The organism is Pseudomonas syringae (assembly GCF_023278085.1).
GTDB classification, from domain to species: Bacteria; Pseudomonadota; Gammaproteobacteria; order Pseudomonadales; family Pseudomonadaceae; genus Aquipseudomonas; species Aquipseudomonas syringae_Q.
In genome coordinates this window covers 5044531-5101169 of the sequence record NZ_CP066265.1, presented here as the reverse complement: position 1 = coordinate 5101169, position 56639 = coordinate 5044531, and the positions used below count along the sequence as shown (strand labels likewise).

52 protein-coding genes (1 of these 52 running past the window's edge) are annotated in these 56639 nt (G+C 59.6%); 22 read left to right on the top strand and 30 right to left on the bottom strand.

The genetic code is table 11. From position 1 onward, the window contains the following. Nucleotides 1–340, top strand: the 3' portion of a protein-coding gene (gcvH, locus tag I9H07_RS22640) for a glycine cleavage system protein GcvH (protein ID WP_024645101.1). It extends 47 nt beyond the left edge of the window; 340 of the gene's 387 nt are visible here — the last part of the coding sequence; its start codon lies off the left edge, out of view; the stop codon is at nucleotides 338–340. Nucleotides 341–392: 52 nt separating this feature from the next. Here the strand turns inward: gcvH and I9H07_RS22635 are convergent, their stop codons facing one another. The 3 genes from I9H07_RS22635 to I9H07_RS22625 all read right to left on the bottom strand — a co-directional run bounded on the left by I9H07_RS22635 (nucleotide 393) and on the right by I9H07_RS22625 (nucleotide 4306). Continuing rightward, complete coding sequence (locus I9H07_RS22635; protein ID WP_024673374.1) at nucleotides 393–713, bottom strand: DUF2388 domain-containing protein; 321 nt, start codon at nucleotides 711–713, stop codon at nucleotides 393–395. Nucleotides 714–839: 126 nt separating this feature from the next. Next, nucleotides 840–2624 carry a GspE/PulE family protein gene (locus I9H07_RS22630; RefSeq protein WP_024673373.1) on the bottom strand — a complete coding sequence of 595 codons (1785 nt, stop codon included), beginning with the start codon at nucleotides 2622–2624 and terminating at the stop codon, nucleotides 840–842. Nucleotides 2625–2938: 314 nt separating this feature from the next. Continuing rightward, nucleotides 2939–4306, bottom strand: a complete 1368-nt coding sequence (locus tag I9H07_RS22625) for an inorganic triphosphatase (protein WP_236424917.1) — start codon at nucleotides 4304–4306, stop codon at nucleotides 2939–2941. Between the two features lie 162 nt (nucleotides 4307–4468). Here I9H07_RS22625 and argE point away from each other — a divergent pair, with 162 nt between their 5' ends. Both argE and argA read left to right on the top strand, forming a co-directional pair. Next, complete coding sequence (gene argE, locus I9H07_RS22620; RefSeq protein WP_236424915.1) at nucleotides 4469–5617, top strand: acetylornithine deacetylase; 1149 nt, start codon at nucleotides 4469–4471, stop codon at nucleotides 5615–5617. 126 nt (nucleotides 5618–5743) lie between these two features. Continuing rightward, on the top strand, nucleotides 5744–7042 hold the full coding sequence (gene argA / locus I9H07_RS22615; protein ID WP_024673543.1) for an amino-acid N-acetyltransferase: 1299 nt from the start codon (nucleotides 5744–5746) through the stop codon (nucleotides 7040–7042). 198 nt (nucleotides 7043–7240) lie between these two features. Here argA and gshA read toward each other — a convergent pair whose 3' ends face one another. The 3 genes from gshA to I9H07_RS22600 all read right to left on the bottom strand — a co-directional run bounded on the left by gshA (nucleotide 7241) and on the right by I9H07_RS22600 (nucleotide 11781). Further along, on the bottom strand, nucleotides 7241–8833 hold the full coding sequence (gshA, locus tag I9H07_RS22610) for a glutamate--cysteine ligase (RefSeq protein WP_058824875.1): 1593 nt from the start codon (nucleotides 8831–8833) through the stop codon (nucleotides 7241–7243). A 243-nt stretch (nucleotides 8834–9076) separates the two neighbouring features. Next, the gene (locus I9H07_RS22605) at nucleotides 9077–9460 is read right to left on the bottom strand and encodes a PaaI family thioesterase (RefSeq protein ID WP_024645108.1); all 384 of its coding nucleotides are present in this window, start codon (nucleotides 9458–9460) and stop codon (nucleotides 9077–9079) included. Further along, nucleotides 9460–11781, bottom strand: coding sequence for a Tex family protein (locus I9H07_RS22600; RefSeq protein WP_024675330.1), 2322 nt, complete (start codon nucleotides 11779–11781; stop codon nucleotides 9460–9462). Before I9H07_RS22600 ends, I9H07_RS22605 begins: the two co-directional genes overlap by 1 nt. A gap of 299 nt (nucleotides 11782–12080) precedes the next feature. On the opposite strand from I9H07_RS22600, the gene ompR reads away from it, so the two are divergent. Both ompR and I9H07_RS22590 read left to right on the top strand, forming a co-directional pair. Continuing rightward, a complete protein-coding gene (ompR, locus tag I9H07_RS22595; RefSeq protein WP_024675329.1) occupies nucleotides 12081–12821 on the top strand; it encodes an osmolarity response regulator transcription factor OmpR in 741 nt (246 codons plus the stop codon). 163 nt (nucleotides 12822–12984) lie between these two features. Further along, complete coding sequence (locus tag I9H07_RS22590) at nucleotides 12985–14295, top strand: ATP-binding protein (protein WP_024675328.1); 1311 nt, start codon at nucleotides 12985–12987, stop codon at nucleotides 14293–14295. Nucleotides 14296–14546: 251 nt separating this feature from the next. On the opposite strand, the gene I9H07_RS22585 is transcribed toward I9H07_RS22590, so the two are convergent. The 4 genes from I9H07_RS22585 to I9H07_RS22570 all read right to left on the bottom strand — a co-directional run bounded on the left by I9H07_RS22585 (nucleotide 14547) and on the right by I9H07_RS22570 (nucleotide 16601). Continuing rightward, nucleotides 14547–15014 (bottom strand): inhibitor of vertebrate lysozyme family protein, encoded by a 468-nt coding sequence (locus I9H07_RS22585; RefSeq protein WP_024675327.1) that lies wholly within the window; start codon nucleotides 15012–15014, stop codon nucleotides 14547–14549. A 2-nt stretch (nucleotides 15015–15016) separates the two neighbouring features. Beyond that, nucleotides 15017–15181 (bottom strand): DUF1328 domain-containing protein, encoded by a 165-nt coding sequence (locus tag I9H07_RS22580; RefSeq protein ID WP_003380232.1) that lies wholly within the window; start codon nucleotides 15179–15181, stop codon nucleotides 15017–15019. Between the two features lie 66 nt (nucleotides 15182–15247). Next, nucleotides 15248–15535 (bottom strand): hypothetical protein, encoded by a 288-nt coding sequence (locus I9H07_RS22575; RefSeq protein ID WP_024675326.1) that lies wholly within the window; start codon nucleotides 15533–15535, stop codon nucleotides 15248–15250. A 226-nt stretch (nucleotides 15536–15761) separates the two neighbouring features. Then, nucleotides 15762–16601: a BON domain-containing protein gene (locus tag I9H07_RS22570; protein WP_024675325.1), complete on the bottom strand. Its 840-nt coding sequence runs from the start codon at nucleotides 16599–16601 to the stop codon at nucleotides 15762–15764. A gap of 196 nt (nucleotides 16602–16797) precedes the next feature. Between I9H07_RS22570 and algB the strand changes: the two genes are divergently transcribed. Both algB and I9H07_RS22560 read left to right on the top strand, forming a co-directional pair. Then, entirely contained in the window at nucleotides 16798–18144 is a 1347-nt protein-coding gene (gene algB / locus I9H07_RS22565; protein ID WP_236424913.1) for a sigma-54-dependent response regulator transcription factor AlgB, read from the top strand. A gap of 10 nt (nucleotides 18145–18154) precedes the next feature. Continuing rightward, nucleotides 18155–19942 carry a KinB sensor domain-containing domain gene (locus tag I9H07_RS22560; protein ID WP_024675324.1) on the top strand — a complete coding sequence of 596 codons (1788 nt, stop codon included), beginning with the start codon at nucleotides 18155–18157 and terminating at the stop codon, nucleotides 19940–19942. Nucleotides 19943–20039: 97 nt separating this feature from the next. On the opposite strand, the gene I9H07_RS22555 is transcribed toward I9H07_RS22560, so the two are convergent. The 6 genes from I9H07_RS22555 to I9H07_RS22530 form a co-directional block, all read right to left on the bottom strand. Further along, entirely contained in the window at nucleotides 20040–20342 is a 303-nt protein-coding gene (locus I9H07_RS22555; RefSeq protein WP_080266691.1) for a Txe/YoeB family addiction module toxin, read from the bottom strand. Next, nucleotides 20314–20592 carry a type II toxin-antitoxin system Phd/YefM family antitoxin gene (locus tag I9H07_RS22550; protein WP_024675323.1) on the bottom strand — a complete coding sequence of 93 codons (279 nt, stop codon included), beginning with the start codon at nucleotides 20590–20592 and terminating at the stop codon, nucleotides 20314–20316. The genes I9H07_RS22555 and I9H07_RS22550 overlap by 29 nt, the downstream gene beginning before the upstream one ends. A gap of 223 nt (nucleotides 20593–20815) precedes the next feature. Further along, nucleotides 20816–21595: an N-acetylmuramoyl-L-alanine amidase gene (locus I9H07_RS22545; protein ID WP_024675322.1), complete on the bottom strand. Its 780-nt coding sequence runs from the start codon at nucleotides 21593–21595 to the stop codon at nucleotides 20816–20818. Between the two features lie 94 nt (nucleotides 21596–21689). Beyond that, nucleotides 21690–23801 carry a GGDEF domain-containing protein gene (locus I9H07_RS22540; protein ID WP_236424911.1) on the bottom strand — a complete coding sequence of 704 codons (2112 nt, stop codon included), beginning with the start codon at nucleotides 23799–23801 and terminating at the stop codon, nucleotides 21690–21692. Continuing rightward, entirely contained in the window at nucleotides 23798–24673 is an 876-nt protein-coding gene (locus tag I9H07_RS22535) for an endonuclease/exonuclease/phosphatase family protein (protein ID WP_024675320.1), read from the bottom strand. The genes I9H07_RS22540 and I9H07_RS22535 overlap by 4 nt, the downstream gene beginning before the upstream one ends. A 9-nt stretch (nucleotides 24674–24682) precedes the next feature. Then, nucleotides 24683–25327 carry a thiol:disulfide interchange protein DsbA/DsbL gene (locus I9H07_RS22530; protein ID WP_024675319.1) on the bottom strand — a complete coding sequence of 215 codons (645 nt, stop codon included), beginning with the start codon at nucleotides 25325–25327 and terminating at the stop codon, nucleotides 24683–24685. 294 nt (nucleotides 25328–25621) lie between these two features. Between I9H07_RS22530 and yihA the strand changes: the two genes are divergently transcribed. Beyond that, nucleotides 25622–26257 (top strand): ribosome biogenesis GTP-binding protein YihA/YsxC, encoded by a 636-nt coding sequence (gene yihA, locus I9H07_RS22525; protein ID WP_024645119.1) that lies wholly within the window; start codon nucleotides 25622–25624, stop codon nucleotides 26255–26257. Nucleotides 26258–26500: 243 nt separating this feature from the next. On the opposite strand, the gene polA is transcribed toward yihA, so the two are convergent. Beyond that, on the bottom strand, nucleotides 26501–29266 hold the full coding sequence (polA, locus tag I9H07_RS22520; protein ID WP_236424909.1) for a DNA polymerase I: 2766 nt from the start codon (nucleotides 29264–29266) through the stop codon (nucleotides 26501–26503). A 74-nt stretch (nucleotides 29267–29340) separates the two neighbouring features. Here polA and I9H07_RS22515 point away from each other — a divergent pair, with 74 nt between their 5' ends. Beyond that, complete coding sequence (locus tag I9H07_RS22515; RefSeq protein WP_024645121.1) at nucleotides 29341–29628, top strand: DUF2782 domain-containing protein; 288 nt, start codon at nucleotides 29341–29343, stop codon at nucleotides 29626–29628. A 50-nt stretch (nucleotides 29629–29678) separates the two neighbouring features. Further along, nucleotides 29679–30629 carry a homoserine kinase gene (locus tag I9H07_RS22510; RefSeq protein ID WP_236424907.1) on the top strand — a complete coding sequence of 317 codons (951 nt, stop codon included), beginning with the start codon at nucleotides 29679–29681 and terminating at the stop codon, nucleotides 30627–30629. A gap of 175 nt (nucleotides 30630–30804) precedes the next feature. Here I9H07_RS22510 and znuA read toward each other — a convergent pair whose 3' ends face one another. Continuing rightward, on the bottom strand, nucleotides 30805–31740 hold the full coding sequence (gene znuA / locus I9H07_RS22505) for a zinc ABC transporter substrate-binding protein ZnuA (RefSeq protein ID WP_094188414.1): 936 nt from the start codon (nucleotides 31738–31740) through the stop codon (nucleotides 30805–30807). Nucleotides 31741–31807: 67 nt separating this feature from the next. Between znuA and I9H07_RS22500 the strand changes: the two genes are divergently transcribed. From I9H07_RS22500 to I9H07_RS22485, 4 genes are read left to right on the top strand one after another with little or no spacing between them, the layout of a single operon-like run. After that, complete coding sequence (locus tag I9H07_RS22500) at nucleotides 31808–32290, top strand: Fur family transcriptional regulator (protein ID WP_058391541.1); 483 nt, start codon at nucleotides 31808–31810, stop codon at nucleotides 32288–32290. Further along, a complete protein-coding gene (gene znuC, locus I9H07_RS22495; protein ID WP_024673624.1) occupies nucleotides 32290–33078 on the top strand; it encodes a zinc ABC transporter ATP-binding protein ZnuC in 789 nt (262 codons plus the stop codon). Before I9H07_RS22500 ends, znuC begins: the two co-directional genes overlap by 1 nt. Beyond that, nucleotides 33071–33859, top strand: coding sequence for a zinc ABC transporter permease subunit ZnuB (gene znuB / locus I9H07_RS22490; protein ID WP_024673625.1), 789 nt, complete (start codon nucleotides 33071–33073; stop codon nucleotides 33857–33859). Before znuC ends, znuB begins: the two co-directional genes overlap by 8 nt. Before the next feature lie 38 nt (nucleotides 33860–33897). Then, nucleotides 33898–34614, top strand: a complete 717-nt coding sequence (locus I9H07_RS22485; protein ID WP_058391542.1) for a PA5502 family lipoprotein — start codon at nucleotides 33898–33900, stop codon at nucleotides 34612–34614. Nucleotides 34615–34792: 178 nt separating this feature from the next. On the opposite strand, the gene katE is transcribed toward I9H07_RS22485, so the two are convergent. Further along, a complete protein-coding gene (gene katE / locus I9H07_RS22480; protein ID WP_024673411.1) occupies nucleotides 34793–36943 on the bottom strand; it encodes a catalase HPII in 2151 nt (716 codons plus the stop codon). A gap of 311 nt (nucleotides 36944–37254) precedes the next feature. Here katE and I9H07_RS22475 point away from each other — a divergent pair, with 311 nt between their 5' ends. The 3 genes from I9H07_RS22475 to I9H07_RS22465 are packed head-to-tail and all read left to right on the top strand — an operon-like array spanning nucleotide 37255 to nucleotide 39761. After that, the gene (locus I9H07_RS22475; protein WP_236425128.1) at nucleotides 37255–38262 is read left to right on the top strand and encodes a methionine ABC transporter ATP-binding protein; all 1008 of its coding nucleotides are present in this window, start codon (nucleotides 37255–37257) and stop codon (nucleotides 38260–38262) included. Next, on the top strand, nucleotides 38262–38936 hold the full coding sequence (locus I9H07_RS22470) for a methionine ABC transporter permease (protein WP_024673409.1): 675 nt from the start codon (nucleotides 38262–38264) through the stop codon (nucleotides 38934–38936). Before I9H07_RS22475 ends, I9H07_RS22470 begins: the two co-directional genes overlap by 1 nt. A 51-nt stretch (nucleotides 38937–38987) precedes the next feature. After that, the gene (locus I9H07_RS22465; RefSeq protein ID WP_236425127.1) at nucleotides 38988–39761 is read left to right on the top strand and encodes a MetQ/NlpA family ABC transporter substrate-binding protein; all 774 of its coding nucleotides are present in this window, start codon (nucleotides 38988–38990) and stop codon (nucleotides 39759–39761) included. A gap of 422 nt (nucleotides 39762–40183) precedes the next feature. On the opposite strand, the gene I9H07_RS22460 is transcribed toward I9H07_RS22465, so the two are convergent. Together I9H07_RS22460 and I9H07_RS22455 are read right to left on the bottom strand one after the other, a co-directional pair. Then, nucleotides 40184–40816 carry an SCO family protein gene (locus tag I9H07_RS22460; protein ID WP_236425126.1) on the bottom strand — a complete coding sequence of 211 codons (633 nt, stop codon included), beginning with the start codon at nucleotides 40814–40816 and terminating at the stop codon, nucleotides 40184–40186. Nucleotides 40817–40870: 54 nt separating this feature from the next. Continuing rightward, nucleotides 40871–41395, bottom strand: coding sequence for a cytochrome c oxidase assembly protein (locus tag I9H07_RS22455; RefSeq protein ID WP_236425125.1), 525 nt, complete (start codon nucleotides 41393–41395; stop codon nucleotides 40871–40873). 288 nt (nucleotides 41396–41683) lie between these two features. On the opposite strand from I9H07_RS22455, the gene I9H07_RS22450 reads away from it, so the two are divergent. Then, nucleotides 41684–42334, top strand: coding sequence for a hypothetical protein (locus tag I9H07_RS22450; protein WP_024674585.1), 651 nt, complete (start codon nucleotides 41684–41686; stop codon nucleotides 42332–42334). A gap of 105 nt (nucleotides 42335–42439) precedes the next feature. On the opposite strand, the gene I9H07_RS22445 is transcribed toward I9H07_RS22450, so the two are convergent. The 4 genes from I9H07_RS22445 to I9H07_RS22430 form a co-directional block, all read right to left on the bottom strand. After that, on the bottom strand, nucleotides 42440–43972 hold the full coding sequence (locus tag I9H07_RS22445; RefSeq protein WP_024674584.1) for a SulP family inorganic anion transporter: 1533 nt from the start codon (nucleotides 43970–43972) through the stop codon (nucleotides 42440–42442). A gap of 104 nt (nucleotides 43973–44076) precedes the next feature. Beyond that, nucleotides 44077–44817 carry a carbonic anhydrase gene (locus I9H07_RS22440; protein ID WP_236425124.1) on the bottom strand — a complete coding sequence of 247 codons (741 nt, stop codon included), beginning with the start codon at nucleotides 44815–44817 and terminating at the stop codon, nucleotides 44077–44079. Between the two features lie 207 nt (nucleotides 44818–45024). Further along, nucleotides 45025–46083, bottom strand: a complete 1059-nt coding sequence (locus I9H07_RS22435) for a PA0069 family radical SAM protein (RefSeq protein ID WP_236425123.1) — start codon at nucleotides 46081–46083, stop codon at nucleotides 45025–45027. 165 nt (nucleotides 46084–46248) lie between these two features. Further along, entirely contained in the window at nucleotides 46249–46911 is a 663-nt protein-coding gene (locus I9H07_RS22430) for a DedA family protein (RefSeq protein WP_236425122.1), read from the bottom strand. A 231-nt stretch (nucleotides 46912–47142) separates the two neighbouring features. Between I9H07_RS22430 and hemB the strand changes: the two genes are divergently transcribed. Beyond that, complete coding sequence (gene hemB / locus I9H07_RS22425) at nucleotides 47143–48153, top strand: porphobilinogen synthase (RefSeq protein WP_024674580.1); 1011 nt, start codon at nucleotides 47143–47145, stop codon at nucleotides 48151–48153. Nucleotides 48154–48169: 16 nt separating this feature from the next. Further along, the gene (gene ppk1, locus I9H07_RS22420; protein WP_236425121.1) at nucleotides 48170–50380 is read left to right on the top strand and encodes a polyphosphate kinase 1; all 2211 of its coding nucleotides are present in this window, start codon (nucleotides 48170–48172) and stop codon (nucleotides 50378–50380) included. Here ppk1 and ppx read toward each other — a convergent pair. The 5 genes from ppx to I9H07_RS22395 all read right to left on the bottom strand — a co-directional run bounded on the left by ppx (nucleotide 50367) and on the right by I9H07_RS22395 (nucleotide 55054). After that, entirely contained in the window at nucleotides 50367–51869 is a 1503-nt protein-coding gene (ppx, locus tag I9H07_RS22415) for an exopolyphosphatase (protein ID WP_024645140.1), read from the bottom strand. The genes ppk1 and ppx overlap by 14 nt on opposite strands. A gap of 336 nt (nucleotides 51870–52205) precedes the next feature. After that, the gene (locus tag I9H07_RS22410) at nucleotides 52206–52940 is read right to left on the bottom strand and encodes an amino acid ABC transporter ATP-binding protein (protein WP_024645141.1); all 735 of its coding nucleotides are present in this window, start codon (nucleotides 52938–52940) and stop codon (nucleotides 52206–52208) included. Then, a complete protein-coding gene (locus I9H07_RS22405) occupies nucleotides 52927–53577 on the bottom strand; it encodes an amino acid ABC transporter permease (RefSeq protein ID WP_236533832.1) in 651 nt (216 codons plus the stop codon). The genes I9H07_RS22410 and I9H07_RS22405 overlap by 14 nt, the downstream gene beginning before the upstream one ends. Beyond that, complete coding sequence (locus I9H07_RS22400) at nucleotides 53574–54239, bottom strand: amino acid ABC transporter permease (RefSeq protein WP_024645143.1); 666 nt, start codon at nucleotides 54237–54239, stop codon at nucleotides 53574–53576. Before I9H07_RS22400 ends, I9H07_RS22405 begins: the two co-directional genes overlap by 4 nt. Nucleotides 54240–54268: 29 nt before the next feature. Continuing rightward, nucleotides 54269–55054 (bottom strand): transporter substrate-binding domain-containing protein, encoded by a 786-nt coding sequence (locus tag I9H07_RS22395; RefSeq protein WP_024674576.1) that lies wholly within the window; start codon nucleotides 55052–55054, stop codon nucleotides 54269–54271. Between the two features lie 260 nt (nucleotides 55055–55314). On the opposite strand from I9H07_RS22395, the gene I9H07_RS22390 reads away from it, so the two are divergent. Together I9H07_RS22390 and trxA are read left to right on the top strand one after the other, a co-directional pair. After that, nucleotides 55315–56019, top strand: a complete 705-nt coding sequence (locus I9H07_RS22390; RefSeq protein ID WP_058391548.1) for a FadR/GntR family transcriptional regulator — start codon at nucleotides 55315–55317, stop codon at nucleotides 56017–56019. Between the two features lie 121 nt (nucleotides 56020–56140). Beyond that, entirely contained in the window at nucleotides 56141–56470 is a 330-nt protein-coding gene (gene trxA / locus I9H07_RS22385; RefSeq protein WP_024645146.1) for a thioredoxin TrxA, read from the top strand. Nucleotides 56471–56639 lie beyond the last annotated feature (169 nt).

Here is a 56639-nt window from a genome sequence, read left to right as displayed (position 1 = left end):
GGCGCGTCTTGAGGCCGATGGCACCGTGACTGTCGGCATCTCGGACCACGCACAGGAAGCGCTGGGCGATGTGGTTTTCGTTGAACTGCCGGAAATCGGCAAGGTGTTCGCCGCGGGTGATGCTGCTGGCGTTGTCGAGTCGGTCAAGGCTGCTTCGGACATCTACTCGCCAGTGGCGGGCGAAGTGGTCGAAGTCAACGAAGCACTGGGCGATTCGCCCGAGTCGCTCAACAGCGAACCGTACAGCGCCTGGATCTTCAAGCTGAAGCCGACTGATGCTGACGCTGATCTGGCTAAACTGCTGGACTCCGCAGGTTACAAAAGCGCCATCGGCGAGTAATCACCGCGCAAAAAAATGCCGCTCATCGAGCGGCATTTTTTATGCGTGACGCTTACTGACTTTCAGCAACCAGGTTCTTGTCCAGGATTGCGTTGGCCAGTTCCATGTCGGTCGCTTTCAAGCCAGGATTGTCTTTACGCACCTGCTGGATAGCCGCTTCCAGAAACGGACCACGAATGTCGCCGTTGCTGGCGACGTAGCTGCCGGCATCATCCTGAGCGGCAACGATCAGCTTGTGATCCTTGAAGGTGAGGTAACTCGAGCCAGTGGTAGCGCCCGAGGACAGTACATTACGCCAGAAGGTGTCAGCCATCGCTGAACCCATCGGGATGGAAAGCAAGGCTACGGTGGCGACAGCAAACTTGAGACGCATGGTGAGATACTCCGACTGTGGTTGTTCTGAGGGGTTGGATAGCCAAAGCCATGAACTAGTTCAATCAATGTGAACTAAGTGGTTCACTTTAGCTGGCGGGCTGCGGCAATACCGCCTCTAACCTGTCTAGCGCTGCTCACTCTGTGGCGTAACCCGCAGCACTTCTTCCAGTGTAGTCAGCCCCGCCGAGACTTTCTGGGCGCCGGACAGGCGCAAGCTACGCATGCCTTCCTTGAAAGCCTGGCGACGCATGGCGTTGAGGTCGAGGTCTGCGGAGATCAACGCTTTGATGTTGTCCGACATGACCATGATCTCGTAGACCCCGGCCCGCCCTCGATAACCCGTATCACGGCATTCCACGCAGCCCACCGCCTGATGCGCGCCGGGCGGTACGGGAGCCTGCCACGGGCGGGTGAGGGTTTGCCAGTCGGTTTCGTTCAGGTTGATCGGTGCCTTGCAGTGCGGACACAAGGTGCGCACCAGGCGCTGGGCCATGACGCCGAGGATGGTGGCTTTGAGCAGGTAATGCGGCACGCCCAGTTCCAGCATCCGGCTGATCGCGCTGGGTGCATCGTTGGTGTGCAGTGTCGAGAGCACCAAGTGACCGGTCAACGCGGCCTGGATCGCCATTTCGGCCGTCTCCAGGTCGCGAATCTCGCCGATCATGATGATATCCGGGTCTTGTCGCATCAATGCGCGGACACCCGCAGCGAAGCTCAGCTCGATATTGTGCTGCACCTGCATCTGGTTGAAGGCAGGCTCGACCATCTCGATCGGGTCCTCGATGGTGCAGAGGTTGACCTCCGAGGTCGCCAGCTTCTTGAGGGTGGTGTACAGCGTGGTGGTCTTGCCTGAACCGGTCGGGCCGGTGACCAGGATGATGCCGTTGGGCTGGCGGGTCATGTCCTGCCAGCGCCGCAAATCATCGCTGGAAAAACCCAGCTGGTCGAAATCCTTGAGCAGCACCTCAGGGTCGAAAATCCGCATCACCATCTTCTCGCCGAATGCCGTCGGCAGGGTCGACAGGCGCAGTTCGACTTCGCGGTTCTCAGGGGTGGTGGTCTTGACGCGGCCGTCCTGCGGCTTGCGCTTTTCAGCGACGTTCATCCGCCCCAGGCTTTTCAGGCGGCTGACAATCGCCATGATGACCTGCGCCGGAAACTGATAGACGTTGTGCAGCACGCCATCGATGCGGAAGCGCACAGTGCCCTGTTCGCGGCGCGGCTCGATGTGAATGTCGCTGGCACGTTGCTGGAACGCGTATTGAAACAGCCAGTCGACGATATTGACGATGTGCGCGTCGTTGGCGTCGGGTTCCTGATCGCTGGCGCCGAGCTTGAGCAACTGTTCGAAGTTGCCCATGTTGCTCATTTTCTGTTCAGACGCGTTGGCGCCGCTGACCGACTTCGCCAACCGGAAAAACTCCATCGCCATGCGCTGGATGTCTGTCGGGTTGGCGACGACGCGCTTCACCTGAAGCTTGAGCACGTGGGCAAGGTCGGCTTCCCACGAGCGCACATAAGGCTGCGCGCTGGCGATGGTCACCGATTCGCGATCCACCGCCACGGCGAGAATCTTGTGACGCTGGGCGAAGGCATAGGACATCAATGGCGTGACCGCCGCTACGTTGATCTTCAGCGGGTCGATGCGCATGTAGGGCTGGTCGCAGGCCTTCGCCAGCCAGGCGGTGAGTGTTTCCAGGTCGAGCTTTTTGCCGGGCCGTTTCAGGTCATCAAACTGCAGCGACGCAAGAAATTCGAGAGGGTGCAACTGGATGTTCACCGCACTGCGGCGCTGGATGAGCGCGGTTTCCGAGTCGTCCTGGCCGAGAAAGCCTTCGGCGACCAGATCGCGCAACACATCGTTCAGATCGAGCCAGCGATCCTGTGAAGAGGGGGCCAGGGCTGCCATGCGCGCTCCTTGAGACTATTGATCAACAGACCATGAGCAAGAGTAGTCGCCAGGCGTGACAGCGTTGCGCCTTCTGTGCGACCGGGCATTACTGTAGCAGCTAAATGGATTCAGCCGGGAGGGGGATGCGGCTTGTTACTCTCGTGCCAAAGCTCCGCGTGATTCTCGTTCCCACGCTCTGCGTGGAAATGCCTTTTCGTGACGCTCTGCGTCACAACTCTGCGCTGCGCCGCACACTCAAGGTCGGACGCAGAGCGTCCGGAAATGCGTGCCCACGCGGAGTGGGCACGATAATCGTCGTGGTTTGAGGGCTGTTACAAACGCAACAAGGTTTTCCACGCGCGGCTCTGGAACACGGTGATGGCTTGCTGAACGCGGGCGTCGAGGACTTCGTCGCTGATGTCCAGATGAGCCAGCTCTTCCAGTTTGCGCAGTTCACCGTACAGGCGGTCCAGCTCCGGCAGGTCCAGCGCGCCGCGTGCCCAGTGCAGCCAAGCCTGGATGCGCTCGATGCGTGGCAGTTGCTCGGCAAGGTCTTCCGGCTGCTGCTGATAGCGGCTCAGTTGCAGGGACGTCGCCTCTTCACCCAGCAGGCGAGGCAGCCAGCTGCTCAACAGCGCAGCGCCCTGGCGGTTGCCGCGTGTGTTGCGCTCGGTCGTCCAGCTGCGTGCCAGCAACCAGCGTGAGGTGTTCAGCGAGAACTCGCCCCAGCGAGTGTCCTGCAATTCTTCAAGAAACTGCTCGTGAGCAGCGCCACGAACATCACCATCTTCCTGACCGGCCTGAACCAGCGGGCGCCAGTCTTCCAGCAAGGCATCCAGTGCGGTACGCAATTGCGCTGACGAACTGCGCGGTGCGGCCTGACCCAGGCTGCCGGTCAGCGCGCGCAGCTCAGCCAGCATTTCGACCCAGTCCTGCAGCAGTCGCCAGTGGCCATTGAAACGGTATTGCTCGGCCAGACGCTGGCTGCTGCCCAGCAGATGCCAGGCCAGCGCCGAGTAGGCGTCGTCCAGCGGCGTTTCTGCGTTCAAGGTGGGTGTCGGCAGGCTCAGGGAGTAGCTGCTGGCGTCGAGCAGGCGATAGCCGCGCTCAGCCTTGCTGATATCACACGGCATCAACGGCAACGTTGCAGCCAGTTCGGCGGCCAGTTCCAGCAGGGCGGCAGGATCACCTTCGCGCAGCTCCAGTTCCAGCTCGCAGATTTCTTCCTTCTGCTTGCCCGCTACGACCTGGCCCAGGTCCAGCGCAGCCTCGATCACGACCTTGGTCTTGCCGCGCCCCCAGGCGATTTCGGCTTTTTCACGGACAAAATCAGTGGTGAACAGCGGCTTGATGGTTTTCTTGTCCAGCCCGGCCAGTTGCTCGGGCCAGCAATCGCCTTCGAGCTTTTTCAGGTCCAGCTTGGCTTTGGTCAGGTCCCAGTTGTATTCATTGCGCTCGGACAGGCCGGCAACGCTTTGCCCGCGTGTCTTCATGGTCTGGATGATCTGATCGCCATCGCGACGGATGCGCAGCGCTACCTTGGCATGTGCCAGCTCGCGCTCCGGGGTATCGAAATACTGGTTCGACAGTTCCAGGCGCTCCCAGCCACTTTTGTTGCGCTTCTTGAGCAACGGATGTTCGCGCAGTGCAGCGAGGGTCTCGCGGCTGACGCGGAGTTTGATTTCTGTTTCTTTTTGCATGGCCGGGGGAATCCAAACGCTGATGCTGATAACGGGAGCGCAGCCCATGACTGAACGGCTGCTGAGGGCGGCAGTGTACAGGACATGACCCGAAACGGTTTATTCCTGGGTTGCTATGGCCCTATGATGAGCTCTGTTTTGTCTTGATTACAGGAAACGTCCATGCCGTTGCCGTCCATGAAAGACCAGTTTGCAGCCTTGATCGCTGCGCCATCGGTGAGCTGTACTCAGCCTTCTCTGGACCAGACCAATCGGCCTGTCATCGACCTGCTGGCCGGGTGGCTTGGCGATCTGGGTTTTGCCTGCGACATTCAGCAGGTTTCGCCCGGCAAGTTCAACCTGCTGGCGACTTTCGGCACCGGCCCCGGCGGCCTGGTGCTGGCGGGGCACAGCGACACCGTACCGTTCGACGAAGCGCTGTGGAAAACCGACCCGCTGAAGCTGACCGAAGTCGATGGCCGTTGGGTCGGGCTGGGCAGCTGCGACATGAAAGGCTTCTTTGCGCTGATCATCGAGGCGGTGCGCGGTCTGCTCGACCAGCCGTTCAAGCAGCCGCTGCTGATCCTTGCGACCTGCGATGAAGAAAGTTCGATGGCCGGAGCCCGTGCGCTGGCAGAGGCTGGCCGCCCGCTGGGCCGTGCGGCGGTGATCGGCGAGCCGACCGGGCTCAAGCCGATCCGCATGCACAAGGGCGTGATGATGGAGCGCATCCATATTCTCGGGCGCAGCGGCCACTCTTCAGATCCAAGCCTGGGGCACAGCGCTCTGGAAGCCATGCACGACGCGATCAGCGAGCTCAAGGGCCTGCGCAAACAGTGGCAGCTTGAGTACCGCAATCCACAATTCAGCGTCCCGCAACCGACCCTCAACCTGGGCTGCATTCATGGCGGCGACAACCCGAACCGCATCTGCGGCCAGTGCTCGCTGGAGTTCGACCTGCGTCCGCTGCCAGGCATGGACCCGGACGTGCTGCGTGCCGCGATCCGGCAGAAGCTGCAACCGCTCGCCGAGTTGCATCAGGTGCAGATCGACTACGCTCCACTGTTTCCCGAGTGCGCGCCGTTCGAACAGGTGGCCGATGCAGAACTGGTGCGTGTAGCTGAACGACTGACCGGTCATACCGCCGCAGCAGTAGCGTTCGGCACCGAAGCGCCTTATCTTCAGCGCCTTGGTTGTGAAACACTGGTGCTCGGCCCGGGTGATATCGCCTGCGCGCATCAGCCGGGGGAATACCTCGAAATGTCACGTCTGAACCCTACAGTGCGTCTGTTACGTCAGTTGATCGAGCATTACTGCCTGACGCCTCAGTGAGTCAGGTCCCACACAGGTTGAAGAAAAGGAGAGTGCGCGTGTTGCCAAGCCTGTTCCGACGATAACCACCACACCGTTGTGCGTGCTTTTTCTTTTCGTCCATTTTATCTACAGGCTCTTGTTGTCATGCCCGAATACGTCAACTGGCTTCGCCACGCGTCCCCTTACATCAATGCCCACCGCGATTGCACCTTCGTCGTCATGCTGCCCGGCGATGGCGTAGAGCATCCCAACTTCGGCAACATCGTCCACGACCTGGTGCTGCTGCACAGCCTGGGCGTGCGCCTGGTGCTGGTACACGGCTCGCGTCCACAGATCGAAAGCCGCCTGGCCCAGCGCGGGATCACCCCGCGTTACCACCGTGATCTGCGGATCACCGACACCGAAACCCTGGAATGCGTGATCGATGCCGTCGGCCAGTTGCGCATCTCTATTGAAGCGCGCCTGTCGATGGATATGGCCGCTTCGCCGATGCAGGGCTCACGCCTGCGGGTGACCAGTGGCAATGTGGTGACTGCACGGCCTATCGGCGTACTGGAAGGCGTCGATTATCAGCACACCGGCGAAGTCCGTCGGGTCGACCGCAAGGGCATCAACCGCTTGCTGGATGAACGCCATATCGTGCTGCTGTCGCCGCTGGGCTATTCGCCGACCGGCGAGATTTTCAATCTGGCCTGCGAAGACGTCGCTACCCGTGCGGCCATTGATCTGGCCGCCGATAAATTGTTGCTGTTCGGTGCCGAAACCGGGTTGCTGGACGAACAGGGCCGACTGGTGCGCGAGCTGCGTCCGCAGCAGGTGCCTGCACACTTGCAGCGTCTGGGTGGCAACTATCAGGCGGAATTGCTGGATGCGGCGGCCGAAGCCTGTCGCGGTGGCGTGGCGCGCAGCCATATCGTCAGTTATGCCGAGAACGGCGCTCTGCTGACCGAATTGTTTACCCGCGACGGTGGCGGTACGCTGGTGGCGCAGGAGCAATTCGAACTGGTCCGTGAAGCGGCCATCGAGGACGTCGGCGGCTTAATGGACCTGATCACGCCGCTGGAAGAGCAGGGCATCCTGGTACGCCGCTCCCGCGAAGTGCTGGAGCGCGAGATTACCCAGTTCAGCGTGGTCGAGCGCGAAGGCTTGATCATTGCCTGTGCGGCGCTGTATCCGATTGCCGATTCAGAGGCGGGCGAGCTGGCGTGTCTGGCGGTAAATCCCGAGTACCGTCACGGCGGGCGTGGTGACGAGTTGCTGGAGCGCATCGAAAACCGTGCCCGCGCGCTGGGTCTCAAAACCCTGTTCGTCCTCACCACCCGCACCGCACACTGGTTCCGTGAGCGCGGTTTCGAGCCGAGCAGCGTCGACCGCCTGCCAAGTGCGCGTGCGTCGTTGTACAACTTCCAGAGAAATTCGAAGATCTTCGAGAAGGCGATTTAAGCTCAAGTGCGGACGCGGAGCGTCCAGAACGGCGTGCCCACGCGGAGCGTGGGTACGATAGGTGTTTTCCAGACCACCTATCGTACCTCACGCTCCAGCTCAGACACTCATCGTTCCTCGCGCTCCAGTTCATACACCGATCGTTCCTCACGCTCCAGCGTGGGAATGCAGTTCGTGACGCTCTGCGTCACACCCTGATCAGTTACTGATCGACAGAATGCTCGCCTGATACGACCCGACAAACGTGTCGAAATCCACCACTTCTTCCGTTGCTTCCAGCTCGACCTGTTCCTCGATGGAGGTTTTGGCCAGGGCTTCGAAGTGTGCCTGTTCTTCGGCGCTCAGCGGGTGGGTGCGGAAGTATTCGGCGTGGACCTGGCTCTGGCGCAGGGAGAACGCTGTAAAGCCTTCGCCATGCGCTTTCATGCTCGCCAGTACCTGGGCTGACGGTGTCAGGGCGGTGTCGTCGATCTTGGCCTGTTGCACAGCAATCGACTTGATGTGCTCGTCGATGCCCTGCGCCTGATCGAGCAGCCTGGCAATCGGGGTGATTTTCTCCAGCAGCTCGGTGGCCCAGGCCTTGAGCTCGACCGGGCTGTTATCGCGCATCAGGTTCAGACCCGGACGGCGGCCTTCCTTGACCACCGCCAGGAAGTTCGAACTGGCATTCGAACACTCGTGGCCAGCCAGCTGCGGGCTTTCTTCGAGCGCGCAGTACAGCACGAACGCGTCGATGAAGCGCGACTGCTCCAGGCTGATACCGGTAGGCAGGAACGGATTGATGTCCAGGCAGCGTACTTCGACGTACTGCACGCCACGCGCCACCAGCGCCTGAATAGGACGTTCGCCGCTATAGGTCACGCGCTTCGGACGGATGTTGGAGTAGTACTCGTTTTCGATCTGCAACACATTGGTGTTGAGCTGAATCCATTCGCCGTTCTGGTCATGAGTGCCGACATCGACGTAAGGCTGGTACGGCGTGGCCACGGCCTTGCGCAGGCTGTCGGTGTAACTGACCAGATCGTTGTAGCACGGCGTCAGGTCAGCCTGGGCATCGCTCTGATAACCCAGATCGCTCATGCGCAGGCTGGTGGCGTAGGGCAGATACAACGTATCGGCGTCGAAATGTTGCTCCAGCTGATGCTCGCGGCCGCGCAGAAAACCCGCGTCCAGCGCCGGTGAAGCACCGAACAGGTACATCAGCAGCCAGCTGTAACGACGGAAATTACGGATCAGCGCGATGTAGGAATGCGACTGATAGTCCCGTGCGTCGCCAGCAAAGTCTTCGGTCTGCTTGAGCAGCGCCCAGGCGTCTTCCGGCAACGAGAAATTGTAGTGAATGCCGGCAATGCACTGCATGGTCTTGCCGTAACGCAATGCCAGGCCCTTGCGATAGACGTACTTGAGCTTGCCGATGTTCGACGTGCCGTAATACGCGATCGGGATGTGCTCTTCGTCGGGCAGCGGGCAGGGCATCGACGGGCTCCACAGCAGCTCGTTGTCCAGCTTGCTGTAGGCGAAGCGATGGATCTTGTCGAGGCTGTCGAGGGTTTCAGCCGGGTTCTTCAGCGCTGGTGTGATGAACTCCAGCAGCGATTCGGAATAATCGGTGGTGACCTGGCCATTGGTCAGTGCGGCACCCAGAGCTTGTGGATGAGGCGTGCGGGCCAGTTCTGCCGCTGCAGTGACGCGCAGACACTCACGCTCTATACCGTGCAGGCATTGCTCCAGCAAAGAGAGGTTGTTGCGCTCGCCGAGCAGGGCAAGACGACGGTTCAAAAGTTCGCTCAAGGTGTAATCCTTCACGCATCGGTCGCCCCGATATGGGGGTGGACTTGACGGTCTACAAGGGTGAAGAAAGGAACTGGCGTGGTCGCCTGGTTGGATCTGTAACGCCTGTTCACAATCACTGCTCTTCGTCGTACCACCCAAATGGACTCGGCACCACGCTAATGGTGCCGAAATTAACCCAAATGATGTCGATACGGCTAGGTTCTGTTCACAGCGATTGCGTTTATCAGCCTTTATAGACGTCTAGAGAACAGCAAATGTGCCCTGAGCCTTTGCAACAAGTTTATCGCCCTGGACGACTTCCGCCTCGACGACCAGCGTCCTGCGGCCCGCATGCAGCACCTTGGCGATACACACAACCTCGCCCTCGGACACGCCACGCACATAGTTGATCTTGCACTCGATGGTCACGCTGCGCTGGTCGAAACCGTGGGAGCTGGAACAGGCCAGCCCCATAGCGATATCGACCAGGCTGAAGATCGCCCCGCCGTGCATCACATTGCCGCGATTGCGCAGGTGCGCCTCCAGCGGCAGCGCGACTTCGGCCACGCCTTCGTCCAGACGCCGCAGCTCGCAGCCGAGCATCTTGAAATAGGCGCTATGGGTCAGATCTTCCGGGATGTCCATCAGCGCTTCTTCAACTGCTTGGCGTTGGCGAACAGCGAGGCCATGGCGTTGTTGGCCGGGGCGGGGGCAGTGGTTTCCTTGCGCGGTGCGCTGCTCTGCTGGCGTTGCGAAGAGCCTGGGCGTGCGCCGCGAGCCCCGTCGATCTTCTCGCCGGGCGTATCGCTCATGCGCATCGACAGGCCGACGCGTTTGCGCGGGATGTCGACTTCCATGACCTTCACTTTCACCACGTCACCGGCCTTGACCGCTTCGCGCGGGTCCTTGATGAACTTCTCGGACAGCGCCGAGATGTGCACCAGACCGTCCTGGTGCACGCCGATATCGACGAACGCACCGAAGTTGGTGACGTTGGTGACGACACCTTCGAGGATCATGCCCAGTTGCAGATCCTTGAGGTCTTCGACGCCGTCCTGGAACTCGGCGGTCTTGAACTCCGGACGCGGGTCGCGGCCCGGTTTTTCCAGTTCTTGCAGAATGTCGGTCACGGTCGGCAGACCAAAGGTCTCGTCGGTGAATTTCTTCGGGTCCAGACGCTTGAGAAAGCTGGCATCGCCGATCAGCGAGCGGATATCCCGGTCGGTTTCAGCCGCAATGCGCTGCACCAGCGGGTAGGCTTCCGGGTGAACCGCCGAGGAGTCCAGCGGGTTGTCGCCATTCATGACGCGCAGAAAACCTGCGGCCTGCTCGAAGGTTTTTTCGCCCAGACGGCTGACTTTTTTCAGTGAAGCGCGGGTCTTGAACGCACCGTTTTCATCACGATGCGCCACGATGTTCTGCGCCAGCGTGGTGTTAAGACCGGAAATCCGTGCCAGCAGGGCAACCGACGCGGTATTCACGTCCACGCCCACGGCGTTCACACAGTCTTCCACCACAGCGTCCAGACCGCGAGCCAGTTTCAGTTGCGAAACGTCATGCTGGTACTGACCGACACCAATGGATTTCGGATCGATTTTTACCAGCTCGGCCAGTGGGTCCTGCAAGCGACGGGCAATCGATACCGCGCCACGGATCGACACGTCCAGCTCGGGAAACTCCTTGGCAGCCAGTTCCGACGCCGAGTAAACCGATGCACCGGCTTCGGACACCATGACCTTGGTCATTTTCAGGCCCGGGTATTTTTTGATCAGGTCAGCGGCCAGCTTATCGGTTTCACGGCTGGCGGTGCCGTTGCCGATGGCGATCAGGTCGACCGCGTGTTTGGCGCACAGGGCCGCCAGCACGGCGATGGTCTGATCCCACTGATTCTTCGGCACATGCGGATAGACCGTGGCGTAGTCGAGCAGCTTGCCGGTGGCATCCACCACGGCGACCTTGCAGCCCGTGCGCAGGCCAGGGTCGAGGCCCAGCGTGGCGCGCTGGCCGGCAGGGGCGGCGAGCAGCAGGTCGTGCAGGTTATGGGCAAACACGTTGATCGCTTCGGTTTCCGCGCCTTCACGCAGTTCACCCAGCAGATCGGTTTCCAGATGGCTGTACAGCTTGACCTTCCAGGTCCAGCGCACCACTTCGGCCAGCCACTTGTCAGCCGGGCGGCTCTGGTTCTGGATACCGAAGCGCTCGCCGATCATCAGCTCGCACGGGTGCATGGCGCCTGGCAGTTCTTCGCCGACTTTCAGCGCGCTGCTGAGAAAGCCTTCATTGCGACCGCGGAAAATCGCCAGGGCGCGGTGCGACGGCATGCTCTTGAGTGGCTCGTCGTGTTCGAAATAGTCGCGGAACTTGGCGCCTTCTTCTTCCTTGCCCGGCACCACGCGTGCGCTGATCACGGCTTCCTGCTTGAGGAAGCTGCGCAGCTTGTCGAGCAGGGCAGCGTCTTCGGCGAAGCGCTCCATCAGAATGTACTTGGCACCTTCCAGTGCGGCTTTCACGTCGGCCACGCCTTTTTCGGCGTCGACAAAGCGCGCCGCTTCGGTGTCCGGGTTCAGGCCCGGGTCGTTGAACAGGCCGTCGGCCAGCTCGCCGAGGCCTGCTTCAAGGGCGATCTGGCCTTTGGTGCGGCGTTTCTGCTTATAAGGCAGGTACAAGTCTTCAAGACGGGTCTTGGTGTCGGCCAGCTTGATGTCGCGAGCGAGTTCCGGGGTCAGCTTGCCTTGCTCTTCGATGCTGGCAAGGATGCTGACGCGCCGGTCGTCCAGTTCGCGCAGATAGCGCAGGCGTTCTTCCAGATGGCGCAGTTGCGTGTCATCGAGGCTGCCGGTCACTTCCTTGCGATAACGGGAAATGAAGGGCACGGTCGAGCCTTCATCCAGTAGTGCTACGGCCGCGGCGACCTGCTGTGGGCGTACACCGAGTTCTTCGGCGATGCGGCTGTTGATGCTGTCCATAAGACCACCTGGAGTTGTGAGCAAAAAACTGGGCTGTGTACGAATTGCCATGCCTGACTTCCGTCCGGCAGTGTTTATCTTGAATACTGGCGAACTGCTACAGGTCCGGCGTTGCCTGACTTTGAAGGCGGCGCATTATACCCGGCGAAGGCGGATTAGGGGATTGGCCGACAAACGTGGTCTTTTTTCAGTGCAATTGCATGCGCAAGTGTCGCCCCCAGTAAAATCTGCTAACAATGCACACGGTGCGCATCACCGCAGCTAAGCCATAATGCGCCCCGAGATCAGAGGAGCATCCGATGAGCAGCACCGCACAAAATGCTGAAGGCGAAAAAATCCTGATTGTCGATGATGATCCGGGGTTAAGCAGTCTCCTTGAACGTTTTTTCACCAGCAAGGGCTACCGTGCCCGCGCAGTGGCGAACGTGGAGCAAATGGACCGATTGCTGGCCCGTGAGGTGTTCAACCTCGTGGTGCTGGACTTGATGCTGCCTGGGGAAGACGGTCTTTCCGCTTGCCGTCGGCTGCGTGCCGCGAACAATCAGGTACCCATCATCATGCTGACCGCCAAGGGCGATGAGCTGAGTCGTATCAAGGGGCTTGAGCTGGGTGCCGACGACTACCTGGCAAAACCGTTCAACCCGGACGAGTTGATGGCTCGGGTCAAGGCTGTATTGCGTCGTCAGGCTGCACCTGTACCCGGTGCGCCCGGCAGTGAAGACGAGTCGGTGAGCTTTGGCGACTACGTACTGTCCCTGGCGACCCGCGAGCTTAAACGTGGCGAAGAAGTCCACATGCTCACCACCGGCGAGTTTGCAGTGCTCAAGGCCCTGGTGATGCACGCTCGCGAGCCGTTGACCCGAGACAAACTGATGAATCTGGCCCGTGGCCGTGAGTGGGATGCGCTGGAGCGGTCCATCGACGTGCAGATTTCCCGTCTGCGTCGTCTGATCGAGACGGATCCATCCAAGCCTCGCTACATCCAGACCGTCTGGGGCGTGGGCTATGTATTCGTTCCAGATGGTGTCGGAAATCGCTGATAACACGGTTATCAGCACTGAAATCCGTCATTCCTGCCAGTTACGTCGATAACCTTTCAACAGGCTATCGACGTTCTGGTTTTTTGCGTTCGTCCATCGGGTCTCGCCCGCGTTCGGCAAACCCGCGAGCCTGGCTCGCCTTGCAAAGTGTATGGCTGCTGTTATGAAGACTCCGCTCTGGTTTCCGCAAAGCTTTTTCTCTCGCACGCTGTGGCTGGTGCTCATCGTCGTGCTGTTTTCCAAGGCCCTGACCCTGGTCTACCTGCTGATGAACGAAGACGTGCTGGTCGACAGGCAGTACAGCCATGGCGTCGCGCTCACCCTGCGTGCTTACTGGGCAGCCGATGAAAACGATCGCGACGCGATTGCCGAGGCGGCCGGTCTGATTCGTGTTGTGGGCGGTGGCGTCCCGGAAGGGGAGCAGCACTGGCCGTACAGCGAGATTTATCAGCGCCAGATGCAGGCCGAACTGGGTGCCGACACCGAGGTTCGCCTGCGCGTACATGCGCCGCCTGCGTTGTGGGTGCGCGCGCCCAGCCTTGGGGATGGCTGGCTGAAAGTCCCGCTTTATCCGCACCCCCTGCGCGGGCAGAAGATCTGGAGCGTGCTGGGCTGGTTCCTGGCGATTGGTTTGCTGTCCACCGCGTCTGCCTGGATTTTCGTCCGTCAGTTGAATCAGCCACTCAAACGCCTGGTCTTCGCCGCTCGGCAATTGGGTCAGGGGCGCAGCGTGCGTTTGCCGGTCAGTGACACCCCCAGCGAAATGACCGAGGTCTATCGAGCCTTCAATCAGATGGCCGAGGATGTCGAGCAGGCCGGGCAGGAGCGCGAGCTGATGCTGGCCGGTGTCTCGCATGATCTGCGAACGCCATTGACTCGTTTGCGCCTGTCGCTGGAACTGATGAACGACAACGAATTTTCCGAAGGCATGGTGCGCGACATCGAGGACATGGACGCGATTCTCGATCAGTTCCTGGCGTTCATTCGCGATGGCCGTGATGAGCAGATTGAAGAGGTGGATCTGGGCGATCTGGTGCGCGACGTGGTTGCACCGTTCAACAATGATGAAGACAGCATCCGGTTGTGTCTTGAGCCGATTCCGCCTTTCCCGCTGCGCAGAGTGTCGATGAAGCGCCTGTTGACCAATCTGATAGGTAACGCGCGGCATCATGCAGGTAACGGTATCGAAGTGGCGGCTTACGTGTCGGGCGACAGAAATGCGCCTTATGTCGTACTCAGCGTTCTGGACAGAGGTGCAGGCATTGACCCTTCTGAGCTGGACACGATCTTCAACCCGTTCATACGTGGCGATCGCGCGCGTAGCGGCAAGGGCACCGGGCTCGGGTTGGCCATCGTCAAGCGTATTGCTGCCATGCATGGCGGGAATGTCGAGCTGAGAAACCGATCAGGGGGCGGGCTAGAGGCGCGGGTACGCCTGCCGTTGGGACTGATGCTGCCGAGGGATGCGATTTAAACGGAAGGTCTGACAGGAATATAAAGCGCCGTGCATAAGCCGTTGATAGCCTCCGACAGGTCGGAAAATACTCATGGACTTGCACGGCAGCTTGCCTGACCCGGCCCTTTACGGAGGTACTCCCTGTACCCCTAGGTCACGCCGATCTTGTCGATCAACGCATCCCGGCCCCATGGTCATGTGCGAACCTTCCTCAGGTTGCACAGATCAGGAAGGTGGCGGCTCGTAGAACCTGCACCTTCCCTGCTGGATCAATACCAGTTCGGGTCTTTGCGCAATTGCTCTTGCAGCAGACCCTTCATGCCCTCGTCAGGCTCACCCAGATAGCGGTAAGTCGCGTGACGGGTAGGTGACTTATCTGCAGGAAGACCTGCAGGTACTTCAACCAGCATGGCGTAGGCATCTTCCTTGTCGAGGCTGACAGCCACGATCAGGCGTTTGCTCTTGCACGTATCGGCGGTTTCGCAAAGCGGCCCCACCAGATACTTGTCACCGTCCTCGGTGACGGCCGTCATTTGCTGCTCGGAGGCACCGGAAAGGTTGATAACCCAGTCCGGCAACCGCTCTTCCTTCTTGACGACTTTCGTCCAGGTAGTGCGGTACTCAGGGGCCGAACTCAAAAGCTCATTGACCCTGGACTGCCCATCGTTGGCAGCCATGGCCATGGCACTGCCGCCCAATAGCAGGGCGGCGGCCAGTGTGCGAAATGACGTGTGCATCTTTAGCCTCGACCGCGACGACCGAAGAAGAACGACACAACGAACATCACCAGGAAGACGACGAACAGGATCTTGGCGATACCAGTAGCCGTACCAGCGATACCGCCAAAGCCCAGTACTGCAGCGATAATGGCGATGATCAGAAACGTGATAGCCCAACTCAACATGGTGATACTCCTTTTTAATGCCGTTTTATTTAATGATCTAAGGGTGATGCGTTTTTTCTAGTCGGGTCAGAAAACCCATTTTTGCTGCGGTGCGACTTCATCCACAGAGACGATGCCATCGACAGGTCGAAGGCTCGATGATGCTTCTTTGACCACGGGCGAGCTGACGCTGCGGTAAGAAACAGTGCTGCTGTGAAGGAATTGCTGACTGGCTTGAGCTGCCTGGCTGGTTTGATCCCAGCGCTGGTACTGTTGAATGGCGATCAGGGTGACCAACAGGGCCAGCATCAGGAAAAGACCTTGCTGGATGTGCAGGGGAGAAATGCGCAATTGTGCAACTCGCTGGATGTTCATCTGCAAACTCCCCTGACCCGTAGTCGTACGATCGTATGGGTCGCCATATACCGACCTCGTTGCAGGAGACATTGCAGACTGCATGCCAAGTTTTTACACGATATTAAAATCAATAAAATCAACAGGTTATAAAGTTTTACAGGCGGGTCCTACCAGCAAGCTGCACGATTACACATTTGTAATCGTGCGTTCTGCACGAGGCTCGATGCGCTCGACGCTTTAAGCATCAGCCCGCGCTACGCGCCATGACCTTCAGCGCATCGCCATTCACGCCTTTGACACCGCGAATGTTTTTCGCAATTTCAACCGCCAGTTCCTTCTCGGCGAAGTTGGCGACCACACCATTCAGACTGACTACTCCGGCCTTGGTGTCCACCTTGATATTCAAACCGTCCAGAGTCCGGCTATAGATCAGGCTGGCTTTGACCTTGCTGGTGATCCACGCGTCACTCATCTCTTCAGTGGGGGTCAGCGACTGCGGCTGAGCCTTGGAGGCTATCGAGTCGGCCGCGCTCAGACTGATCAGGTTGTTGACGCTGACCACGCCATCGGTATTGCTCGCCAGGCTTCCCGCCAGCTCTTTGGCTTCAGGGCTTTGCGCGCGGCCCTTGAGGGTGATGACGCCGTCCTTGCTGTCGACATCGATATTCAGGCCTTCGGTGACGCTGCTCCACAGCAGTTTGGATTTCACCGTTGCGACCAATGTTGCATCGTCGAAGCGCTGAGCCATATCGGTTCGAGTACCGGCGTCGCTGGCCACCGAAGCATCGACCTGTAACTGGTTATCGACTTTTTCAATGCCTTGGACGTCCAGCGCAATGCGTTCCGCCAGTTCACGATCAACTTCGCTTTCGACCTTGCCCTTAAGAATGGCCGTGCCTTGCTCGACATCCACATCGATCTTGAAAGGGCTCAGATGCTTGTTCAGTGCAAAGGCGGTCCAGATAGACCCTTCCTGACGCGCTTCGGCAAGTTGCGTAGGCAGGTCAGGCTGGGCGAGCACGGGACCGCTGCCAAGCATCGCTGTGGCGGCAGTGATCAGAGCAATCTTTTTCAGTGAAAACATGTGGGCGTTCCTTTTGTAATGAATTTCGTCTCCGGGCAGACGGTTTAAGCGGCGTAAACACGGGCCAATCAGGCTATTCGCCATTAAACGAACAGATAGCTACCACGAATGCGGCAGAATCAATCAGAATTGACCATGCAACTTGCCCGATGATTCCGAGACTAACTGAGACAATTCATTAAGGAGCGTAGGAAAAATGGAAGCAGCCACTGAGAATCAGGGCCGTATTCTCCTTGTGGACGACGAGTCCGCCATCCTCCGCACCTTCCGGTACTGCCTGGAAGACGAAGGCTACAGTGTCGCCACTGCCAACAGCGCAGCGCAGGCTGACACGCTGATGCAGCGCCAGGTGTTTGATCTGTGCTTTCTGGACTTGCGTCTGGGCGAGGACAATGGCCTTGATGTGCTGGCGCAGATGCGCATTCAGGCGCCGTGGATGCGCGTGGTCATCGTGACCGCGCATTCGGCCGTCGACACCGCCGTCGATGCCATTCAGGCTGGCGCAGCCGACTATCTGGTGAAACCGTGCAGCCCTGATCAACTGCGCCTGGCCACCGCCAAGCAACTGGAAGTGCGACAGCTTTCGGCGCGTCTGGAAGCACTGGAAGGCGAGGTGCGTAAACCCAAGGACGGTCTGGATTCCCACAGTCCATCGATGATGGCCATTCTGGAAACCGCCCGTCAGGTTGCGGTGACCGATGCCAACATCCTCATTCTGGGTGAGTCCGGTACAGGTAAAGGTGAGCTGGCCCGCGCGATTCACGGCTGGAGCAAGCGCGCCAAGAAGTCCTGCGTCACGATCAACTGCCCGTCGCTGACCGCCGAGTTGATGGAAAGCGAGCTGTTCGGTCACAGCCGCGGAGCGTTTACCGGCGCCAGTGAAAGCACGCTGGGCCGGGTCAATCAGGCCGACGGCGGCACGCTGTTCCTCGACGAGATCGGCGATTTCCCGTTGACGCTGCAGCCCAAGCTGCTGCGCTTCATTCAGGACAAGGAATACGAGCGCGTAGGTGATCCGGTTACCCGTCGGGCCGATGTGCGCATTCTGGCTGCCACTAACCTCAATCTGGAGGACATGGTGCGCAGCGGGCGTTTCCGTGAAGACTTGCTGTACCGTCTGAACGTCATCACCCTGCACCTGCCGGCCCTGCGTGAGCGCAGCGAAGACATTCTGACCCTGGCGGACCGTTTTCTGGCGCGTTTCGTCAAGGACTACGCTCGTCCGGCCCGGGGTTTCAGTGATGAAGCACGTGCCGCGCTGCTCAATTACCGTTGGCCCGGCAATATTCGCGAACTGCGCAACGTCATCGAGCGCGCCAGCATCATCTGCCCGCAAGAGCGTGTGGAGGTCAGCCACCTGGGCATGGCGGAGCAACCGGTGAACAATTCACCGCGCGTAGGCGCAGCGCTGAGTCTGGACGAACTGGAAAAAGCCCATATCGGTGCCGTGCTGGCCACCAGCGAAACACTTGATCAGGCTGCGAAAACACTGGGTATCGACGCTTCTACTCTTTACCGCAAACGTAAACAGTACAACCTGTGAATGACCTCCAATGAAACTGGCCATGAAGTTGCGCACCCGCCTTTTTCTGAGTATTTCGGCCCTGATCACGGTCGCTTTGCTCGGCTTGCTGCTGGGGCTCGTCAGTGTCATGCAGATGGCTCGGACTCAGGAATCGCTGATTCAGCACAACTTCGCCATTCTGGATCTAGGTTTGAAGCTGCGCCAGAACCTCGGCGATCAACTGGTGCTGATGACGGGCTCGCAACGCAATGAGCCTGAGCTGGAAAAAACCCAGAGTCAGTTTGAAGAGCTGCTGGAGCAGGGCTCTGTGCAGGATACGCAGCAGGAAGTGCGCAGCGGTTTCGAGAAGACCAAGGGCGATTACCAGAACTTCATCAAGGTCTGGAAGCTTTACGGTAATGATCCGCGCGGCATACGCGGCACGCCACAGTTGAGCGAGAGCTTCGATACGTTGCGTAACGGGTTGCTGAGTGTGCATCGCACCGCCCTCGAAAACATCAGCAATGCCGAGATCAATTCTCGGGATCGTGCGCTGTGGATCGCCGGCCTGCTGGGGCTCGTCGGGCTGGCGGTGCTGTGCATCGGCTTTGTGACAGCGCACGGCATCGCCCGGCGTTTCGGCGCACCGATCGAGGCGCTGGCCAAGGCGGCCGATCGAATAGGCGAGGGTGATTACGAAGTGACGCTGCCTATTTCTTCGGCTGCCGAGATGAACCTGCTGACCCGGCGCTTCGGCATCATGGCCGAGGCCTTGCGCCAGCATCAGGCGACCAATGTCGACGAGCTGCTGGCGGGGCAGCAGCGTCTGCAGGCGGTCCTCGACAGCATCGACGACGGCCTGTTGATGATTGACCGCCAGGGTCATCTGGAACATTTGAATCCTGTGGCTCAGCGGCAACTCGGTTGGGATGAAAGTCGTCTGGGTCATAGCCTGGGCGAAGCGCTGGGACGTCCCGAGCTGGATGAGCAACTGCATCTGGTGCTGCGCGGCGGGACTCTGGAGCGTGCGCCGGAAGACCTGGCCATCGAAATAGACGGCGAGTCTCGCTTGCTGACCTACAGCATGACGCCGGTCAGCCATACCAAAGGGCATATTCTGGGTGCGGTCATGGTGCTGCATGACGTGACCGAGCAGCGAGCGTTCGAGCGTGTGCGCAGTGAGTTCGTGCTGCGCGCCTCACACGAACTGCGCACGCCGGTCACCGGCATGCACATGGCGTTCGGCCTGTTGCAGGAGCGGCTGCATTTCGCGCCAGAATCCCGCGAAGCCGATCTGCTGAATACTGTCACCGAAGAGATGCAGCGCTTGATGCAGCTCATCAATGACTTGCTGAACTTCTCGCGCTACCAGAACGGTCTGCAAAAACTCAAACTGGCTCCGTGCTCCATCGAGACTCTGCTGGAAGAGGCCAAGGCCCGATTCGAAGACCAAGCGCTGGAACAAGACATTGTGCTGATGCTGGATGTGCAGGAGCCCATGCCGCGTCTGCACGCCGACCAGTCGCAACTGGAACGGGTGCTCGACAACCTGCTGGACAACGCCTTGCGTCATACACCGCCGAAGGGGTTGATCCGCTTGCAGGCGCGGCGCCACGGCGAGCGGGCGATTATCAGCGTCGAGGACAACGGCGAGGGCATCGCCTACGGCCAGCAAGGTCGCATCTTCGAACCTTTCGTCCAGGTCGGCCGCAAAAAAGGCGGCGCCGGGCTCGGGCTGGCGCTGTGCAAGGAGATTGTCCAGTTGCACGGCGGGCGCATGGGGGTCTACTCAAGGCCAGGGCAGGGCACGCAGTTTTATATGGCGTTGCCGCTTTGAGGCGCGGGTTCAGACACAATAAAAACCCTTGGCCGTTGTTGTGCGTCCTGTGCAGAATTCTGCGTTAAAAGGCGATAGGGTGAAGACATTCCAGCCATCAGTAGTGATGGCGACATGCGATGACCGTAAGAACGCCACCTTCGTAAAAGTAGACCAAACGATGCTCTTTGGTGATGCGGCGGGACCAATAACCTGTCAAATCACCGGTCAATGGTTCTGGCTTTCCAGTGCCCTTGAAGGGGGTGCGTAGACATTGGTTGATAAGGCTGTCGATGGATTTGGAAATTGTCTGGTCAGAGTTCTTCCAGTGAGAGTAATCGTCCCATCCTAACGCCGTGAAATGTACGCCTACAGAGGTTCTTGCCGCTTCTTTATTCTTCTGTTTCTGGCCCTGTGACATCTAGGGAAATCTCCTTTATGAAAGCTTTCCCGGCTTTATGCTGTGCAACGGATTGTCGCAGGCGCGTCGCATTGGCCTCTGTACCCAGTAGATACATGGTCTCTGACATTGAGTTGAAGTCATCAAGGGAGAGCATGACTACATGGTCACCGCGCAAGCGAGTGATGAGCGCGGGCTCATGGTCCCGGCACACATCGTCCATAGCTTGCTTTAAGCCGGCGCGAGCCTGGCTGAATGATAAAACCTGCATATAAATATTCCTTCCTGGCTTCGCCAGACCCTGTATGGGATTGGAACTGCTCGACTACCCTTCAGATATCGAGCGCTTCTTCAAGCAAAGAGCTTGGGCATGGTTGTTTTGTACAGGATCTTGTACATGTATTCAACCTTGGCGTGCCATATAGGGTGCTGGTATTCAGTCAGGTTGTTCGCCACAGCGGCCGTAGGACTCTTCTTCGCCGCTTTACGCCCGATCAATTCGAGTGATTAAGCACCTGCAAAATGGCCGCGCTTTGGGTGTCGGGTTCGCCGTCGAAACGGGCAGGGCGGTAGTGCATCTGGAAGGCTGCCAGTACCTGGCGTGTTGCGATGTCCAGTTCGCCGGTCTGCGGCGTTGCGTAGCCCAGACGCGCCAGTTGCTGCTGGAACCAGCTGATGCTTGGCAGGTTGGTGGCCAGCAATGCCTGGCGCTGGGCAACCTGGCGTTCGTCGGGCCAGATGCCGAGTCCTTCGGCTGCGAGACGTTTCCACGGGAATAGCGGACCTGGGTCTTGCTTGCGCAGCGGGGCGATGTCGCTGTGGCCGATGACGTGTTTCGGGTCGATCCGATTGCGTTTGACGATGTCCTTGAGCAGAACGGTGATCGACTGGATCTGCGCCTCGGTGTACGGATACCACAGGCGGCCGGTCGGCGTTTCCTTGAAGCCCGGATTGACGATTTCGATGCCGATGGAGCTGGAGTTGAGCCATGTGCGGCCTTCCCACTCGCTTTCGCCTGCGTGCCAGGCCCGTGCGTTCTCATCGACGAGTTTGTAGATCGTGGCCTGGCGGTCATCCCCGATCAGGTAATGGCTGCTGACCTCGCCATGGGTCAGTAGCTGGAGAGAGCGCTCCAGTGAGGCCGAGGTGTAATGCATGACGACGTACTGAACCCGACCGTCGAAATTCACGGATGGATGGCTGGTGTCCAGCTTCGGACCGCTGGAGCAGGCCGTGAGGACGAGTAACAGAAAGGCAGAGAAATACAGCTTCATTGGATTGGCAGCGTCGGCAGGAAATGCAACATCATAACAAAACGGTGGCGAATAGCTTCAGGCTGAAACATTTGTTCAGATTAAAATGTATCAGTCAGCCCTGCTCTACTCGGTTTCTGCCGTTTTCCTTGGCTTTGTAAAGGGCCTGATCGGCACGCTTTATGGCGGTATCCGGCCGTTCGCCAACCCGGAAAGCCGTCATGCCTATGGAGACGGTGATGGTTACCCGCTCGCCCTTGAAGTGAAACGGGCACAGCTCGACGGCGGCGCGCAGTTCGTCGATCAGTATCAAGCCGGAATCAGGGCGTGTTGCGGGCAGCAACATGACAAATTCTTCGCCACCAAAGCGGGCGAGAAAGTCACCGGGCCGCAGGCGTTTTTTGAAGACGTTGGCGACAATTTTCAGCACTTTGTCACCCGCCAGATGCCCGTAGCCGTCGTTGATGCGCTTGAAGTGGTCCAGATCGAGAATGCACACCAGCAGGCTGTTTTTTTCCTGCTGCCACTGAGCCATTTCGTGTTCAAGGCGTTCGCCCCACGCAGCCCGGTTGGGCAGTTCGGTGAGCGGATCAACCAGTGCCTTCTGTCGCTGCTCTTCCAGGTGGGTCCTGAAACCCAGTGCCTCCTGCTCCATGCTGGCGACACGGGCCGACAGACTTTGCAGGCGCGATGCCACTTCCTGCTCGCGGTCGTCGCGCTTGCGCTGGTAGGTGTCCATGGTGCTGAGCAGCCCTTCGAGCCGGTTATCCAGCACCTGTTTGAGGCTGGTCAGGTCGGACGCATCCTGAACGCTGCTTTGCAACCCGCCCACCTGCTCGCGCAATTGCTCGTTCAAATCGCGCACTGCAGACTGATCTTCGGCGCGATCTTCGCTGGCAGCCTGCAAATGACTCTGGAAGGATTCGAGTCGCTCATTGAGCTGCTTGAGGTAGCTGCCGAATTCCTGCTGACCGCCGTTGTTGATCGCCAGCATCAGAACCGCCAGGTCGTCGAGGATCGGCAGCAGTTCGTACCAGTTAAGCCCGTGTTTCAGGCGTAACTGCATGTCCTCGACCTGCGGACGAAAATGCTCGGACAACGTCAGGTCGTTGAGCAGGCCCAGCAGGGTTTCTTCAATGTGTGCAGCGACCGAACTGTAACTCGGCTCCGGCGAGGAGGGCAGCGCATAACCGTCATCACCTTCTGCGGCTTCGGGTTCGGTATCAGGCTCGGGCTCTTCTTCCGGTTGTTCTGCTGCGACGACGACCGGTGCCGGTCTTTGCTGATAAGGCACGCTCGGTATGGGCGCCAGCATATCGGTGATGTCGACAGGCTCGACATAGGTGTAAGCGTGTTCGGGGATTGGCTCGGGAGCCATTTCCGGGGTTATCACGGCCGCAGGCGTGGCAGCCACAGAAGGAGCAGCTTCCACAGGCGCGGTGACAGTTACTGTGTCGACGTCGGGAGCCGGCTGTGGCGCGGGGGCAGGTTCGATAACCGGATCAGTCTTCTCTTCCGGTGCCAGTACTGGCGCCAGCGTTGGCGTTGGCGTTGGTGCTACGGGCGCTGGCGGTGCGTCTGCTTCGGCAGTGGGTTCAGGTGGTTCGTACGTGTTGTCGCGCTGCTCCTGCACCGGCGGAGGTGTCTCGGCTGGAGCGTCGTCGGGCGAAGCCGTTTCAGGAGGATGCTCATTGCTGTGCGGCTCCCGCGAGCCGAACAGGCGTTGCAGCAGGCCTTGGCGGGGCCCTTCTTCGGGTTTTTCAATCTGGGTCAGGGCCTGGCCCTGCAAACCGCTCAGCTCACTGAGCAGCACGGGCAGCTCGCGTGCCTGGGAAGCGCGCTCTTCAAGGTCTTTGGCAAAGCGCTTGAGTGGTTTGCGCACTTCGCGTGGCAGCGGCAATGCCTGTAGCTGGGTGACCAGTGCGGTCAGTGCCGAGCTGATCTGCCCGGCGCGTACTTCGCGGCGATGCTCGGAATCCAGCACCGCTTTCTCAAGGCGCGGGATCAGGGCTGCGAGGCCCGCGTCCATGTCGTCCGTGCGGACGATTTCGCGCATTTCCTTCATGCATTCGTCGACAGCCCGGTCAGAGCCCTCCGCCGCCAGGCTGCTGCGCACCAGGCCGCGACGCAGCAAGTCGAGCCGCGCATCCCAGCGCTTTTCGAGCTTGTCCTGTTGCTCGATCCCTTTGAGGTATTTCTCTTTCCAACGCTCCGCGTCGTCGCTCATGCAAGGCTTCCACCAGAGGGCACAGGCAGTGAGTCCCCACACAGTGAAGCAGGCAGGCGAATCTCGACGGCAACCGGCAGGTGATCGGAAATAGGGTGAGCCAGCACCTGCACACGTTCCAGTGTCAGGGTCGGGCTGAGCAGAATGTGATCAAGACAGCGCTGTGGCCGCCAGCTGGGGAAGGTCGCTTCGATCTGCGGGGCCAGAAGGCCCAGATCTCGAAGTGGGGAATGCTCCAGCAAGTCGTTGGCATGCGTGTTCATGTCGCCCATGAGCACCTGATGGCGGTAGCCGCCGATCAGTTCACGGATGTAGGCCAGCTGTCGGGTCCGGGTACGGGTGCCGAGGGCCAGGTGCATCATGACCACCACCAGCGCATCCTCTCCTTCGCCGAAGCGAACGAGAATTGCACCACGCCCGGCCGGGCCAGGCAGTGGGTGGTCCTCGATCTTGGTCGGCCGCAAACGGCTCAGCACGCCATTGCTGTGCTGGGCCAGGCGCCCGAGGTTGCGGTTGAGCTGTTGATACCAGTACGGAAAACCACCCAGCTGGGCAAGATGCTCGACCTGATTGACGAAGCCGGAGCGCATGCTACCGCCGTCGACTTCCTGAAGCGCCACCAGGTCGAAATCGTTGATCAGCTCGCCGATTTTCTGCAGGTTGCCTGCACGCCCGCCGTGCGGCAGCAAATGCTGCCAGCTGCGCGTCACGTAGTGATGGTAGCGCTGGGTACTGATACCGACCTGAATATTGAAACTGAGCAAACGCAGCCTGCCGTCTTCCGGCAAGCCGCTTTGCGTCAGGTGATGTTCGTTGACCTGCGGATCATGCAGGCCAACGATACGCGGGCTACCTTTGCCCCAGCGGCGCATGACAGGCGCTTACTTGGCGGCTGCAGCAGCCGCTCGCTCTTTGGCGATCAACTGGTCAGCCACCTGCAAGGTAGCTTCCGGACCACCGGCAGAACCGAGGTCAAAGCGGTATTTGCCGTTGACGATCATGGTTGGAACGCCGGTCACTTCGTACTTCTTGGCCAGTTCCTTGTACTGCGCGATCTTGCCCTTCACGGCGAAGGAATCGAATGTCTTGAGGAAGTCATCCTTGTTCACGCCTTGGGTGGCGACGAAATCGGCCATGTCGTTCTTGTCGGTCAGGCGCTTGCCGCCTTTCTGGATGGCTTCGAATACTGCCGCGTGAACCTTGTGCTCGACACCCATGGTGTCCAGGGTGATGAACAGTTGGCCGTGGGCATCCCAAGGGCCGCCGAACATGGCCGGGATACGTACGAAGTGCACATCGGACGGAAGTTTTTCAACCCACGGATTGATGGTTGGCTCGAACGCGTAGCAATGCGGGCAGCCATACCAGAACAGCTCGATTACTTCGATCTTGCCTGGCTCGGCGACAGGCACAGCGCTTTTCAGCTCGACGTATTGTTTGCCAGCCTCGATGGGCGCGGCGGCCTGGGCGGACATACCGAACAGACTGGCGGCAACCAGAGCGGCGCTGATGATCAGATTACGCATGCTTTACTCCTGAGCAGATTGAATCGCCTTCAAGCGACGGTGTTTCGACCGAACGCGAAAGCCTGAGTTCGTTAGTGTAACGCTGAGGTTATAAAAATGGGTGGCCCTGGAAGGCCTTTTTGCTGAAGGAGTGAAGCAGGTCATGTCTGAATGTTCCAGCACACCGGTCAGAGCGGCCCGACACGGTGTGAGTGTGGGCCGGGTGACAGGTGTGTCATCATAGGCTCACGCATTCACACGAAACCGAAACCTCTTGCCGCACCCTTTGCAGGCAAGGCCTTCACCGGAAATCACATGCAACTCAAAAACCCTATTCTCGGTCTGTGCCAACAGGCCACGTTTATGCTCAGCGCCGCCAAGGTCGACCAATGCCCCGATGACGAAGGTTTTGAAGTCGCATTTGCCGGTCGCTCCAACGCGGGCAAGTCGAGCGCGCTGAACACCCTGACCCACGCCAGTCTGGCACGTACCTCCAAGACGCCGGGGCGTACCCAGTTGCTGAACTTCTTCGGCCTGGACGAGGATCGTCGTCTGGTCGACCTGCCTGGCTACGGCTACGCGAAAGTCCCCATCCCGCTGAAGCTGCACTGGCAGCGTCACCTGGAAGCCTATCTGGGCAGTCGTGAAAGCCTGAAAGGGCTGATTCTGATGATGGACATCCGTCATCCAATGACCGACTTCGACCTGTTGATGCTGGATTGGGCGATCGCCAGCAATATGCCGATGCACATTCTGCTGACCAAGGCCGACAAGCTGACTTACGGCGCAGCCAAGAACACGCTGCTCAAGGTTCAGGCCGATATCCGCAAGGGCTGGGGCGACGCTGTCAGCATTCAATTGTTCTCGGCCCCCAAGCGCATGGGGCTGGAAGAGGCCTATACCGTACTGGCTGACTGGATGGAGCTGGAAGACAAGGCGCCTGCCGAGTAAATCGCAGGCAAAAAAAGACCCCGGACTTCGCATGGGGAGAAGGAAGTTCCGGGGCTTAAGGTCCAGACCTTAGGGTGGGGTCCGGATATATGCCAACACTTAACACAACATAGGAGCATGATGGATTTTTCAATCAATCGGAAACTCTGACTCCTGTCTAAATGGTTAAGTTCCAGCAATGTAGAAAAGTTCACCTTTCCTACAGTGTTTGACGAACCTGCTTACAAGTTCGCCCTGTTTCACTCAATGTGCCTCGTCCCAATTGTTGCCCACGCCCACTTCCACCAGCAGTGGCACGGCCAATTCTGCTGCCCCGCTCATGTGCGGACGGATCTGTTCGCTGATCTGATCCACCAGGTCTTCGCGCACTTCCAGCACCAGTTCATCGTGTACCTGCAGGATGACGCGCGCATCCAGCCCTGACGCATCCAGCCAGCCGTTCACCGCCACCATCGCTTTTTTGATGATGTCGGCGGCGGTGCCTTGCATTGGCGCGTTGATCGCCATGCGCTCCGCGCCCTTGCGCAGGGACGGGTTCTTGGCATTGATGTCGGGCAGGTACAGGCGGCGACCGAAGATGGTTTCGACGAAACCCTGCTCGGCGGCCTGGGCGCGGGTGCGCTCCATGTAGTCGAGTACGCCGGGGTAGCGGGCGAAGTAACGGTCTACGTAGGCCTGTGATTGCTTGCGGTCGACGCCGATCTGCTTGGCCAGACCGAACGCGCTCATGCCGTAGATCAGCCCAAAGTTGATCGCCTTCGCGCTGCGTCGCATGTCATTGGTGACGCCGTCCAGTTCGACGCCGAATACTTCCGCCGCCGTTGCCCGGTGCACGTCCAGGTCGTTGCGGAACGCGTGCAGCAAGCCTTCGTCCTTCGCCAGATGCGCCATGATCCGCAGTTCGATCTGCGAATAGTCCGCGGCCAGCAGTTTGTAACCTTTTGGTGCCACGAACGCCTGACGGATGCGTCGGCCTTCAGCGGTACGAATCGGGATGTTCTGCAGGTTCGGATCACTGGAGGACAGGCGGCCTGTCACCGCTACCGCCTGATGGTAAGAGGTATGAATGCGCCCGGTGCGCGGGTTGATCTGCTCGGGCAGACGATCGGTGTAGGTGCTCTTCAGCTTGCTCATCGAGCGGTACTGCATCAGCACTTTGGGCAGCGGGAAGTCCTGCTCGGCCAGTTCAGCCAGCACCGCTTCGGCAGTCGAAGGCTGGCCGGTGGCGGTTTTGCTGAGGATCGGCATGCCGAGTTTTTCATAGAGAATCACCCCGAGCTGCTTGGGCGAGCCGAGGTTGAACTCTTCACCGGCAATGGCGAAGGCTTCGCGCTCCAGGGCGGTCATCTTGTCGCCCAGCTCGACGCTCTGGATGCCCAGCAGGTTGGCATCGACCAGCGCGCCCTGGCGCTCGATACGGGCCAGCACCGGCACCAGCGGCATTTCGATATCGTTGAGCACCGGCTGCAAGGTCGGGATTGCCGCCAGGCGGGCGTCGAAGACTTCATGCAGGCGCAGGGTCAGATCGGCTTCTTCAGCGGCATAGTTGCCCGCCTGCTCCAGTGCAATCTGGTCGAAGGTCAGCTGTTTGGCACCCTTGCCAGCGATGTCCTGAAAGTTTATCGGCGTGTGCGTCAGGTACTTGGCCACCAGGCTGTCGCGGTCGTGGCGGGTCGCCGTGGAGTCGAGGACGTAGGACTCCAGAATGGTGTCGAACCTGACACCCTGCAAATCGATGCCCTGCGCCTGATCGCCATCGATCGCGCAGTTGGCAAGCAGGTTGATGGCGAATTTGGCGTGCTGGCCGACCTTGATCTTGCCCGGGTCTTCCAGCAACGGCTTGAGCGTCTTGAGCACCGTGTCGCGGTCCAGTTGCTGCGGCACGCCCATGTACGAGTGAGTCAGCGGGATATAAGCCGCTTCGTGGGTCTGGATGGCGAAAGACAGACCGACCAGTTGCGCACGCTGGGCGTCGGTGCCGTTGCTCTGGGTGACGAAGGCGAAAAGCGGCGCGGCCTGAAGCTTTTTCAGCCAGGCATCGAACTGGGCTTGTTCGAGGATGACCTCATAGGCCGTTTCTTTGGCTTCGACTGTGGGTTCTTCAACCGCCAGCTCCTGTCCGGCACGCTTGGCGTCGCGTTGCAGGTCTTCGATCCAGCTTTTGAATTCCAGTTCGGCGTACAGCTCCATCAGCGTATCGCGGTCCGGCTCGCCGCAGTGCAACTGATCCAGCTCGATGTCCAGCGGCACGTCGATCTTGATGGTCGCCAGTTCGTAGGACAGGAAAGCCATCTCGCGGTGTTCTTCGAGCTTGGCAGCCAGGGTCTTGGCGCCCCGAATCGGCAGGGTCGCGACCTTGTCGAGGTTGTCGTAGAGCTCCTTGATCCCGCCGCCGACGCCAACCAGCAGGCCGACGGCAGTTTTCTCACCGACGCCCGGCACGCCGGGAATGTTGTCGACCTTGTCGCCCATCAGCGCGAGGTAATCGATGATGTGCTCCGGGCCGACGCCGAATTTCTCTTTCACGCCCGCGACGTCGAGCACGCTGCCGGTCATGGTATTGACCAGGGTGATATGCCCGTCGACCAGTTGCGCCATGTCCTTGTCGCCGGTGGAGATGACCACCGGCCGATCCGCCGCCGCGCTGCTGCGCGCCAGGGTGCCGATCACGTCATCCGCTTCGACGCCTTCCACGCACAGGAATGGATAGCCCATGCCTTTGACGCAGGCATGCAGCAGATCGACCTGCACGCGCAGATCGTCCGGCATGCTGGGCCGGTTGGCTTTATAGTCGGTGTACAGCGCGTCACGGAACGTCCCGCCCTTGGCGTCGAAAACCACCGCGAGCGGGCTGTCCGGATACTGGCGGCGCAGGCTTTTGAGCATGTTCAGCACGCCTTTGACGGCGCCGGTCGGCAGCCCTTTGGACGTGGTCAGGGGTGGCAGTGCGTGGAAGGCGCGGTAGAGGTAAGAAGAACCGTCCACCAGGACGAGCGGCGCTTGGGTCATGAGCAGAATCAACCTTTTCGGCGGGTGCGGCGCTAGAATGCGCGGACCATTGACGACAAAGGGACAAGGTTATCATGCGCAAGGTAAATCGACTCTTATTGACCGGCCTGTTGGCGCTTTGCCCTTTGCTCGCGGTTGCAGCAGAGGACTCACCTTCGGCGGCGCCGGACGTTACTATTCGCACCGATGGCGACAGAACCATTCAGGAATACCGTCAGAACGGTTTTCTGTATGCGGTAAAAATCACCCCGAAACACGGCAAGCCCTATTTTCTGGTGCGCGCCGATGGTACAAGCCCCAACTTCATCCGTTCGGATCAACCGGACATGCTGATCCCGCAGTGGGAAATATTCAGCTGGTAGTTGTTATCCGGTAGCACCCTACATTCACTTTAATGGTTGGCAGTCCTGATATGTCCGTTTTTACCCCGCTGGCTCGGCCCGAGCTGGAAACATTTCTCGCCCCTTACGGGCTCGGCCGTCTGCTTGACTTTCAGGGCATTGCCGCTGGCAGTGAAAACACCAATTACTTCATCAGCCTGGAGCGGGGCGAGTTCGTCCTGACTCTGGTAGAGCGCGGTCCGGTTCAGGAAATGCCGTTCTTCATCGAGCTGCTTGATGTGCTGCACGAGGCCGATCTTCCGGTGCCTTACGCACTGCGCACTACCGACGGTCAGGCGCTGCGCGAGCTGGCGGGCAAGCCGGCGCTTCTGCAGCCACGTCTGCCGGGCAAGCACATCAGTGAGCCGAATACCCAACATTGCGTACAGATCGGTGAGTTGCTGGCCAATCTGCACCTGGCAACGCGCGAGCAGATAGTGGAGCGCAAGACCGATCGCGGGCTGGACTGGATGTTGAGCGAGGGGCGGAGTTTTCTGTCGCACCTGGGCGAGACTCAGCGGGCATTGCTTGCAAAAAGCCTTCAGGAAATCGAAGACCTCAAGCCGCAGATCATGGCGTTGCCGCGTGCCAACCTGCACGCCGACCTGTTTCGCGACAACGTGCTGTTTGAAGGCACGCACCTGACCGGGTTGATCGACTTTTACAATGCCTGCTCCGGCCCGATGCTGTACGACCTGGCGATTGCCCTCAACGACTGGTGCTCTCGCGAAGACGGCCGGCTCGACGCCGTCCGCGCCCGCGCCTTGCTGGGCGCTTATGCAGGCCTGCGCCCGTTCACGGCTGCGGAATCGAAACTCTGGGACACTATGCTGCGCATTGCCTGCGTACGTTTCTGGCTGTCACGCCTGATCGCCGCCGAAACCTTTGCCGGGCAAGACGTGCTGATTCACGATCCTGTGGAGTTCGAACAGCGCCTGGCCGAGCGCCAGGAAGCGCACATCGCACTGCCGTTTGCGCTCTGACTGACGCCCCGCTTTTGACTATCGTGCCAATGCTCCGCGTTGGCATGCAGTTCGTGACGCTCTGCGTCATAAATCCGTGGCGCACCGCACGCTCCCGATCGGACGCAGAGCGTCCAGAACGGCATACCGACGCGGAGCGTCGGCACAATACTCAGGACGAAAAGTGCCTGTGCAATCAAATACTGCTCAGGCAACCCGTCAAATCATCAGCCAGTTTCTGTAACACCTGCTCGTAACCTTGCGCGGTTGGCGGAATGTAACCACCCAGCGCGTCCAGTTCGGCCAGTTTGACCGGCAGCCCGGCGCTCAGGGTGTCTGCCAGGCGCGGGCGCAAAGGTGGCTCGCTGAATACGCAGGTTTTGCCCGCCGCTTTCAGGCGCTCGCGCATGGCGGCCACGTGCTGCGCGCCGGGCTGGATCTCGGCGGCGATGGCGAATACACCCGCGTGCTTGAGCCCGTAAGCCTCTTCGAAATAATCAAACGCCTCGTGGAACACGAAGAAAGGCTTGCCTGCAACAGCGCTGACACGACCCTTGATTCGGGCGTCCAGAGCATCCAGACGCTTGCTGAACGCGTCGGCGTTACTGGCGTAGCGAGTCGCATTGGCCGGGTCCGCAGCGCTCAGGTCCGCCGCCATTTTCGCTGCAATTACGCGCGCGTTGACGGTCGACAGCCACAGATGCGAGTCCAGGCTGCCAGGCTGATGATTGTGATCATGTTCGTCTGCATCGTCGTCATGACCGTGGTCATCATGGGAGGCGTTGTCTTCACCGAAGTGGCGCAAGTGCATGCCGGGCAGGGATTGCACGGCAACCGCCGGCAGCGTGCGGCCTTGCAGGACACGCGGCAGGAACGTTTCCATGTCCGGGCCGATCCAGTAGAGCAGTTCTACTTCCCGCACACGCCGCACGTCGGATGGGCGCAGGGCATAGTTATGCGGTGATGCGCCGGGCGGCAAAAGCACTTCGGGCTTACCCACGCCATCCTGTACAGCCGCCGCAATCAGCTGCAATGGCTTGATACTGGTCAACACATTGACCTCGGCCTGAGCCGGGGCGATGAACAACAGACTGATCCACAGAACAGCAACAAGATTGAAAAGACGGCGCACTCGAATCACTCATATAAGCCAGGAACAGGTAACATAATAACGTCTCTAGCCAATATCGTCGCTGCTCATGCCCAATACTCCCCTGGCCAGTCGCCCCCATGATCACTCTCACTGCGTGCATTCGGCCCTCGCCGAAGCTGATGCGCTGTGCACAAAACAGGGGCTGCGCCTGACCACATTGCGCCGCCGTGTGCTGGAACTGGTCTGGCAAAGCCACAAACCGCTGGGCGCCTACGACATTCTGGCGGTGCTCAGTGAAGAGGACGGCCGCCGCGCTGCGCCGCCAACCGTCTACCGTGCGCTGGATTTCCTGCTGGAAAACGGCCTGGTCCACCGGATCGCCTCGCTTAACGCCTTCACTGGCTGCAATCACCCGACCCACGCGCACCAGGGCCAGTTTCTGATCTGCCGTGTGTGTCACGCCGCTATCGAGTTGCAACATCCGGCCATCAGCACGTCTGTGGTCAATGCTGCCGCCGGAGTCGGTTTTGCGGTTGAAGGCCAGACCGTCGAGATCGTCGGCGTGTGCGCTGGCTGCAAGGCCGCCTGATGACGGATGCATTGATACGTCTGGAGCAGGTTGCCGTCACGCTGTCCGGGCAAAGTGTGCTCGACAACATCCAGCTCAGCGTCCGTCCCGGCGAGATCGTCACGCTGATCGGCCCCAATGGCGCAGGCAAGACCACCCTGGTGCGTGCGGTGCTGGGGCTGCTCAAACCTGATTCAGGCACGGTGTGGCGCAAACCCAGGTTGCGCGTCGGCTACATGCCGCAAAAACTGCATGTAGACCAGACCTTGCCGTTGTCGGTGCTGCGCTTTCTGCGTCTGGTGCCGGGCGTAGACCGTGCCGCTGCGCAATCCGCGCTTGAAGAAGTCGGTGCTGAAAAAGTCATCGACAGCCCTTTGCAGGGTATTTCCGGTGGCGAAATGCAGCGCGTTCTGCTGGCCCGCGCCTTGTTGCGCAAGCCTGAGCTGCTGGTGCTCGACGAGCCGGTGCAGGGCGTCGACGTGGCCGGGCAGGCTGAGTTGTATAGCCTGATCACGCGTTTGCGCGACCGTCATCAGTGCGGCGTATTGATGGTCTCCCATGATCTGCATCTGGTGATGAGCACCACCGATCAGGTGGTGTGCCTGAATCGCCATGTCTGCTGCTCCGGCCACCCCGAGCAGGTCAGCCACGATCCGGCATTCGTCGAACTGTTCGGCAAGAATGCGCAGAGTCTGGCGATCTATCACCATAATCATGACCATGCCCACGATCTGCACGGCGCCGTGGTGAATGATGCGCCGGCTGCCCCTCACACTCACGTTCACGGAGACAGCTGCAAGCATGGCTGATTTTCTACTGTATGCCTTGCTGGCAGGCGTTGCGCTGGCCTTGGTGGCCGGTCCGCTTGGGTCCTTTGTGGTCTGGCGCCGCATGGCGTATTTCGGCGACACACTGTCCCATGCCGCGCTGCTCGGCGTGGCACTGGGCTTTTTGCTGGATGTCAGCCCGACCATTGCCGTGACCTGCGGCTGCCTGCTGCTGGCGGTGCTGCTGGTTACTCTGCAACAGCGTCAGCCACTGGCTTCGGACACGCTGCTGGGGATTCTGGCACCGAGCACACTGTCGCTCGGGCTGGTCGTGCTCAGCTTCATGCACGAAGTGCGAATCGACCTGATGGCTTACCTGTTCGGTGATCTGCTGGCGATCAGCCCGGCCGATCTGGCGTGGATTCTTGGCGGCAGCGCGCTGGTGCTGGTGACCATCGTTGCGCTGTGGCGGCCGCTGCTGGCCATGACCGTGCATGAGGAGCTGGCCCGCGTTGAAGGCCTGCCGGTTGCTGCACTGCGCATGGCGCTGATGCTGCTGATCGCGGTCGTGATCGCGGTGGCGATGAAAATCGTTGGTGTTTTGCTGATTACATCGCTGTTGATCATTCCGGCTGCTGCGGCACAGCGTCACGCCCGTTCGCCGGAGCAGATGGCGGTCGGCGCAAGCCTGCTGGGCGTGACTGCAGTGTGTATCGGGCTATCATTGTCATGGTTCAAGGACACACCGGCCGGACCGTCTATAGTGGTATCCGCTGCGGCGTTGTTCTTGCTCAGCTTTGTTCTACCCAGGCGAGCGGTGTAGACTTGCTCGTTTTTTGCGCAAACTAGAGAATCGCAGGAATGAAGCCGTTCGCCCCACGCTATCTGCTGCTTGTCGCATTTTCCATCCTGTTGGGTGCCTGTCAGAGTGCGCCAACGGTCGAGACGCCTGCGTCCGAGGCTAAGCCTGATGCCTTCGCGCAGCTCGAACAGAACATCGCTGGCAATGAACTGGCAACCGCCGAGGATCAATTGGCGACGCTGCAGGCGGCGAATGCCGACGACGCCCGGCTTGAGCCTCTCCAGCGTCGTCTGGCAGAAGCCTACCTGAGCCGCAGCCAGATCAGCCTGCAGAAGGGCGACATGAACGCCGCTGCCAGCGCATTGAGTCGCGCTCGCGCACTGATGCCCAAGGCGCCTGCGCTGACCAGCGGCGTCAATGGTGCGATTGCCCATGCGCGCAAGGCAGAACTGGAAAAAGCCGAAGCGGAGTTGAGAGAGGCTGAAGCGAGAAGGGTGGCCAGACTGGTTGATCCGTCAGCACCGAGTACCACTATCGACCTGAAAATCGGTGATATGCCTGCACTGCGTCGTCAACTGGATGACATTGCAGCGGATACCGTAGCGTTCAACTGTGACGTGCTGCTGGTGGTGCCACGCACCGAAGATTACCCATGGCTGGCTACCTTGCTGACCAAGCGGGTAATCAAGGCCAATCCGGATTTTGAATTGCAATTGCGTCGCGAAATCGAGCGCAATGAAAAAGCCCACATCATCCTGACGCCCGCCAAGTCCTGAGCCACCTTTTTACAGGCGGACTTCCGGACACTTATCGTTCCTTGCGCTCGCGTGGGAATGCCTCCCGTGACGCTCCGCGTCACACATCTGTGTGGCGCCGCACGCTCAAGAGCGGACGCAGAGCATCCAGGAAGGCGTTCCCACGCGGGAGCGTGGGAACGATAGGTCGAACGTTAGATCAAGCCGGAATAGCTTTGGCTTTCACTTCGCGGTCCCAGACACGGTGTTGTGCCATCGCGTCGAAGAAGGCTTCGAACGATTTGCTGTCGGACACCACCAGCAGCCCGGCGTCTTCTTCAAGGCGCAGCAAGCTCAGCAAGTCTTTGGCTTCCCCGGCAACGGAGATGGCCTTGAGGTGCTTGTAGGCTTCCAAGATGAAGTGCAACGCCACGCCATCAGTGCTCAACGCTTTCACCGAATCCGCGCCGCCCGGCACGAATACCGCGTCGAACGCCACCGAAGGCAAGCCTTCAGCTGAAGCATCTACCGGCAGGCTTTTGCCATCGGCCGTTTTGACCGGTGCAGACGTCGGGCCGAGCACTTTAGCGTGTGCGCCTTTGGCCGTCAGAGCAGCTTTCATGGCTTCGACCGCTTTGCCGTCAACGCCATTGGCCACAAGAATGGCGACTTTGCGCGAAACGATGTCACCCGACAGCAGGTTGACCTGGCTCAGCGCCGGCGATTCTTTTACCGACGTCTCACGCACCGGCACGGTGCCTGCGGTCGGTGCCGGCAGACCCAGATTGGCAGCCACACGGCTGGCCAGTTCCAGATCGATGTTGGCCAGAATCTCGTTGACCTGACGGGCACGGATGTACTCGCGCTCGACCTTGCCCAACTCGAAGCTGTAAGCCGCGATGATGTGCTCTTTCTCGTGATGGCTCATGCTCTGGAAGAACAGAGTCGCCTGGGAGAAGTGATCGCCGAACGACTCGCTGCGCTCACGAACCTTGTGCGCTTCGACGCGCTCAGGGTAAGTCTCGAAACCGCCGTCTACCGCAGCGGCCGGCGTTTCTTTCGGCCAGCCGCCATCAATCGAGTTCGGCTCGTAGGAAGCGCGGCCCTTGTCGATGGTGGTGCGATGCTGTGCGTCGCGCTGACCATTGTGGTTCGGCGCAATCGGACGGTTGATCGGGATCTCGTGGAAGTTCGGACCACCGAGGCGGCTGATCTGCGTGTCGGTGTAGGAAAACAGACGACCTTGCAGCAGCGGATCGTTGGAGAAGTCGATACCCGGCACGATATGGCCAGGGCAGAAAGCAACCTGCTCAGTCTCGGCGAAGTAATTGTCCGGGTTGCGGTTCAGCACCATCTTGCCCAATGGCGTAACCGGCACCAGCTCTTCCGGGATGATCTTGGTCGGATCGAGCAGGTCGAAGTCGAACTTGTGCTCGTCTTCCTCGGCGACGATCTGCACGCCCAGTTCCCATTCCGGGTAGTCGCCCATCTCGATGGACTCCCACAGGTCACGGCGGTGGAAATCGGTGTCCTTGCCGGCCAGCTTCTGCGCTTCGTCCCAGACCAGCGAGCACACGCCGAACTTGGGCTTCCAGTGGAATTTGACGAACGTGGATTTGCCTTCGGTGTTGATCAGGCGGAACGTGTGGATACCGAAGCCCTGCATGGTGCGCAGGCTTTTCGGGATTGCACGGTCGGACATGGTCCACAGCACCATGTGCGCGGATTCAGGTACCAGCGAGACGAAGTCCCAGAACGTGTCGTGAGCCGAGCCGCCGGTAGGGATTTCGTTGTGCGGTTCAGGCTTCACTGCGTGCACGAAGTCAGGAAACTTGATGGCATCCTGAATGAAGAAGATCGGCATGTTGTTGCCCACCAGGTCGAAGTTGCCTTCGTCGGTGTAGAACTTGACCGCAAAACCACGCACGTCACGCACGGTGTCGCCCGAGCCGCGTGGGCCCTGAACGGTCGAAAAACGCACGAAAACCGGGGTTTTCTTGCCTGGATCACGCAGGAAGCCTGCTTTACTCAGCGCGCCCTGGTCTTCATAAGTCTGGAAATAACCGTGTGCTGCGGTGCCGCGAGCGTGGACGATACGCTCTGGAATGCGCTCATGGTCAAAGTGCGTGATCTTTTCACGCATGATGAAGTCTTCGAGCAACGACGGGCCGCGGCTACCGACTTTCAGGGTGTTCTGGTTGTCGGAAATCTTGACGCCGTGGTTGGTGCGCAGTGCCTGGCTGGTGGCATCCGAGCGGAACTGCTCAAGGCTGTCCAGCTTGGCGTTGGTATTGCCCCGATCAAGCGTGTCAGTGCCTGCCATTTCGCTTTTCGGTGTGTTGGCAATCGGTGGTTTTTTCTCGCTAGCCATCAGAAACAACTCCTTATCTCGACCCAATCGTTGAGTTGGGTTCGCTGAATTCGACTTCCCTGATGCAAGCGGGAAATCACGGTATCCAGAAAGTGACCGGTGACAGAATCAGCCGTTCAGTCCGATTCAACGGGTTTCGCCCCAACGGTCGCGTTATGCCCATTACACAGGCCTGCCTGCAAATAAATGCTAAGCACTGCGGGCCGGACAGGCTAAAATGCGCGCCCGGTTCAATCTGGCCGAGGTAACGAAGCAAGTGGAGCATGGTCCACTGCGCTGATTCTTTAACGCGCCCCCACAAGGTTCGCTCCGTGATCGAGTTCCATAACGTCCACAAAACCTATCGGGTGGCAGGCCGGGAAATACCGGCATTGCACCCTACAAGCCTGCGCGTCGACGATGGCCAGGTGTTCGGCATCATCGGCCATTCCGGTGCTGGCAAAAGCACGCTGCTGCGGCTGATCAACCGTCTCGAAACCCCTAGCGGCGGACAGATCGTGGTCGACGGTGAAGATGTCACGGCGCTTGACGCTACTGGCTTGCGGCGCTTTCGCCAGCAGGTCGGGATGATCTTCCAGCATTTCAATCTGCTCGCTTCCAAAACCGTTGCCGACAACGTGGCCATGCCGCTGACTCTGGCGGGCGACATGTCGCGCCAGCAGATCGATCAGCGCGTTGCCGAGTTGCTGGCACGGGTCGGGCTTTCCGATCACGCCAGAAAGTACCCGTCGCAATTGTCTGGCGGGCAAAAGCAGCGCGTCGGCATTGCCCGCGCCCTTGCGACCAAACCGAAAATCCTGCTGTGCGATGAAGCCACCAGCGCGCTGGACCCGCAGACCACTGCGTCGGTCCTGCAATTGCTGGCCGAGATCAACCGCGAGCTGAACCTGACCATCGTCCTCATCACTCACGAGATGGACGTGATCCGTCGCGTGTGTGATCGGGTGGCGGTCATGGATGCCGGTGTGATCGTCGAGCAGGGCAATGTCGCCGACGTGTTCCTGCATCCGAAGCACGCCACCACCAAGCGCTTTGTGCAGGAAGACGACCAGATCGATGAAAACGAGCAGCGTGATGATTTTTCCCATGTGCAGGGCCGTATCGTGCGTCTGACCTTTCAGGGCGAGGCAACCTACGCGCCGCTGCTGGGCACCGTGGCCCGGGAAACCGGTGTCGACTACAGCATCCTTGCGGGTCGCATTGACCGCATCAAGGACACGCCATACGGGCAACTGACGCTGGCGATCACCGGCGGTGACATGGAAGCGGCCTTTGCTCATTTCACCGCCGCCGATGTTCATATGGAGGTGCTGCGCTGATGGACGCTTTTCTGAACCTGTTCGCCAACGTCGACTGGTACGAAATCTGGGTGGCCACAGGCGACACGCTGATCATGCTCAGTGTTTCGCTGGGCTTTACCATCCTGTTCGGCCTGCCGCTGGGCGTGCTGATGTTTCTGACCTCGCCGCGTCAATTGCTGGAGCACAAGCAGGTATATGCCACGGTCGGGCTGATTGTGAACATGCTGCGCGCGCTGCCGTTCATCATTTTGCTGATCGTGATGATGCCGCTGACCGAAATCATCACCGGCACGTCGCTGGGGATTCTTGGCACCTTGCCGCCACTGATCGCCGGCGCCACGCCGTTCTTTGCCCGTCTGGTAGAGACTGCTCTGCGTGAGGTAGATCGCGGCATCATCGAAGCCACACAGGCCATGGGTGCCACTACCCGGCAGATCATCATCAAGGCGCTGCTGCCGGAAGCACGCCCTGGCATTCTGGCGGCGATCACCGTGACGGCGATTGCGCTGGTGTCGTTCACGGCCATGGCCGGTGCGGTAGGTGCTGGCGGGCTGGGCGATCTGGCGATTCGTTATGGTTATCAGCGTTTCCAGAACGATGTGATGTTTGTGACGGTCGTATTGTTGCTGGTGCTGGTGCAGATACTCCAGACCATCGGCGACAGACTGGTCGCGCATTTCACTCATCGTTGATTGAATCAGCAGGCATCGGCCCGCCACTGGCGGGCCATAAGGAGTTGTTGCATGAAAAAGCTATTGGCCATATTTGCCGCTGTGACCGCGCTGTCCGCGCAGGCCAACGAAACCCTGACCGTCGCGGCCTCTGCCGTACCGCACGCCGAGATCCTCGAGTTCGTCAAACCGACCCTGGCCAAAGAAGGCGTAGACCTGAACATCAAGGTGTTCAATGACTATATTCAGCCGAACGCCCAGGTCGCCCAGAAGCGAATGGACGCAAATTTCTTCCAGCATCAGCCGTACCTGGATGAGTACAACAAGGGCAAGGGCACTGATCTGGTGGCCGTGGCCAAGGTCCACGTAGAGCCGTTCGGCGCATACTCGGACAAAACCAAGACCCTGGCAGAGCTGCCGTATGGCGCCAACGTCGCGTTGCCGAATGACGCGACCAACGAAGGCCGTGCCCTGTTGCTGCTGCAGAAGGCGGGTCTGATTACGCTGGCTGACCCGACCAACATCCTGTCGAAGCCTTCGGACGTGATCAACAACCCGAAAAACCTGAAGTTCCGCGAGCTGGAAGCCGCCACGCTGCCACGCGTGCTGACTCAGGTCGACCTGGCATTGATCAACACCAACTATGCCCTTAGCGCCAAGCTTGATCCAACCAAAGACGCGCTGATCATCGAAGGTCCTGATTCGCCCTATGCGAACATCCTGGTTGCCCGCCCGGACAACAAGGATTCGGACGCCATGAAAAAGCTGGTCGCAGCGCTGCAAAGCCCGGAAGTGAAAACCTTCCTGGCCGAGAAATACAAAGGCGCTGTGGTGCCTGCGTTCTGACCTGATCACGCTGCTTTTGCGACGCGGAGCGTCGAGAAATGCGTTCCCACGCAGGAGCGTGCGGAACGATAAGTGTGTGGACATACCCCCTATCGCTCCCACGCTCTGCGTGGTAGCGCCCTTCAGGACGCTCTGCGTCCTCAGGCGACGCGGAGCGTCGAGAAATGCGTTCCCACGCAGGAGCGTGCGGAACGATAAGTGTGTGGACATGCCCCCTATCGCTCCCACGCTCTGCGTGGTAGCGCCCTTCAGGACGCTCTGCGTCCTCAGGCGACGCAGAGCGTCGAGAGCTGCATTCCCACGCTGGAGCGTGCGGAACGATAGCCCAATACTCGGTGCATCTGCTGCGCCTGGACTACCGCCTTCGCGAACAAGTTCGCTCCTGCATTTCGTGGTTGGTGGTCACAGGAATCTGATGGGCCCTAATCCCTCTCCAGCAATCCCGGTAGCTGCCTGACCAGTTTCTGGTTGTTCAGCGGGGCGCGGATGAAGCCTCGCTGGGTGCCGTCCGGGCCGATCAGGGCCAGGTTGCCGCTGTGGTCGACGAAGTAGTTCGGTTTGCTGGTGTCGGCCGGAATGAACGGGATGCTGACTGCGCTGGCCAGTTTCTGCAGTTCAGGCACGGGGGCGGTCAGGCCGATGAAGGTTTTGTCGAAATACCCCAGGTACTGTTTGAGCTGCTGCGGCGTGTCGCGGTTGGGGTCAACGCTGACCAGCACCACGCGCATCCGCTCGGCTGCGTCTTTGGGCAGCTCGCTTCTGATCTGCTTTATCTGCGCCAGCGTCGTAGGGCAGATGTCCGGGCAGAAGGTGTAACCAAAGAACATCAACGTCCATTGGTGCTTGAGTCCGTCGAGGGCCAGCGCCTCGCCGTTCTGGTCAATCATGCTCAATGCAGGCAGGGCGCGGCTTTGCGGCAACAGGATGATGCCCGCGTCATTGAGCGCAGCCTGATCTTGCGTCCCGTGTTTGAACAGCAACTGGCTGGTGATCAGGCCAAGCAAGAGCGCCACAATGCCGGCGGCGATGAAAACGGTTTTCTGGATTCGGGTCATGGTTTCAATGCGAGGGTAGGGTTTGGCAATGATGTCCCATATCAACGACGAGGCCTAGCGCTGCGTAACATCAAACAGGGTGTACGCCAGTGTCAGGTGGGTGACGTCTTCGGGAAGGTCGCGATCCACGATGAAGCGCACCGGCATCTCGATACGTTCACCCGGCTGCAGCGTCTGCTGGGTGAAGCAGAAACATTCGGTCTTGTGAAACCAGGACGCGGCCTTCCCCGGTGAAATCCCCGGTACGGCCTGGGCTTTCATCGGCTTGTCGGTCGGATTCTGCGCGATGAAGATCATCTCGTTGATCGCACCGGGATGCACGTTCATCTGGCCGGCGCGGGGGTAGAACGCCCAGACCATGCCCGCTGCATTGCTGGATGTGAACTGCACCTCGATCTCACGCGACGTATCAACCTGTTGCGCCTGCTCGTAAGCATCGCCGGGAGTGCTGTGTCCATTCACCGCCCAGCTCAGCAGTTCCTTGATCGGTGCCAGCGCGAATCCGCAGGCGAACATAAAGGCAAGCAGGAGCAGTAAACGGATAACGGGCCGCCTGGGCGGAGCGGGCTGGTGGGTCATGGATGGCTCACTTTTACGTCTGGCAGCGTGCCGTGAAGGGTCTGTTCGGCATCAGAGTAGTCTGCTTATGCAAAGGCGAGGTCCTTCGCACGTTCCTGTCAGCCGTTATTGCCTGCCAATCACCGCGACAAGGTCAGAAAATGAGCAAACAGATACCTGATATAGCCAATGCATATAAATATGAATCGGTTATGACAAAAGCGTCTTAGCTATTTAGTTAAGCCAGCTAACGTATGAATTTCCCTAAACAAACCACGGGGTTTACTGCCCTCAGGAGTGCTCACCGCCATGAACACCGCCGCGTTGCGCGAGCAGATACAACGAGCCCATCAACATGAGGCCGAAACCGGCCACCTGCTGCAACAACTGGAACAGAAGCTGCCGCACCTGCACCCCGCCATCCACTTGCCGGATGTCGATGCAAAAGACGTACTGACGCGTTTCGTTACCGCTTATATCGATCTGGTGCCTGACCTGCTGGATGCTGCCCATGAGGTGGCCGTCGAGGCAGGGATTGAGGGGCAGATAAAACCGGTGTTAAAGATTGCCGAGCACTTTTTCGCCGTTCCACCTGCAATCATGGACGGCCACGAAGGGCTGGAGAGCTTGCTGGACGAGGCTTATCTGGCGCACAGGCTGGTCGAGGAAGTGAATGACCTGTACATCAAGCATTTTGGTCAGCCGCTGATTCCGTCAAATACCACCGTTGCCAGCGTGATCGCCCATCAGTTGATCGGTGAGCAATTTGCCAATGAGCTGGACGCAGCGGTGCATCATGCGGTCGATCAACTGCTGGATGACGAGAGCTTTGCGCTGGATTCGGTCGAGGTTTACCGAGAGAAGCTGAGCAGTCCTGACACGGGGGCGGCCTGGAAGCGCTGGCCATGTCTGTCACGTCAACTGGGCGTGGGTCTGGAACTGGAACGTTCCGCTGTCTGACCCGACTGCCCGATTCAATGTCTTCGCCAGCAAGGGAAGGAGCCGGATGACACTCCGCTGCTTCGCGAAGACCCATCCGACCCCACCACTGCGAGGCTGCAACTGTCAGGTTGCGCCTGAACCTATGCCCGTTGTCGTGTAGACCCGCCCTTCGAGACGACGCTTCAAACCGCGCGGCTCGATGATCAGCCGGGTTCCGTGGGCAGCGTTGGAGCGCCCCCACTCTTCCAGCAGCTCCAGACAGGAATGGTCGATGTAGGACAGGTTGCCCAACGGCACATGCACCGTGCTGCCTTGTGGAATGGTGCCCAGTGCCTGAGTCAGCGCCGGCACCTTGAGGAAAGTCGCAGCACCGACCAGGCGCAGTTCGTACTCTTTCTCGCCCGCCAGCTCGACCACATTGATCTTGAGACGCGAAGCCTTGAACGCCAGCTTGACCAGCGTCATGCCGAAGCCCACCAGTACACCGGTCAGCAGGTCGGTGAAGATGATCGCCACGGCGGTGGCCGCGTAGGTGAACATCGGCATCCGGCCATAACGGCCCAGACCACGAAACGCCTTGAGATCGACCAGTTTCAGACCGGTATAGACCAGCACGCCCGCCAGGCTTGCGACCGGAATGCTTTGCAGCACGCTCGACAGCAGCAAGACAAAAGCCAGCAGCCACAGGCCGTGGAAGATCGTCGAGAAGCGGGTTTTGGCACCGGCCTGAACATTGGCCGAGCTGCGCACGATAACGCCAGTCATCGGCAACGCACCGAGCAGGCCGCAGAGCATGTTGCCCACGCCTTGAGCACTCAGCTCCTTGTCGAAGTCCGAACGTTCGCCGCTGTGCATACGGTCTACCGCCGACGCGGAAAGCAGCGTTTCAGCGCTGGCAATAAACGCCACAACGATGGCAGCCACCAGAATCGCCGGGTCAGCCAGGTTCATCAGGTCTGCCGGACGCAGCCAGTCGATGGCGTCGGCCAGATTGTCCGGCACTTGCACGCGTTTGACCTGCAAGGCCAGAAACAGGCTGATACCGGTAGCAATACCTACACCCAGCAGCGCGCCAGGTACGAAACGCAGCGATTGAGGGCGAAGTTTCTCCCACCCCCACATGATCAGCATGGTGCCCAGACCGAGCATACCGGCTTGCATGCCGGTGCCTGGCCCGATCGCCTGAATCAGTGTGGAGGGGAAGCCGATCAGGTTGTCCAGCCCGGAGGGTTTGGGCCCGCTGTCGAACATCACATGCGCCTGGGAAAGCACAATCAGCACGCCAATACCCGCCAGCATGCCGTAGACCACCGCCGGCGCCGTTACCCGGAACCAGCAGCCGAGCTTGAAGCGACCGGCCAGCAGCTGAAGCAGCCCTGCCAGCAGCAGGATCGGGCCGAGCATCGCCATGCCATGCTCGCGAACGACTTCAAACACCAGCACTGCCAGACCTGCGGCCGGGCCGCTGACCTGCAATGGCGAACCGGCTATCCAGCCGACCACCAGGCCGCCGATGATGCCGGTGATCAGACCTTTGGCCGGAGGCATGCCAGACGCAATCGCAATACCCATGCAGAGGGGCAGGGCGACCAGGAACACGACCACGGAAGCCAGCAGCTCCCGTGGTAAAACGGATTTCAATTGGGTGATTCCCATGGCGCTTCTCCGCAATTCTTCAGGCGAGGCAAGACGGGCGGCGCGCATCCTGCGCAACCGCCATCATCTGATTAGGAAGGGCTTGCCGTCAGTCGAGACGACTATCAATCGACTGAAAAGCGTGCTTTCGGGGAAGCCATTGGTGTCGGACCCTTGCCATCGAGCGGCACGAAGCTGTCACGTTCAGCGTCATAGGCCAGAATTTCGCTGGTCTCGATGCTGTAGACCCAGCCGTGAATGAACAGCTGACCGCTGGCCATCTTCGCGGCAACCGAAGGGTGGGTGCGCAAGTGTTGCAGCTGGGAAATCACGTTTTCCTGAGTCAGGACCTGCATGGTTTCCAGCTCGCCGGTGCAATTGCAGTTTTGCTCGACCACGGTGCGGGCGACTTCGGCATGACGCAGCCAGGCTTTGACCGTCGGCATCTTGTCCAGGCTGTCCGGGTTGAGCACGGCTCGCATGGCGCCACAATCGGAGTGGCCGCAAACGATAATGTGCTGTACACCCAGCGCAACCACTGCGTATTCCAGTGCGGTGGACACGCCACCGTTCATCTGGCCATACGGCGGAACAACGTTGCCCACGTTACGCGTGACGAACAGGTCGCCGGGTGAGCTCTGGGTGATCAGTTCAGGCACGATGCGCGAGTCGGCACAAGTGATGAACATGGCCCGTGGCGACTGGGCATTCGCCAGTTTCTTGAACAGCTCTTCCTGCTGCGGGAAGACCTCATTACGAAAATGTACAAAGCCATCGACGATCTGCTTCAACGCTACGTCGGCGCTACTCAAATGGCTGTCATTGCTGTCCGACCTAGCCGAATGCTGGTTGTCCGTGTCTCTCATCTGTTCATCCTCTCTGACGGATTGATGTGGATTTCTCATGCCTGTTTAACCAGAGCCGGATGTGATTCCTGCAACAGGAATCACGAACAAATCCCTTGAGCGCTATATCGCTGGTGACACTCAGAGTTACAGACTAATTGCCCAAGCTTAAGTGAAACTGAATGCGATGGCTCTGGAATGCGGGTTTGCACGATAGTACCAAGTTCGTCACAGCAACGACATTTGCCCTCCGGGGCGACAAAAGGCCTCGCAATCCAGTTTGAAAGACTCGCGTCGATTCAAACCCAGTCGTTTGACCGCAATAGCGTAGCGTTGTGCCAGCAGGTCGGCAAACGGGCCTTCGCCACGCATACGCGAACCGAACTGGCTGTCATAAAGCGCACCACCACGGCTCTGCCGAATCAGGCTCAGCACATGCTCGGCGCGTTGCGGGTAATGCGTCTTCAACCACTCTTCGAACAGCGGCGCGACCTCCAGCGGCAGACGCAGCATCACGTAACTGGCGCTCAACGCCCCTGCGGCTTTTGCTTCGCTGAGCAGCGCTTCCAGTTCGTGGTCATTGATCATCGGGATCATTGGCGCGCACAGCACGCCGACCGGCACACCCGCATTACGCAATACCCGAATCGCCCGCAAGCGAGCCTTGGGGGCTGCAGCCCTCGGCTCAAGGATGCACTTGAGTTCGTCATCGAGTGTGGTCAGGCTGATGTACACCGATACCAAGCGCAATTTCGCCATTTCCGCGAGCAGATCCAGGTCACGCAGGATCAATGAGCCTTTGGTAATGATGCTCACCGGGTGACGATAGCGCAGCAGCACCTCGAGCGTGGCACGGGTGATCCGGTATTCACGTTCGATCGGCTGATAAGGATCGGTGTTGGCCCCCAGCGTGACCGGCGCGCAGCGGTAGCCCGGTTTCGAAAGCTGCTGCTCCAGCAGCGCCGCTGCGTTGGTCTTGGCGATCAGTTTTGTCTCGAAATCCAGTCCCGGCGACATGTCCCAGTAGGCGTGGCTGGGCCTGGCGAAACAATAGATGCAGCCATGCTCACAACCGCGATAAGGGTTGATCGACCGATCAAAGGGGATGTCCGGCGAGCTGTTGCGGGTAATGATGCTCTTGGCCGTCTCATGGGTGACCTGAGTGCCCTGCGTCAGCGGGGCTTCCTGATACCAGCCGTCATCTTCTGCGACAGACTGGCTGGGCGCGAAGCGATTGTGCGGATTGCTGGCAGTACCGCGGCCGCGAATCTGGGAAGGGCTGGACATGTGGATGCACTCGTATACTGTTTATTTGTACAGTACACCATGCGTCGCTCAATGCGGCCTGCAAACTGTCAGGTGCCTGACCGGCGGTACGGGGAGACGAGACGGCGAGGATGCTGCTGCCGGGTGAGGCGCGATGCCTTCACCCGGATGCCTGTCAGGGCAGGTTTATTCGTCGGACTTTTTGGCTGGGTCGACAGGCACTGCAATCGGCTCATCCAGATCGGAAGCCGCTGCCGAGGCGCAGTAGCGATCCTTTTCTTCGCGTGCTTCACGAGCGATACGCGCATTCTTGAAGCGCCTGCGTATCCACAGGCACAGGCCAAGCAGAATGAGCGCGCCCAGCACCCACAGCTCGTATTTCTTGATATTGCCCAGCAGGCCTTCAAGGATTGCGCCGAAATGGTAGGCCGCCGAACCCAGTGCTGCGGCCCAGACCGCAGCGCCGATGCCGTTAAGCAGCAAGTAGCGCCCGGGTGGATAGCCGGACAGGCCGATGGCCACTGGCATGACGGTTCTCAAGCCATAGACGAAGCGGAAGCCGAGTACCCAGATGTCCGGATGCTTGCGCACCAGCCTGAGGGCCTTGTCGCCCATGAGTTGCCAGCGAGGCTTGCGCGCCAGGAGCTTGCGACCGTGTTTGCGCCCCATGAAATACCACAACTGGTCACCCGCATAGCTGCCGAAAAAGGCGACGATGATGACGATGTTGAGGTCCATGTACCCACGAAACGCCAGGAATCCGGCAAGAACCAGAATGGTCTCGCCTTCAAAAAAGGTGCCGAGGAAGAGGGCAAAGTAGCCGAATTCGTTCAAGAAATTCTGGAGCATTGTCTGGATGCTGGCGAAGTGAACGCGCAGCCTAACGCGCCGACGGCAAGGATGAAAGTGTCGATATGTGTCTCGACGTTAAAGATTCTTGCAACCACAATGGTCGCATCCCCATAAGGGCCATGGCCGCGACGTGCAGTCGCAGGTCGAACCATGACTGTCACACATTGGTCATAATGGCGGCTTATAACTGTCGCGCTTGCCCGCGTAAGCGGGCTCAGGAGTCTCGCCGTGAGCTTTACCCCCGCAAACCGCCTGTTTCCTCTTACTCGTCTGCGCCGTAATCGCCGCGACGACTTTTCCCGTCGGCTGGTGCGTGAAAACGTGGTCACCGTTGACGATCTGATTCTCCCCGTATTTGTACTCGATGGTGAAAACCGTCGTGAATCCATCGCCTCGATGCCCGGCGTCGAGCGTCTGAGCGTCGATCTGCTGCTCAAGGAAGCTGAACACTGGGTCGCGCTGGGTATTCCTGCGCTGGCGCTGTTCCCGGTGACCCCGCCGGAAAAGAAATCCCTGGACGGTGCCGAAGCCTGGAACCCGGACGGCATCGCGCAGCGTGCCACCCGCGCCCTGCGTGACCGCTTCCCGGAGCTGGGCGTCATCACTGATGTGGCGCTGGACCCGTTCACCACCCACGGCCAGGACGGCATCCTCGATGAAGAAGGCTACGTGCAGAACGACATCACTGTCGATGCGCTGGTCAGGCAGGCGTTGTCCCACGCCGATGCAGGTGCTCAGGTCATCGCGCCATCAGACATGATGGACGGCCGTATTCAGGCCATCCGCGAGTCTCTGGAGCTGGCCGGGCATGTCAACGTTCGAATCATGGCCTACTCGGCCAAGTACGCCAGTGCCTATTACGGCCCGTTCCGCGATGCGGTGGGTTCTTCATTGAACCTGGGCAAGGCTAACAAGGCGTCCTACCAGATGGACCCGGCCAACAGCAACGAAGCGCTGCACGAAGTGGCGGCCGACCTTGCTGAAGGCGCTGACATGGTGATGGTCAAACCCGGCATGCCCTATCTGGACATCCTTCACAGGGTCAAGGATGAATTCAAGGTGCCGACCTTTGTCTATCAGGTCAGTGGTGAATACGCGATGCACATGGCAGCAATCCAGAATGGTTGGCTGAGTGAAGGGGTGATTCTCGAATCCCTCACTGCCTTCAAACGCGCAGGTGCCGACGGCATTCTCACTTATTTTGCCGTTCGTGCCGCTCAACTGTTGAAGGGGCAATAGCCTCACAGGAACATTCATGAATACCGAAGCACTCATCGAAGCCGCTGTTGAAGTCGATGTTCAGGAGGCAACGCCCGTGGTTGAGCCTGATATCGAAGTAATCCCGGCCATCGAGGCGCCTGCCGCTGTGGTGCCCGCCATCGTCGCTCCGAACCTGGACGACAGCAGCCTGTATATCCACCGCGAACTGTCCCAGCTGCAGTTCAATATCCGGGTATTGGAACAGGCGCTCGATGAGTCCTACCCGTTGCTGGAGCGGCTGAAGTTTCTGCTGATCTTCTCCAGCAACCTCGATGAGTTCTTCGAGATTCGTGTTGCAGGTCTGAAGAAGCAGATCACCTTTGCCCGTGAGCAAGCCGGTGCCGATGGCCTGCAACCGCATCAGGCACTGGCCAGGATCAGCGAGCTGGTTCACGGTCATGTGGATCGCCAGTACGCGATCCTCAACGACATTCTGCTGCCTGAGCTGGAAAAGCATCAGGTGCGCTTCATCCGTCGTCGCCACTGGACCGCCAAGCTCAAGGCCTGGGTACGTCGCTATTTCCGTGACGAGATCGCGCCGATCATCACCCCGATCGGTCTGGACCCGACGCACCCGTTCCCGTTGCTGGTCAACAAGAGCCTGAACTTCATTGTCGAGCTGGAAGGTATCGATGCCTTTGGCCGCGACTCCGGTCTTGCGATCATTCCTGCGCCGCGCTTGCTGCCACGTGTGATCAAGGTGCCGGAAGACGTCTGCGGGCCTGGCGATAACTTCGTGTTCCTGTCGTCGATGATCCACGCGCACGCCGATGACTTGTTCCAGGGCATGAAGGTCAAGGGCTGCTATCAGTTCCGCCTGACCCGAAACGCTGACCTGGCGCTGGATTCGGAAGACGTGGAAGACCTGGCGCGCGCGCTGCGTGGCGAGCTGTTTTCGCGTCGTTACGGCGATGCGGTACGCCTGGAAGTGGCTGATACCTGCCCGAAACACTTGTCGGATTACCTGCTCAAGCAGTTCAACCTGAACGAGTCCGAGCTGTATCAGGTCAATGGCCCGGTCAACCTGACGCGTCTGTTCAGCATTACCGGTCTGGACAGCCATCCGGAACTGCAATATCCGCCGTTCACGCCAGCCATCCCCAAGCTGCTGCAGAACAGCGAAAACGTGTTCAGCGTGGTCAGCAAGCAGGACATTTTGCTGCTGCATCCATTCGAGTCCTTTACGCCGGTGGTGGATCTGCTGCGTCAGGCGGCGAAAGACCCGCACGTCCTGGCCGTGCGCCAGACGCTGTATCGCAGCGGTGCCAACTCGGAAATTGTCGACGCATTAGTGGATGCTGCGCGTAACGGCAAGGAGGTCACGGTGGTGATCGAGTTGCGTGCGCGTTTCGACGAAGAGTCGAACCTGCAACTGGCCAGTCGTCTGCAGGCTGCAGGCGCGGTGGTGATCTACGGCGTGGTCGGCTTCAAGACCCACGCCAAGATGATGCTGATCCTGCGCCGCGAGGCGGGCGAGATCGTGCGTTACGCGCACCTCGGGACCGGTAACTATCACGCAGGCAATGCGCGGTTGTACACCGACTACAGCTTGCTGACGTCCGATGACGCCTTGTGCGAAGACGTCGGCAAACTGTTTAGCCAGTTGATCGGCATGGGCAAGACGCTGCGCATGAAGAAACTGCTGCATGCACCGTTCACGCTGAAGAAGGGCATGCTCGACATGATCGCCCGCGAGACGCAATTTGCGCTCGATGGCAAGCCTGCGCACATCATCGCCAAGTTCAACTCGCTGACCGACCCGAAAGTCATTCGCGCGCTGTACAAGGCCAGCCAGTCCGGTGTGCGTATCGATCTGGTGGTGCGCGGCATGTGCTGCCTGCGTCCGGGGATTGCCGGGGTCTCGCACAACATTCATGTGCGCTCGATCATCGGCCGTTTCCTGGAGCACACGCGGGTGTTCTACTTCCTCAACGGCGGCGACGAGCAGATGTTCCTGTCGAGTGCCGACTGGATGGAGCGCAACCTCGACAAGCGTGTCGAGACCTGCTTCCCGGTGGAAGGCAAGAAGTTGATTCTGCGCGTGAAGAAGGAACTGGAAAGCTACCTGACCGACAACACCCACAGCTGGCTGTTGCAGTCAGACGGGCGTTACGTGCGCAGTACGCCGACCGGTAATCAGAACGCTCGAAGTGCTCAGGCGACCCTGCTGGAGCGCCTGAGCAACCCGGTCCTCAGCGTACGCTGAAGATGATCCCGACTCGGGCCAGCCACTCCGCTTCCAGCGCGAAGTCGGCCTGAGTCAGCTGGTTGTTTTCCAGCCAGCCTTCCGGGAACTCGGCATCGAGGCTCGGACCGTCGGCACGCAGCACCACGCGTGGCATCTCCTGGGTGCCACGGATGTGGTGAAACAGAATCGCAAAGCGCAACAGCACGCACAGGCGAATCAGCTTGATGCCTTCCGCGCCGAAGTCGGCGAACTTGTCCTTGGGAATATTCCGGCGATGACCGCGCACCAGCAGGGCGAGCATTTGCTGGTCTTCGCGTGAGAATCCGGCAAGGTCCGAGTGTTCGATCAGGTAGGCGCCGTGCTTGTGATAATGATAGTGGGCGATGTCCAGCCCGATCTCATGCACCTTGGCAGCCCAGCTCAGCAGCTCGGCATAGCTCTCGTGCTGCAACTCCCAGCTCTCGGCAACCTGCTCCAGCGCATGCAGCGCCTTGGCTTCGACGCGTGCGGCCTGTTCCAGGTCGACGTGATAACGCTCCATCAGCGAGCTGAGGGTGCGTTCACGCACGTCTTCGTGGTGATGGCGCCCCATCAGGTCATACAGCACGCCTTCGCGCAATGCGCCTTCGCAGTGGTCCATGCGCTTGAGTTCGAGGGCGTCGAAGATGGCTTCGAGAATCGCCAGGCCTGCCGGGAAAATCGCGCGTCGGTCAGGTTTGATGCCGTCGAAGTCGATTTTTTCGACGTCACCCAGTTTGAACAGTTTGCGCTTGAGCCAGGCCAGCCCTTCGGCGTTGACCTCGCCTGCGCCATAGCCGTTGGCCTTGAGTGCCACACCGATGGCGCGAATGGTGCCTGATGAGCCGATGGCCTCATCCCACTTCAGACGATGCAGCGCGTGTTCGATGCTCATGATTTCGAGGCGCGCCGCCGTGTAGGCCTGGGCGTAACGGGCGGGTGTCACCTTGCCGTCGCGAAAGTAGCGCTGGGTGAAGCTCACACAGCCCATCTGCAGGCTTTCACGCAGCAGCGGCTCGAAGCGCTGGCCGATGATGAACTCGGTACTGCCGCCGCCGATGTCGGCGACCAGACGCTTGCCCGGCGTATCGGCCAGCGTATGGGAGACGCCCAGGTAGATAAGACGCGCCTCTTCGCGGCCGGAAATCACCTCCACCGGATGGCCGAGGATTTCTTCGGCGCGGTGAATGAATTCATTGCGATTACGTGCTTCGCGCAGCGCGTTGGTGCCGACGATGCGCACGGCACCGTGCGGCAGACCATTGATCAACTGGGCAAAGCGCTTCAGGCAGTCGAGACCGCGCTGCATGGATTCTTCAGACAGCTGGCGCTCTTCGTCGATGCCCGCGGCCAACTGCACCTTTTCGCCAAGGCGCTCAAGAATACGGATTTCGCCCTGATTGGCTTTCGCGACAACCATATGGAAGCTGTTTGAGCCCAGGTCGATAGCAGCGATCAGTGAAAGATTCTTGGGTGTGGTGTGCGGCATGATCAGAAAATCCAGTTCGATAACCGCACCATCGTGCCACGATCCATGCCTGCCGCCAACGCGAAGCTGTTCAGGCGCTGGAAATACCCGGTATTACTCTCAGACGTGGCGTATGGCTATCTGGGCAGTGTGACGCGGAGCGTCACGAAATGCATTCCCACGCGGAGCGTGAGGAACGATAGGTGTCTGGACGAACCCGATCGTGCCCATGCTCCGCGTGGGCATGCCGTTCCGGACGCTCTGCGTCCGCTCTTGAGGGCGTTGCGCAGTCTGGACGAACCTGATCGTGCCCATGCTCCGCGTGGGCATGCCGTTCCGGACGCTCTGCGTCCAGCGTCAGGCTTGTTCTGCTGTGCCGATGAAGTTCGCGAGTTCCGGGGTTTTCGGGTTGGCGAAAAGTTCTTTCGGGTCGCCCACTTCATGCACTTTGCCCTGGTGCATGAACACCAGTTTGTCGCCCACTTCACGGGCGAAGCGCATTTCGTGGGTCACCATGATCAGGGTCATGCCGTCTGCCGCCAGTTGCCGAACGACACTGAGCACTTCGTTGACCAGCTCAGGGTCCAGCGCCGAGGTGATTTCGTCGCACAGCAAGACCCTGGGCGACATGGCCAGCGCACGGGCAATGGCCACACGTTGCTGCTGGCCGCCAGACAGGCGATCCGGGAAGGCATCGAATTTCTCGCCGAGCCCGACACGCTCCAGCATCTTCCTCGCCAGTTTGGCCGCTTCTGCCTTCGGTACCTTCTGCACGACCTGCGGCGCGAGCATCACGTTCTCGCCCACGCTCAGGTGCGGGAACAGGTTGAACTGCTGAAACACCATGCCGACTTTCTGCCGCAGCGTGCGCAGATCGGCGCGTGCGGCGTCCAGATACTCGCCGTCCACTTCAATCACGCCATCGTTGATCGACTCCAGCCCGTTGAGCGTGCGCAGCAGGGTGCTCTTGCCCGAACCGCTGCGGCCGATGATCGCCACCACCTGGCCTTCTTCGACCGAGAGATCGATGCCCTTCAGTACGTGGTGATCGCCATAGTATTTATGCAGGGCGGAAATTCTAAGCAGAGGCATGCAGTCTCCTTTCCAGATGGCGCGCACACAGCGACAAGGGATAGCAAAGGATGAAGTAGCCCAGGGCAACAAAGCCATAGACCATGAAAGGTTCGAACGTGGCGTTGGCCAGCATGCTGCCGGTCTTGGTCAGTTCGGTGAAGCCGATGATCGAGGTCACCGCGGTGCCTTTGACCACCTGCACGGAAAAGCCCACGGTCGGTGCAATGGCGATGCGCAGCGCCTGAGGCAGGATCACGTAACGCATCTGCTCAAGCGGCGTCATCGCCAGGATGGCGGACGCTTCCCATTGGCCCTTGGAAATCGACTCCACGCAGCCGCGCCAGATTTCCGCGAGGTAAGCGCTGGTGAACAAGGTCAAGGCCAGCGCCGCCGCGGCCCATGGCGAAATGTTCATGCCCATCAGCGCTACACCGAAGAACACCAGAAACAGCTGCATCAACAGCGGCGTGCCCTGAAACAGCTCTATATAGAGCTTGGCGATCACACGCGGGCCGGACTTTTCCGAGGTGCGCATGCCCATGATCAGCAAGCCGATCAGCCCGCCGCCGATAAACGCCACCAGCGACAGGGCAACGGTCCATTGCAGGCCGATGAGCAGGTTGCGCACGATGTCCCAGAGGGTGAAATCCATCAGCGGCTCCTCGCTATGTAACGTCGCCCGATCCAGGCCAGCAACTGACGGATCAGCAGCGCCATGGCCAGGTAGATCAGGGTCGTCACGATGTAGGTTTCAAACGACCGGAAGTTGCGCGACTGAATGAAGTTGGCAAAGAAACTCAGCTCTTCGGTGGCAATCTGCGAACAGACCGCCGAACCCAGCATCACGATGATGATCTGGCTGCTCAGCGCCGGCCAGACTTTGCCCAGTGCCGGCACCAGCACCACGTAGCGAAAGGCTTCATAACGATTCATCGCCAGTGCGGCCGACGCTTCAAGCTGACCCTTGGGAATTGCCTGAATGCCCGCGCGCACGATTTCGGTCGAGTAAGCCCCCAGGTTGACGACCATCGCCAGTACCGCCGCCTGCCATTCTGTGATCTGCACGCCCAGCGACGGCAGGCCGAAGAAGATAAAGAACAGCTGGACCAGAAACGGCGTGTTGCGGATCAGCTCGACGTAAATGGCGAAGATCGTCGCAAAGGGCTGGATCTTCCAGGCCCTCACGACAGCCCCGACAATGCCGAGGCTGACGCCGAGCAGGGTGCCGATGGCGGTCAGTTCCAGCGTGAACAAAGCCCCGCGCAACAGCACGTCGAGGTTCTGCAGGACCGGTGTGAAGTCGAAGTGATAAGCCATGGGTGAATCCTGTGACCGAAAAGCAGTAATCAGAGATCGGCGGGCAGCGGTTGCTTCAGCCAGGTCTGGGATGCTTTTTCCAGCGAGCCGTCAGCCTTGGCAGCGTTCAGAATCTCGTTGACCTTGCCCAGCAGTTCCGGCTGACCCTTGTTCACACCGACGTACACCGGCGAGTCCTTGAGTTTCACTTTCAGCGCAGGGATGCGTTTAGGGTTGCGCTCGCTGATGGCGACCATCACCACGTTGCCGCTGGCGATCAGATCGGTCTGGCCGGCGAGATAAGCCGCGATGGTCGAATTGTTGTCTTCAAAGCGCTTGATGGTGGTGCCTTCAGGTGCAACGGCCGACAGCTCGATGTCTTCGATAGCGCCACGGGTCACGCTGATGGTTTTGCCTTTCAGGTCGGCGATGTCCTTGACCGGAGAATCAGGCGGGCCGAATACCGCCAGGTAAAACGGAGCATAGGCGCGGGAGAAATCGATGACTTTCTCGCGGTCCGGGTTTTTGCCCAGGCTGGAGATCACCAGATCAACCTTGCCGGTGGTCAGGAACGGGATGCGGTTGGTGCTGTTGACCGGCGTCAGTTCCAGTTTGACCTTCAACCTGTCGGCCAGCAGTTGTGCAGTATCGATGTCCAGACCGCGCGGCTTCATGTCCGGGCCGACCGAGCCGAACGGCGGGAAGTCCTGGGGTACGGCAACCTTCAAGGTGCCGCGCGTCATGACGTCGTCCAGGCCGTTGGCGTGCGCGGGCGTCTGGCTCAGCATCAGGCTGGCAAACAAGGCAGTAAGCAGAGCGCTGTAACGCTTGGTCATATGAAATCTCCGGGCGGAACGAAAGATGTTGGCGTGTATCCCGTTCACAGCAGTGCACAGCGCATGCCATTCGCTCGTTACGCGCCATAACTCAAGGTTTTCAGTGCTATTACGGTCTTACTGGTCTGACCAGTTGGCGTATCTCACGCCCTTCTTTGGCGCGCCTTGAGGCCCGACCGCCCCAGTGCTGGGCGTCGCTTGCCGAATTTTCGAGATGGGGATAAAAGGGCTTTTTACTGGACTGACTGGCCTGAACAGTGATGCCGCACACTTCACTCGCAGTACCCGAATCAGCCCTCCGGGCCATTCGCAAGTTGATTGCCGAACAAGGGTACAAGCCCGGCGAAAGCCTGCCGTCGCAACGCGATCTGGCGGTTTTGCTGGGTGTCAGTCGCGCCTCGCTGCGTGAAGCCTTGTCGTCGCTCAGCGCCTTGGGCGTGGTCAGCGTGCAGCCGGGCAAAGGCGTGTTCGTTCAGTCCGTTTCTGAACCAGAACAGCGCACGAGCGGATTTTCCTGGCCTTTCGAAGCCCGGGTCTCACCCGCTGACACTTTTCAGTTGCGCTACGCACTGGAAGGCTTCGCTGCAGGGCTGGCCGCCGTGACGCTGACGGCCGACGAACGTGACGTGCTGGAAGACAACGTCGAAGCGATGCGCCTGGAGTTGCGCGCCGGAGACTTTGAAGCGGCCGCCCGGCTGGATTTCGAATTTCACCGGCATATCCTGGTCGCCAGCGGCAATCAGGCGATGCTCGGGATTGTCACGGCAGGCGCGGATATTTTCCTCGAAAGCCAGAAAATGCCATTCATCCGCGCGGCTCGAGTCATGGAAACCTGGCAGGAGCACCGCAAGATTCTCCGTGCCCTGGCCCGGCACGCCTCGGGCCCGGCGCAAAAGGCCATGCAGGAACACATACGTGGTGCAGCCCTGCGTACCGGCATCGTCTTCGTGTCACCCTCGAACTGAGCGTCGGCCATAACCGCAGTCATGCCGCACGATAGCCAGACTCAATGAAGCTTTGCTTCCTGAATCACAGCAGGACCGCTATGATGGGCGTCGTTTTTAGCCTACGACCTCGGAGACTTCCATGAGCAACGACCTGATCAAACACGTCACCGACGCCACCTTCGAAGCTGAAGTACTCAAGGCTCAGGGTCCTGTGCTTGTTGACTACTGGGCTGAATGGTGTGGCCCGTGCAAGATGATTGCCCCGGTACTGGACGAAATCGCCACTACCTACGAAGGCAAGCTGACGATCGCCAAGCTGAACATCGATGAAAACCAGGAAACCCCTGCCAAGCATGGCGTGCGCGGTATTCCTACGCTGATGCTGTTCAAGAACGGCAATGTTGAGGCGACCAAAGTGGGCGCTCTGTCGAAGTCGCAGCTGGCTGCATTCCTCGACGCCAACATCTGAGGCGTTTCAAAGCCCCGCAAAATGCGGGGTTTTTTTCGAGTGTCATACTAGACGCCCGGAAAATCAGGTGGTACATTCGGCCCCGCAACGGCTTCTCCGTTGCCCCCTGCTAGCCGTCGCCGACGCTCTCCTTTCGATTTGTACGCGATCCTGTCGCCTTCTTTGCGGC

Bases quoted from the DNA above. Each gene is read 5' to 3' on its own strand.
- I9H07_RS22535 (WP_024675320.1), bottom strand. From the start codon at position 24,673: ATGCGCCGCTGGGGCAAAGGTAGCCCGCGTATCGTTGGCCTGCATGAT.
- I9H07_RS22605 (WP_024645108.1), bottom strand. From the start codon at position 9,460: ATGGACATCCCGGAAGATCTGACCCATAGCGCCTATTTCAAGATGCTC.
- I9H07_RS22555 (WP_080266691.1), bottom strand. From the start codon at position 20,342: ATGTCACAGGGCCAGAAACAGAAGAATAAAGAAGCGGCAAGAACCTCT.
- I9H07_RS22430 (WP_236425122.1), bottom strand. From the start codon at position 46,911: ATGCTCCAGAATTTCTTGAACGAATTCGGCTACTTTGCCCTCTTCCTC.
- I9H07_RS22600 (WP_024675330.1), bottom strand. From the start codon at position 11,781: ATGGACAGCATCAACAGCCGCATCGCCGAAGAACTCGGTGTACGCCCA.
- I9H07_RS22635 (WP_024673374.1), bottom strand. From the start codon at position 713: ATGCGTCTCAAGTTTGCTGTCGCCACCGTAGCCTTGCTTTCCATCCCG.
- I9H07_RS22630 (WP_024673373.1), bottom strand. From the start codon at position 2,624: ATGGCAGCCCTGGCCCCCTCTTCACAGGATCGCTGGCTCGATCTGAAC.
- znuC (WP_024673624.1), top strand. From the start codon at position 32,290: ATGACGGATGCATTGATACGTCTGGAGCAGGTTGCCGTCACGCTGTCC.
- ppx (WP_024645140.1), bottom strand. From the start codon at position 51,869: ATGCCGCACACCACACCCAAGAATCTTTCACTGATCGCTGCTATCGAC.
- I9H07_RS22510 (WP_236424907.1), top strand. From the start codon at position 29,679: ATGTCCGTTTTTACCCCGCTGGCTCGGCCCGAGCTGGAAACATTTCTC.
- I9H07_RS22570 (WP_024675325.1), bottom strand. From the start codon at position 16,601: ATGTTTTCACTGAAAAAGATTGCTCTGATCACTGCCGCCACAGCGATG.
- I9H07_RS22410 (WP_024645141.1), bottom strand. From the start codon at position 52,940: ATGCCTCTGCTTAGAATTTCCGCCCTGCATAAATACTATGGCGATCAC.
- argE (WP_236424915.1), top strand. From the start codon at position 4,469: ATGCCGTTGCCGTCCATGAAAGACCAGTTTGCAGCCTTGATCGCTGCG.
- I9H07_RS22450 (WP_024674585.1), top strand. From the start codon at position 41,684: ATGAACACCGCCGCGTTGCGCGAGCAGATACAACGAGCCCATCAACAT.
- I9H07_RS22400 (WP_024645143.1), bottom strand. From the start codon at position 54,239: ATGGCTTATCACTTCGACTTCACACCGGTCCTGCAGAACCTCGACGTG.
- I9H07_RS22470 (WP_024673409.1), top strand. From the start codon at position 38,262: ATGGACGCTTTTCTGAACCTGTTCGCCAACGTCGACTGGTACGAAATC.
- trxA (WP_024645146.1), top strand. From the start codon at position 56,141: ATGAGCAACGACCTGATCAAACACGTCACCGACGCCACCTTCGAAGCT.
- I9H07_RS22560 (WP_024675324.1), top strand. From the start codon at position 18,155: ATGAAACTGGCCATGAAGTTGCGCACCCGCCTTTTTCTGAGTATTTCG.
- I9H07_RS22530 (WP_024675319.1), bottom strand. From the start codon at position 25,327: ATGCGTAATCTGATCATCAGCGCCGCTCTGGTTGCCGCCAGTCTGTTC.
- I9H07_RS22455 (WP_236425125.1), bottom strand. From the start codon at position 41,395: ATGACCCACCAGCCCGCTCCGCCCAGGCGGCCCGTTATCCGTTTACTG.
- I9H07_RS22625 (WP_236424917.1), bottom strand. From the start codon at position 4,306: ATGCAAAAAGAAACAGAAATCAAACTCCGCGTCAGCCGCGAGACCCTC.
- I9H07_RS22485 (WP_058391542.1), top strand. From the start codon at position 33,898: ATGAAGCCGTTCGCCCCACGCTATCTGCTGCTTGTCGCATTTTCCATC.
- katE (WP_024673411.1), bottom strand. From the start codon at position 36,943: ATGGCTAGCGAGAAAAAACCACCGATTGCCAACACACCGAAAAGCGAA.
- I9H07_RS22515 (WP_024645121.1), top strand. From the start codon at position 29,341: ATGCGCAAGGTAAATCGACTCTTATTGACCGGCCTGTTGGCGCTTTGC.
- I9H07_RS22395 (WP_024674576.1), bottom strand. From the start codon at position 55,054: ATGACCAAGCGTTACAGCGCTCTGCTTACTGCCTTGTTTGCCAGCCTG.
- polA (WP_236424909.1), bottom strand. From the start codon at position 29,266: ATGACCCAAGCGCCGCTCGTCCTGGTGGACGGTTCTTCTTACCTCTAC.
- algB (WP_236424913.1), top strand. From the start codon at position 16,798: ATGGAAGCAGCCACTGAGAATCAGGGCCGTATTCTCCTTGTGGACGAC.
- I9H07_RS22575 (WP_024675326.1), bottom strand. From the start codon at position 15,535: ATGAACATCCAGCGAGTTGCACAATTGCGCATTTCTCCCCTGCACATC.
- I9H07_RS22460 (WP_236425126.1), bottom strand. From the start codon at position 40,816: ATGACCCGAATCCAGAAAACCGTTTTCATCGCCGCCGGCATTGTGGCG.
- ppk1 (WP_236425121.1), top strand. From the start codon at position 48,170: ATGAATACCGAAGCACTCATCGAAGCCGCTGTTGAAGTCGATGTTCAG.
- I9H07_RS22390 (WP_058391548.1), top strand. From the start codon at position 55,315: ATGCCGCACACTTCACTCGCAGTACCCGAATCAGCCCTCCGGGCCATT.
- I9H07_RS22440 (WP_236425124.1), bottom strand. From the start codon at position 44,817: ATGAGAGACACGGACAACCAGCATTCGGCTAGGTCGGACAGCAATGAC.
- I9H07_RS22445 (WP_024674584.1), bottom strand. From the start codon at position 43,972: ATGGGAATCACCCAATTGAAATCCGTTTTACCACGGGAGCTGCTGGCT.
- I9H07_RS22550 (WP_024675323.1), bottom strand. From the start codon at position 20,592: ATGCAGGTTTTATCATTCAGCCAGGCTCGCGCCGGCTTAAAGCAAGCT.
- I9H07_RS22435 (WP_236425123.1), bottom strand. From the start codon at position 46,083: ATGTCCAGCCCTTCCCAGATTCGCGGCCGCGGTACTGCCAGCAATCCG.
- argA (WP_024673543.1), top strand. From the start codon at position 5,744: ATGCCCGAATACGTCAACTGGCTTCGCCACGCGTCCCCTTACATCAAT.
- ompR (WP_024675329.1), top strand. From the start codon at position 12,081: ATGAGCAGCACCGCACAAAATGCTGAAGGCGAAAAAATCCTGATTGTC.
- I9H07_RS22545 (WP_024675322.1), bottom strand. From the start codon at position 21,595: ATGAAGCTGTATTTCTCTGCCTTTCTGTTACTCGTCCTCACGGCCTGC.
- I9H07_RS22590 (WP_024675328.1), top strand. From the start codon at position 12,985: ATGAAGACTCCGCTCTGGTTTCCGCAAAGCTTTTTCTCTCGCACGCTG.
- I9H07_RS22580 (WP_003380232.1), bottom strand. From the start codon at position 15,181: ATGTTGAGTTGGGCTATCACGTTTCTGATCATCGCCATTATCGCTGCA.
- I9H07_RS22585 (WP_024675327.1), bottom strand. From the start codon at position 15,014: ATGCACACGTCATTTCGCACACTGGCCGCCGCCCTGCTATTGGGCGGC.
- I9H07_RS22465 (WP_236425127.1), top strand. From the start codon at position 38,988: ATGAAAAAGCTATTGGCCATATTTGCCGCTGTGACCGCGCTGTCCGCG.
- I9H07_RS22500 (WP_058391541.1), top strand. From the start codon at position 31,808: ATGCCCAATACTCCCCTGGCCAGTCGCCCCCATGATCACTCTCACTGC.
- I9H07_RS22540 (WP_236424911.1), bottom strand. From the start codon at position 23,801: ATGAGCGACGACGCGGAGCGTTGGAAAGAGAAATACCTCAAAGGGATC.
- yihA (WP_024645119.1), top strand. From the start codon at position 25,622: ATGCAACTCAAAAACCCTATTCTCGGTCTGTGCCAACAGGCCACGTTT.
- znuB (WP_024673625.1), top strand. From the start codon at position 33,071: ATGGCTGATTTTCTACTGTATGCCTTGCTGGCAGGCGTTGCGCTGGCC.